The following is a 57,671-nucleotide window of genomic DNA, read 5'->3' on the forward strand; positions in this document are numbered from 1 at the left end:
GCCTTGGCTTCACTGCAGTGGGTAAAGACTTCCCAGTATTCTTGCACCCAAAAACCAAAGAAGAACACGCACTGGCTCGCACTGAGAGAAAATCAGGCTCTGGTTACACAGGCTTCGAATGTTACTTCGCGCCAGATGTTAGCCTGGAAGAAGATCTCATGCGTCGAGATCTAACGATCAACGCCATCGCTCAAGATGATGCAGGCAACCTTCACGATCCTTACCACGGCCAGCAAGATCTCTCCGATCGTATTCTTCGACACGTATCCAATGCCTTTGTCGAAGATCCACTTCGAGTGCTGCGAGTGGCGCGCTTCGCTGCCAAACTTCACCATCTCGGTTTTAGCGTCGCCCCTGAAACTATGTTGATGATGAGTGAGATCGTTGAATCTGGTGAACTCGCCCATCTTACTGCAGAACGAGTATGGCAAGAGTGGCACAAATCACTCAGCACACCACACCCAGAAGTCTTTCTTTCCGTATTGAGAGAGTGCGGAGCACTAGCGGTTGCTTTGCCAGAGATTGACGCTCTGTTTGGTGTCCCTCAACCGGAGAAATGGCACCCTGAGATCGACACGGGTATCCATACTATGATGGTGGCTCAGCAAGCAGCGCTATTAAGCCCATCGCTGCCCGTACGCTTTGCCGCTCAAGTGCATGACTTAGGTAAAGGCGTGACACCACAAGCTGAATGGCCAAGCCATAAAATGCACTGCCACACAGGTGTTAAGATCATCAAGAAACTGTGTGAGCGAGTGAGAGTGCCCAATGAATTCAGAGACCTCGCATTATTAGTGTGTGAGCAACACTCAAACATTCATCGTGCAGGCGAGCTCAAGCCGACAACTTTCCTTAAGATTCTCAACAAGTTCGATGTTTGGCGTAAACCAGACCGCCTTAACGACATCTTACTTTGCTGCCAAGCTGACCACGCAGGCCGTAAAGGCTTAGAAGATCAGCCTTATCCTCAAAGAGCTCGTTTTGAAACGGCCTATCAAGCGGCGCTTCAAGTTGAAGTAAAAGTGATCATTGCTGATGGCTTTAAAGGTAAAGATATTCGAGAAGAGCAAGAGAAGCGCAGAGCGGTGGCTATTGAAAGCGCGTTATCAGAACTCACTGATAGTTAATCTTCAATCTGTTAGTAAGCACGCATTAAAAAGCCCGCAGTTAAGCGGGCTTTTTCAATTCTACGACGAGACTGTTATCAGCGCCTGTTACTGCATCATTAAGAAAGCAAACAGACCACAACCTAGAATTAGGCGGTAGATAACAAACGGTGTCATGCCCATACGTGAAATCAGCTTCAAGAAGAAGTGAATACAGATGTAAGCACTAATGAAAGACACCGCAATACCTGTTAGCAGTGTGCCCACATGGATTGGATCGCCACTGGTCACAAGCTTGAGACCTAAGTAACCACCAGCTAAAGTGATGATTGGGATAGACATTAGGAAAGAGAATCGAGCTGCCGCTTCACGAGTAAAGCCAAGGTAAAGTGCTGCCGTAATCGTGGCGCCTGAGCGAGAAGTACCAGGAATGATTGCCATTGCCTGAGCAAGACCAATAAACAGCGCTTTTTTCCACCCCGCTTGGTACTCATCATCACGTAGGCTTGAGTTCTTATCTACCCACCACAACAACAGACCAAAGACGATTGTCGTTGTCGCAATCACCCATGCACTACGCAGGTAAAGTTCAACAATATCCTTCATCAACAGACCAAAGACACATGCCGGAATCGTCGCAAGGATGATCATCCATGCCAATTTCGCTTCTTTACTACGGTCGCCCTTAAACACTGAGCCGAAGAATGCGCTCAACAACGAAATCACTTCTTTACGGAAGTAGATCACGACCGCGGCCAGAGTACCGACATGGACCGCGACATCAAAAGCCAAACCCTGATCTTCCCAGCCTAAAACCGCTGATGGAAGAATCAAGTGTGCCGAACTGGAAATAGGTAAAAACTCAGTAAAGCCTTGCACCAACGCCAATATAAACGCTTCAAAATAACTCATTACTTACCTTTATAATTATAGTTTTATATCTACGACAGAGAGCGAGTCTAGTTGCTGCATCTTCTGCCATATTTCACTGACGGTTCTCCCGTCTTGCGGGATCACTCTCGCAGGACAAAGATCATAAAGTGGTTGTGTTACAAAAGGATATTTATAGATATCACTGCGCGGTAACTCTGGAGCAGACTCAGATATCTCATCGCCAAACAGCACAATATCAAGATCCAAATTTCGATCCTGAAGTTTGTGTGCATCTTGCGCACGCCCCCATTTGTACTCAATTTTACGAAGTTCTTGTGAAAATTCAGTCAATGAAAGTGGCGTGTCGAGCTCTATCACAAAGTTATAAAATGGATGGCTATTAAAACCGACAGGCTCACAGTGATAGATTTTAGAGCATTTAAGGTTAGTCCCTAACGATTGCAGCTCTGTCCATGCCACCCTTGCATGCTTGTCGCGGTCTATGTTCGTGCCAACACCAACATAGGCGATGGTCATGCTTGACCTCGTTCGATGATCACACCTACCGCTTTTGCTTGAGGAACTGCACCAGGCTTCGCTAGGTGGATTTTTACCCAAGGAACAGAGTACTGAGTCATAATGAGCTCTGCGACTTCTTCAGCAACGCGTTCTACGAGTAGAAAACGGCCATTCGCAATGTGCTCAAGTACTGCAGTGCTCACTTTCGAATAATCCAAAGCATCAACCACATCATCACTCTTACCTGCTGGACGGTTGTCATGAGCCATTTCAATATCAAGCACCAGTTTCTGTTTAATCTCTTGTTCCCAATCGTAAACACCGATCGTTGTAATTACTTCTAGCTGCTCAATGAAAACTTTATCCAGTGCCATGACTTGTCCTTTTAGAGGTCGGATACCCAAATTTGGGAAAAAAACGTATTATTTGCGTAATTCGAGATATGATATCAATTACTCTTGGATTGAGCATTATTTTCCCATCTTTAGGCGTATAACCGTTAAAGGACAGACATGACTCCATTGGCACTTATCATGATCATTGCTGCCTATTTGCTAGGTTCAATCTCTAGTGCGGTCTTGATATGCCGAGTCTTGAGGCTGCCAGATCCTAGAACGGTGGGCTCAAACAACCCAGGCGCAACCAATGTGTTACGTGTCGGTGGCAAAGGTGCCGCAGCAGCAGTATTACTCTGTGATATGTTAAAAGGCACCATTCCAGTCTGGCTTGGTTACTTTCTCGGTATCGACTCAATTATTTTAGGTATCGTTGCGATTGCAGCTTGTCTTGGTCATATGTATCCGATCTTCTTCCACTTTAAGGGTGGTAAAGGCGTCGCAACGGCACTGGGTGCCATCGCCCCAATTGGATTCGACCTAACCGGTATGATCATGGCAACTTGGCTCGTGGTCGCGCTTTTATTTCGTTACTCCTCTTTGGCAGCATTGGTGACAGTGCTACTTGCCCCTTTCTACGCTTGGTTAGTCAAACCGCAATACACCCTGCCCGTGGCTATGCTGTGTTGCTTGATCGTGCTGCGTCACCATCAAAACATCCGCCGCCTACTGGACGGTAGTGAACCAAAGCTCGGGCAAAAAAAATCGGCTTAACCTTATTTCAAGATTAAACCGACCACTTTCTAACGATAGGTAAACTACTGCAGGTGCTTGCCTAAAAACTCTTTCAGCATAGTGTTTACAAATTCTGGCTGCTCTAGCGAGCTAATATGTCCTGCGCCAGGAATTACCACTAATTCACTACCAGAAATGCAATCATGCATCAGGTAAGATTCAAGTACCGGGCGTGGTTTATCTTCTTGGCCGACAGCTACCAACACAGGTAGAGCAAAGTTCTCTATCGTTTCAATCATGTCACGACGTCCAAACACCATACGACCAATTCGAGCTACTTGCTCTGCTTGCTCGCCCTGTAGTGCCGACAACTGCTGAGTAAAACCTTCTACCAAAGCTGGCGTGTTAGTTTGTGCGTCATTAGCAAAGAACAACGGCACAACCGCTTCTACAATCGGTTGAGGAACCATCTTAGTTTGAGAGATGGTGTCTAGCATGCTGAAGTATTTCGCGTGTGCAACTTCTGGCTCTAGACCGACAAAAGTGTCCATCAGTACCAAAGATTTGATACGTGCTGGTGCCAGCTCTGCAAGCTCAGTACCCCACATACCACCAACCGATAAGCCCACCACAGAAAACTCTTCAATGTTTAAATGGTCAAGCAGTGCCAGAACATGTTGAGCGTAGTCTTTTAGGTTGCCCATTGTATTCGGTGCCGCTTGAGACTCACCATGAGACCAAAGCTCAGGCACAATACAACGGTACTGAGATTTTAACGCTTCAACCTGTGGCTTCCACATCGCACTATCCCAAAGGTAGCTGTGTCCTAGTACAACAACCGGACCTTCGCCTTCGTCTAGGTACGCCATCGATTGATTATCTACAGTGAACTTATTCATCTTCTTCCCTAATCTCTATCAGCAATTATTTATCGACATATAGTCGGTAAGCTAAGATATAAAAACGGCCGCACAAGGCGACCGTTTATCGAAACATTTTGATGTATTACGCAATTGGCTCTAATTGGTCGATCGGCCAACGCGGTGTGGCTTGAACTGAAAGATCAGCAGTCTCACCATTTTTCAGGCGCTGCATACCGGCATAAGCGATCATCGCACCGTTATCAGTACAGAACTCAGTACGCGGGTAGTAAACCTCGCCACCAATTTTCTTAGCAAGTGCTTCAAGCTCAACACGCAGTTGTTTGTTTGCACTTACACCACCAGCAATCACTATACGTTTCATGCCCGTCTGTTCCAAGGCACGCTTACACTTGATTACCAAGGTGCCACAAACCGCCTCTTGGAATGCATATGCGATATCGGCACGAGTTTGCTCACTATCGTCATTGTCACGAATCGTGTTCGCTGCAAAGGTTTTTAGGCCAGAGAAGCTCATATCCAAGCCCGGACGATCCGTCATTGGACGTGGGAACTTAAAACGGCCCGGCGTGCCTTTCTCTGCTAGTCGAGATAGTAATGGGCCACCAGGGTAATCTAAGCCCATTAACTTAGCCGTTTTATCGAAGGCTTCACCTGCCGCATCATCAATCGATTCACCAAGGATCTTGTATTCACCAATGCCTTTCACTTCGACCATCATGGTGTGACCACCCGAAACCAGCAGAGCAACAAATGGGAACGGAGGTGGGTTATCTTCTAACATAGGCGCAAGAAGGTGACCTTCCATATGGTGAACAGGCACAGCTGGTACACCCCAAGCGTAAGCAATACTGCGACCAATGGTTGCACCAACAAGCAGCGCACCAACAAGGCCAGGGCCAGCAGTGTAAGCGACACCGTCGATGTCTTTAGAGGTCAGGTTTGCCTCTTTTAGAGCCGCTTTAATTAGCGGAATAGTTTTCTTCACGTGATCACGTGATGCGAGCTCAGGTACCACACCACCGTAATCGGCGTGCAGTTTTACTTGGCTGTATAATTGATGAGAAAGCAGGCCCTGCTCATCATCATAAATTGCGATTCCTGTTTCATCACAAGAGGTTTCAATACCAATAATGCGCATAATTTTCTCGGCACGCTTTCGTCTAAAATGGGAAATTAGCGCAATATTACCCTGCCTAAGCTCTTCAAACAAATATTGTACAGACTATAATCGACAAAGTGCTTTACAAAGCCACTCTGATCGGATTAAAATTCCGCACCATTTTTGATCAAGCTGGTTAGAGACCACACTTAATCGAAAGTTGTCTACGGATAATTTTTCTGATTTGGTCATCAGTAGCCAGCGATAATGAATAACCCCTGAGGTGAAAGGCATATGCCAATAGTTAAAGTACGTGAAAACGAACCGTTCGACGTTGCACTACGTCGTTTCAAGCGCTCTTGTGAAAAAGCAGGTATCCTTTCTGAAGTTCGCCGTCGCGAGCACTACGAAAAGCCAACTACAGTTCGCAAACGCGCTAAAGCAGCAGCTCAAAAGCGTCACGCTAAGAAGCTAGCTCGCGAAAACGCACGTCGCGTTCGCCTGTACTAATAACTTAATCCATAAGGACTGAGTTATGGCTCTTATTGAACAACTCAAAGAAGAGCAAAAATTAGCGATGAAAGCCAAGGACAAACCGCGCCTTGGCACTATCCGTTTAGCTCTTGCTGCTGTAAAGCAACGTGAAGTCGACGAACAGATTACTCTGAGCGATGACGACATTCTTGCTGTGCTAGTAAAAATGGTTAAACAACGTCGCGATTCTGTTGCTCAATATGAATCAGCTGGTCGTCAAGATCTTGCTGACGTGGAACAAGCAGAAATTGCTGTACTTGAAGGCTTTATGCCTCAACCGCTTACTGAAGAAGAAGTAATCGCACTACTTGATAGCGCAATTGCAGAAGCTCAACCTGCGGGCATGCAAGACATGGGTAAAGTAATGGCTATCTTGAAACCACAAATTCAAGGGCGTGCAGATATGGGTAAAGTTAGTGGTTTAGTTCGCTCTAAACTCGCTTAATCCCAAATCAAATTGCAACAAGCCGTGCAATCCTTCGGAACGCACGGCTTGTTTGTATCTGTAACCTATTCAAACTATTATTATCCACACTCTCAGTTAGTGCATTTTTCTAAGGTTTTATGGCAGGACACATCCCGCGTAGTTTCATCGATGATCTCCTAGCGCGTCTCGACATTGTCGACATTGTAGACGCACGCGTGAAACTTAAGAAAAAAGGCAAAAACTACGGTGCTTGTTGCCCATTCCACAACGAAAAGACGCCCTCTTTTAGCGTAAGCCAAGAGAAACAGTTTTATCACTGTTTTGGTTGCGGCGTACACGGCAATGCCATCGACTTCATTATGGAGTTCGAGCGCCTCGAATTCGTTGAAGCTATTGAAGAGCTCGCCTCCTTCTTAGGGCTCGATGTTCCAAGAGAACAACGTAGCGGTGAGATTTCTACCGCACCAAGAGCCAACACTGAACAAAAACGTAACCTCTATGATTTGATGGGCGGCATTAGCCAGTTCTATCGCTCACAGCTAAAAATAGCAGCCAATAAGCCTGCGATTGAGTACCTAAAAAATCGTGGTTTATCGGGCGAGATTGTTCAGAAGTTTGGCATTGGTTATGTGGCCGATGAGTGGGACTTAGTTCGTAAGAACTTTGGCCAACAAAAAGAAGCTCAAGACATGCTGGTAACAGGCGGCATGTTGATAGAAAACGATAAGGGTAATCGATACGACCGATTCCGTGGTCGTGTTATGTTCCCGATTCGCGATCGTCGTGGTCGTGTGATTGGTTTTGGTGGACGTGTCTTAGAAGATGGCACACCAAAATACCTAAACTCACCAGAGACACCTATCTTCCATAAAGGCAAAGAGCTATATGGCCTTTATGAAGTATTACAGGCATACCGTGAACCGCCTCAAGTCCTTGTGGTTGAAGGCTACATGGATGTCGTGGCTCTTGCGCAGTATGGTGTAGATTACTCGGTGGCATCACTAGGCACCTCAACAACTGGCGACCACATTCAAATGCTGTTTAGACAAACCAGCACTGTGGTTTGTTGTTACGATGGTGACCGAGCGGGTAAAGAGGCAGCATGGCGCGCTCTAGAAAATGCACTTGAGTACCTGAAAACAGGTAATACACTCAAGTTTCTGTTCTTGCCCGATGGTGAAGACCCAGATAGCTATATAAGAGAACACGGTAAGGCCGCTTTTGAGCAACTAGTCCAAAATGCGACCCCGCTGTCGACCTATTTGTTCGACAACCTGATAGAAATACACAAACTGAACTTGGGAACAACCGAAGGAAAATCGGCACTGCGTGCGCACGCAAGCGCCTTGATTAATAAAATTCCTGACAGCTATTTCCAAGAACTGCTCGAAAAATTACTGGATGAGCGAACTGGATTTGATAACCAACTGAGACGTGCTCGTGTTCATACACAAAACCCGACACCTCAGCCGCACAAAGAGCTCAAGCGAACTCCAATGCGTGAAGTTATCGCTTTGCTTATCCAAAATCCGAGCTATGCTGATATGGTACCGGATTTATCAAGTGTCAAAGGCTTACCGTTGCCTGGACTAAGTTTATTCGTTGAAGTACTTGATAAATGCCACGCGCATCCCCATATCAACACCGGCCAGTTATTAGAGCACTGGCGAGATAATAAACATGAGGCTCTTCTGTCTCGTCTCGCGAGCTGGGAAATCCCCCTCGACGAAGACAATCAAGAAGACATATTTTTAGACTCATTGGACAAAATACTTGCCCAGTGCGTTGAAAAACAAATTGAAAACCTGCAGGCCAAAGCAAGAAGTGTCGGTTTATCAGCCGAAGAAAAAAGGGAGCTACTAGCTTTAATGCTAGATCTAAAAGCGTAACCCTGTTTGATTAGTCAGCATTTAATAAATTTGTTAACATAATTGGTTTGCATTTGAGAATGCAACGTCCTTCACCAGACCTGAAGTTGGATATCATCTATGGATCAAAATCCGCAGTCACAGCTCAAATTACTTGTTATTAAAGGCAAGGAACAAGGCTATCTGACCTACGCCGAAGTAAACGACCACCTACCTGCAGAAATCGTGGATTCTGAACAGGTAGAAGACATCATTCAAATGATTAACGACATGGGCATCAAAGTAGTTGAAACTGCACCTGATGCTGATGATCTAGCGCTTAATGATGACGATGCCAATATAGATGAAGACGCAGCCGAAGCTGCAGCTGCTGCGCTTTCAAGCGTAGAAAGCGAGATTGGCCGTACTACTGACCCAGTTCGCATGTACATGCGTGAAATGGGTACGGTTGAGCTACTGACTCGTGAAGGCGAAATCGACATTGCTAAGCGTATTGAAGATGGTATCAATACAGTTCAGCTATCTGTTGCTGAGTACCCAGGTACTATTCCATACATCTTGGAACAGTTTGACCGCGTACAAGCAGAAGAGATTCGCTTAACAGACCTAATTAATGGCTTTGTTGACCCAGATGACGATGGCACAGCTGCACCAACAGCGACTCACATCGGTTCAGAACTTGCTGAAACAGATCTGGATGACGAAGACGCAGAAGACGTTGATGACGATGAAGAAGAGGAAGAAGAAGATACAGGTATCGATCCTGAGCTTGCTCTTGAGAAATTCACAGCGCTTCGTACTAGCTACCAAAACCGTCAGCTAGCGATCAACGAGTACGGCCATGAAAGCCCGAAAGCAATGCTTGCAACGACAATGATGCAAGACGTATTCAAAGAGTTCCGTCTAACACCAAAACAGTTTGATTACCTAGTAAACGAACTGCGCAACTCTATGGATCGTGTACGTACTCAAGAACGCCTAATCATGCGTCAAACGGTTGAGTACGGCAAAATGCCGAAGAAATCTTTCATTGCTCTATTTACTGGCAACGAATCTAGCGAAGCATGGTTAGATGAAGTACTTGCTTCTGACAAACCATACGCAGAAAAGATCAAACGTCACGAGAACGATATCCGTCGCTCAATCCAAAAACTGGATATGATCGAGAAAGAGACCTCTCTGACTGTTCAAAGCATTAAAGACATCAGCCGTCGTATGTCTATCGGTGAAGCGAAAGCTCGTCGTGCGAAGAAAGAGATGGTTGAAGCGAACTTACGTCTAGTAATCTCGATTGCTAAGAAGTACACAAACCGTGGTCTACAATTCTTGGATCTAATCCAAGAAGGTAACATCGGTCTGATGAAAGCGGTTGATAAGTTTGAATACCGTCGTGGTTACAAGTTCTCAACTTACGCTACATGGTGGATCCGTCAAGCAATCACTCGTTCAATTGCCGACCAAGCTCGTACTATCCGTATTCCGGTTCACATGATCGAAACGATCAACAAACTAAACCGTATCTCTCGTCAAATGCTACAAGAGATGGGTCGTGAACCACTTCCGGAAGAGCTGGCTGAGCGCATGCAAATGCCTGAAGACAAGATCCGTAAAGTACTGAAAATCGCTAAAGAGCCTATCTCAATGGAGACACCAATCGGTGACGACGAAGATTCGCATCTAGGTGATTTCATCGAGGATACAACGCTAGAACTACCTCTAGACTCTGCAACGGCAACCAGCCTACGCGGTGCAACTAAAGACGTTCTTGCTGGCCTAACACCTCGTGAAGCGAAAGTACTGCGTATGCGTTTCGGTATCGACATGAACACGGACCACACTCTAGAAGAGGTTGGTAAGCAGTTCGACGTAACTCGTGAGCGTATCCGTCAGATCGAAGCAAAAGCACTACGTAAACTTCGTCACCCAAGCCGTTCAGAAACTCTGCGCAGCTTCCTAGACGAGTAATCACACACATTGATGTGATTAGCTTTTAAGCATAATTAACAAAAGGTGAGCTATGGCTCACCTTTTTTGTAGCTGTGTGATTTAAGTGGCTAAGATGTAAGCGGAATTGCCCCTTATAGTGTCTAGACACCACTGAATGCTTCCCCTATAATCTATGCCCTACGGCCCCTTAGCTCAGTGGTTAGAGCGCACGACTCATAATCGTTCGGTCCCCAGTTCAAATCTGGGAGGGGCCACCAAATTAGAAAAGCCAGAACAGTTTATGCTGTTCTGGCTTTTTGCTTTTCTAAGCTCGCTATTCTTTATGCCCTACTCGTATCAATACATCCCTGAATGAGTGAACTCCACAGTACACAATGCCATTTGCCTCTCTGTGACTAAGCTTACTTTTCTTTTATAAAAAAATCGGCAATATGAGTGTACATAAATCGCTCAATAGTTCAGGGAAGAAACATGAAAGACGAAACACTCTCGATTCACTTCGGATACGAAACCGATCCAACCACTAAATCCGTTGCTACTCCTATCTACCAAACCGTTGCCTATGAATTTGACGATGCTCAGCATGGTGCTGATCTGTTCAACCTAGCCGTACCTGGCAATATCTACACCCGCATTATGAACCCAACCAACGATGTGTTGGAGAAACGTATGGCGGCGTTAGAAGGTGGTATTGCAGGTTTGGTAGTGAGTGCAGGCAGCGCGGCAATCAACTACGCGATTCAGACATTGGCACAAATCGGTGACAACATTGTCTCAACACCTCAGCTTTACGGTGGCACTTACACCTTGTTTGCTCACATGCTGCCAAACCAAGGAATTGAAGTTCGTTTTGCTAAAGACGATAAACCGGAGAGCCTAGCAGAGCTTATCGATGAAAAAACCAAAGCGGTTTACTGTGAGAGTATCGGTAACCCTGCGGGTAATATCATCAACCTAGAGCGTGTCGCCGAACTTGCCCACGCGCAAGGTGTCCCTGTGATTGTCGATAATACCGTCGCGACTCCAGTGCTGTGTAAACCCATTGAGTTTGGTGCTGACATTGTAGTCCATTCACTAACAAAGTACGTGGGTGGTCACGGTACAACCTTGGGTGGTGTGATTGTCGATTCAGGTAAATTCCCATGGGCACAACACAAAGATCGCTTCCCAGTATTTAATCAACCTGAGCCCTCTTATCACGGTGTGGTTTATACCGAAGCCTTTGGTGAGGCTGCATTTATTGGTCGCGCTAGAACGGTTCCACTACGCAATACAGGCGCAGCTTTGTCACCAATGAATGCCTTTATGTTGATGCAAGGCTTGGAGACGCTGTCGCTACGTATGGAGCGACATACAGAGAACGCATTGAAAGTGGCGGAGTATCTCAGCCAACATGATAAAGTCAGCTGGGTAAGTTACGCTGGTCTACCAAGTTCAGAGTTCTACCCGCTTGCTGAAAAGTACATGCAAGGTAAGCCATCGGCGATTTTATCTTTTGGCTTAAAGGATGGTTACAAAGCGGGTGTTCGCTTTTATGACGCGCTACAAATCTTTAAGCGCTTGGTAAACATTGGCGATGCAAAATCTCTTGCTTGTCACCCAGCGTCGACAACGCACCGTCAGCTAAGCGAAGCTGAACAGAAACAAGCCGGTGTATCACCAGAGATGATTCGCCTATCAGTAGGTATTGAGCACATCGAAGATATCCTTGCTGACCTAGAGCAAGCTCTTAACGCTTGAGATTTATAGCAACACCAGAAGATAAGTGTACAAAGTAACAGGTATAAAAAAGCCCATCATGATGATGGGCTTTCGTATTGTCGAAGGACATTAAAGTTTGAAACTTTTCTCTCCTGTAAGGTTTAATACCAAGTAGCTCTAGATACAAAAAGTGACAATAAAGTTTGAAACTAAATTGATCAATAACCTTCTGTACAACAGAATTATGACAGTAAAGTTTGAAACTTTTTGAGCGTTACAAGAGACAGTCCTTTCTAATCATTTAGTGGTTGGTCAACCCGAGTCTCGCTTAACAAACTTTTGGATAAAGCGGAATGATGGGGGCTCGTTGCAGTTAGTGTAAGTGCTGCTTTTAATTAACTTAACAACCACCTACTAAAGTAGGTGGGTTAGTATTGCGGACTGAAAGTCCGGATACGGGTCAAAGACCCGTTGTTAGTCGTTTTCAGTTCGAAAGTTATCTTCGACCTTCGGCTCAAAATGATGCTCTAGATATTCTTCGATCATTGTTTCACTTGGATCCGTTCGGTGGCTAATACCAAAAGATGCACGTGATCTTTGCTGACCCCTTTGAGTATGTCGATTTCAAACATTTGACATACTTGCCTGATTAGCTCTCGTGCTTTCAATCCAACTTCAACTATGTGCAAAGCTGTAAAGTATCATAGCTAAAGCTGACCGACTAAAGTCGGTGGTTTTAACCTTCTAGGAGACTAATAAAAGAGCTCCTCTCTTACCTCAAGAGCCCAAAATGCTTAATCGACTTTTAGTACTTATTGTACAGCTTCATGTGACCTGTCTTGTCAAAAGACACCACATTAAAGCCGTTATACTCTTGCCCTGGTCGTGCCATTCCCGGCGAATGCTGCGGCATACCAGGAGCGGCAATTCCTGAAATATTTTCAGGTTTCTCCTCAAGCAAACGTTTGATATCAGACTCAGGAACATGCCCTTCAATCATATAGCCATCAATGACAGCTGTATGGCAGGACATCAGTTGATTAGGCATACCAAACTCTTGTTTGACATCACTCCAATCACGAGCATGGTTAACATTCACTTCATAGCCTTTCTTCTCCATAATTGCAGCCCATTCCTTGCAGCAACCACAAGTAGGCGATTTATAAAGCTCAATAACAGGCTTAGCAAAGACGTTAAAACTCAAAATCAAAGATGAAAGTGCAATAAGTCTCAATTTTTTACTCATAAAGTTACCTAACTAAAATCTATTTTACGTTAATACTGACGGCTTCATCGCCATAACTCAGCTCATATACTCCCTTTTCAGGAAGCCACTCAAAGTACTGAGTTTCATACGGCTCTACACGCAGTGTTAAATGTTTACCAGCCAAAGGGGAGAGATCAATTGACATCGACTCAAACGTTTTATTTAGTACCACCAACTGACTCTTCTCACCGCTATCTATAGAGACTGAAAGCAGCGCCCCTTTGGTGCCTTCATACATCCAATCCACTAATTGAAACGCTCCAAGATACTCCATGTAATCTGCTAGGTTTATCTTATCCTGTTCACTTAGTGCATCGCCTAAAAGCTTCATTGTTTGTTCATACTCTAGGCTATATTTCAGATCATTTAAGGAGCGACCTCTGATGTTCCCACCAACGTTACCTCCCCCTTGACCGTATAGCCCATGACACGCAATACATCCATATCCACCTACAGTACGAAAAGTGGACTCACCGGCAGAAATTGAGCCTTCCGAAGCATAGGTATGCAAGCTCACACTAAACATACCCGCTAGCATGAATGAGCGCTTTAACATCATTAAACTCCTTTATAGCGCCTATAAACTCACTTTTTTAATCATGCCTGCTTCTGCATGCCCTGGAATATTGCATGCAAATTCAACCTTGCTATCCCCGTGGAAGTGCCAAAACAACTGCTTAGCTTTACCCGGTTTTACTGTAACTGCATTCCCAGAATCATGCATATGATGAGGCATTTTCTTCATCATTTCTCGATGTTCAAGTTGCTCTTTCGCTGAACCAATAGTGAACTCGTGATCAATCTTGCCAGCATTCATAACCACAAATTGAACTACATCATTCGGTTCAATTTGTACTTCTTTTTTGAACTTGATTGTCATGTCATCTGCCAACACAACATGGACCACTTTATCTGGCTTTGCACCTGTTGCTGGCATACCAACATCCAACATTCCCTCCATATTCATCATAGAGTGATCCATTTTTGAATGGTCCATATCTCCATTATTCATATTACTGTGGTCCATGCTCTCACGGTTCATAGAACCGTGGTCCATCTTTGAATGATCCATCTCTGCCATAGCTGACGCTGCTGTCATTGAAAGTAATACGGCTAGTAGTGTCTTTTTCATGGTTATATTCCTTACTATTTCATTAATAAGTTTACGGGCTAAGTTCGTTCTTAGCCCGAATGTGTGTTTAGTCGTGTTTCAGTTCGCGTGTTTTCCAAAGCTTGAAAATCGCTGGAAGAACAAGAAGTGTGAGTAACAGAGCTGAGGCCATGCCACCAATCATCGGTGCTGCGATACGCTGCATTACCTCAGAGCCAGTGCCCTCACCGTACATGATTGGGATAAGACCGATGATCACCGTAAGTACCGTCATCATTACCGGACGAACACGTAATCCAGCTCCCTCTCGAATCGAGCTACTCAAATCATCTACATTCAGTGATTTGCTCTGTTCTTGTGCATCCAGTTTGGTGTAGTGCCATGCTTGGTTGAGATACACCAACATGATGACCCCGATCTCGACGGCAACCCCAGCCAAAGCAATAAAGCCAACGCCCACCGCGATAGAGAAATTGTAGCCAAGGTAATACATCAACCACAGCCCCCCAACCATGGCTAACGGTAGAGTTAGCATGATGATCATCACTTCACCAATACGGCGGAAACTCAAGTAAAGCAAAAGCATAATGATGGCAATCGTAATAGGCACCACGACAACTAAGCGCTCTTTCGCTCGCTCCATGTACTCATATTGGCCTGACCAAGCAAGTGAATAGCCAGCTGGCATATCAAGTTGTTTTGCAACCGCCTGCTTTGCCTCTTCAACGTAAGAGCCTAAGTCTCTGCCATCAATATCAACAAACACCCAACCATTTGGACGAGCATTCTCTGTTTTAATCATTGGTGGACCATCTTCATAGCGAATATCGGCAACATCAACTAAAGCAATTCTAGCGCCACTTGGGGTAACCAATGGTAATTGCTGTAGCTTAACGACTGAATCACGATAGCCTTGAGGGTAGCGAACATTAATTGGGTAACGCTCGAGGCCTTCAATCGTTTCACCAATGTTCATGCCACCTACTGCGGTAGAAACAACTTGTTGGATCTCCTTAATGCTAAGAGCGTAGCGAGCTGCAGCTTTGCGATTGATATCAATAGTCACATAGCGACCACCAGCAACACGCTCTGCATATACAGATGCAGTGCCTGTAATGTTGTTTAGGATAGGTTCAAGTTGAGCACCTATTTTCTCAATTTCAGCTAAATCACTTCCAGCTATTTTTATTCCAATTGGAGTTTTGATACCGGTTGCCAACATATCGATGCGCGTCTTTATAGGCATCACCCATGCGTTAGTTAAACCAGGAAATTGAATCAAGTCATCAAACTCTTTTCGTAGTGACTCAGTTGTCACGCCCTCACGCCACTGATCACGCGGTTTAAGCTGAATAACGGTTTCAATCATAGTTAAGGGAGCAGGGTCTGTCGCAGTGTCAGCACGACCGACTTTACCCCATGTTGTCTGTACTTCGGGTACCGTCTTAATTAGCTTGTTTGTCTGCTGAAGCAACTCTCGCGCTTTACCAATAGAAATACCTGGATAGGTGGTTGGCATATACATCAAGTCACCCTCATCAAGAGGAGGAATGAACTCACTACCGAGCTTCATTGTTGGATAATAAGCAGACCCCATAAGAGCAATAGCCAATACAATCATGCTTTTCGGGTGCTTGAGACTAATATTCAGTAAGGGCTTGTAAAGGGCAATTAGACCTTTATTAATAGGGTTCTTGTTCTCTGGTAATATTTTACCGCGAACAAGATATCCCATGAGCACCGGCACTAACGTAATAGCAAGGCCGGCTGCTGCCGCCATTGCATAAGTTTTAGTAAAGGCGAGTGGCGAGAACATCTTGCCTTCTTGACCTTCCAATGCGAATACAGGAACAAAACTTAGCGTGATGATCAGTAGCGAGAAGAACAGCGGTGCACCAACCTCTTGCGCCGCATCACCAATCACTTGCCATCGGTTTTTGTCAGTCAATGGAGTCCGTTCAATGTGCTTATGTACGTTTTCTATCATAACGATAGCACCGTCTACCATTGCACCTATCGCGATTGCAATCCCTCCTAGCGACATGATATTGGCGTTGATACCTTGCCAATGCATGACAATAAAGGCTCCTAAAATACCGACAGGGAGACTCAATGCGATAACGAGCGAAGACCGAATATGGAATAGGAACAACGCACATACAATAGCGACAACAATGAACTCTTCTGCAAGCTTTTTCCAAAGGTTCTCAACCGCTGCATTGATTAACGTAGAACGATCGTAAGTAGCCACTATCTCAACACCATCAGGCAAGCTACCCTGAAGCTCGTTTAGCTTATCCTTAACATTATTGATCACTTCGCTCGCGTTTTCTCCAAAACGCATGACAATTACGCCACCTACGGCTTCGCCCTCTCCATTTAATTCAGAGATTCCTCGTCTCATCTGTGGTCCGAGGTCAATATCAGCAACGTCACCTAATAATAGGGGGGTTCCTTTTTTGCTTACCTTGAGTGGAAGCGCTTTAATGTCATCAATACTAGACAAGTAACCAGTGGTTCGAACCATGTGCTCAGCTTCAGCAACTTCTACTACAGACGCGCCACTTTCTTGGTTACCATTTTGAATAGCCATATTGACTTGTTGTAAGGTAAGGTCATATGCGCGTAATTTAGCTGGATCAATTTGTACTTGGTACTGTTTAACCATACCGCCAACAGTTGCAACCTCAGACACCCCATCAACAGTTTGCAGCTCATATTTCAAGAACCAATCTTGTAAGCTACGCAGTTCAGCAAGGTCATGCTTTCCAGTTTTATCTTGCAATACATAATTATAAATCCAGCCCACACCTGTCGCATCTGGACCAAGGGTTGGCTTAGCGCTTGGGGGAAGGTTTGGCGCAACTTGACTTAAATATTCAAGCACTCGCGAACGTGCCCAATACATGTCTGTTTTGTCATTGAAGATGATATACACATAGGAATCACCAAAGAACGAATATCCACGAACAGTTTCAGCGCCAGGAACCGCAAGCATCGCCGTTGTCAGAGGATACGTAACTTGGTCTTCCACCACTTGGGGTGCCTGACCCGGGTAACTTGTTTTTATGATAACTTGTACGTCTGATAAATCAGGTAAGGCATCTACAGGAGTGTTTTTTACGCTATAAAGCCCACCAAATACGAGGGCAAAAGTGGCTACCAACACTAAGAAGCGATTGTTGATAGACCAGCGAATAATGGCACCTATCATTACTTATCCTCACTTTTAACTAACTCTTTGAGAAGATAATCGGATCCTTGTTTCTCAACTAGAAACCGAACTTTGTCACCCTCCTGAAAACCTGAGAGTTCAAAGTCACCACCGACTGAAAAGTTGAGCTCACCTGCATCCCAGGACCAATCAGCCACAGGGGCATGATTTAGTGTCACCATACCAAAGTCCGCCATTAACATAGAGACATCACCGTCTATCCATACTTCTGTATTTATGCTCAGCTCACTTACTTTGTAATCAACGATTTCATATTGACCCGATTCAGATTTTTGCATTTCAAAATCAATCGTTTGACCTTTTGAAAGTTGGTCCATTTCAACGTTCTCTGATACCATAAAATTCATGGTCATTCTTGGCCAGTCCCACTCAGGAACAGGTTTATGATTAATAGTTAGCATTCTATGCCCAGCCATTACGTCTGTAATTTCGCCGGTTGCCCACGCCGTTTCAGCAGTTGGCTCAACACCATTGATTCTGGATAGATCGGCAGACTGACTTGATTCAGAGTCCAACATGAAGTGCGCGGACGTAACAACACGATCTCCTCGTTGCATTCCCTTTATGACCTCAATCTTGTCAGCGGACTCACGACCAACTTCAATTCTGGCAGAGCGATATTTTCCATCTCCCTCAGCCAGAACCACGCGAGTCATACCGCCAGAGCGGATGACTGAGGAACGTGGAATGGTTAACACTTCATCACTTGATACCGGTTTTAGCGCGACGTTAGCGAACATATTCGGCTTAAGTTCACCTTGTGGGTTATCGAATCGAAGGCGGACACGCAATGTACGCGTGCTAGGGTCAAGAATGGGATAGACATAATCCACTTCACCATTCCATTCTCCACCTGGTAAGGCATCCAATGTCATCGATGCTTGACTGCCTTGTTTAATCCAATGGGATTGACGTTCAAAGACTTCTGCATCTACCCATACTTGATTCAAAGGACCTGCGCTGATCACCGCTTGAGCTGGAGAAAGGTAGCCACCTTCACGAATATTGAGGCTTGCAATAACGCCGTCTGCCGGTGCTTTAATTTCAATGGTTTGTGACGCTTTACCTCGACGGGCGATGGATTTAATTTGATTGCGGTCAACCCCCAAAGTGATCAAACGATCGGTAGCACCTTGTATCATTCCTTTACGTTGGGTCTTATAGGCACTGATCAGTTCTTCTTGTGCTTTTACAAGCTCTGGGGAATACAGAGTGAACAGCGTGTCACCTTGATTCACTTTTTCACCAACGGCATTGATATAAAGCTTTTCAACCCAACCCGATACTCGAACATTGGTCTGCCAAAGTTGACTCTCATCAAAGGCGACATAACCGACAGTTTCGATGCGTGGTGCTAGGACCTCTTGCTTTACGGTATCTGTTTTTACACCGAGGTTATTTTCAACCGCAGGATCGATTTTTACTGTTCCAGGCTTGTCGTTACTACCATTGAGGTCATCAGCATACACAGGAATAAGATCCATCCCCATAGGCGACTTTCCCGGTTTATCTCGCTGATAGTTTGGGTCCATCGGTGCGACCCAATACAGTGGTTCATCACTTGATTTAGACTCAGAAACTGTCATTCCAACCATGTTATAGTTCATGCCTGAAAGGTAAATATTCGCTCCATAACCCAATGCGCTGCCGATTAGTAACGCTAGGCTTGCAACTTTAAATGTACTCATCTTGATTCCTTTATTATTGTTCTTTGTACTGAGTGTTTGGCGCAGAAACTTGATATTCGAAACCACCAAGTAACATGGATAACTTGCTATTGACCTGGTTCATATCGGTTATTAGGCGAGCAAGCTCCATTTGAAGAGCCAATTCATCGGTTGATGCAGTAATGACATCACCAAACTGAGCAGTATTGTTCTGATAACCGCGCTCTATCGCTTCAATGCGGGCTTTGGACTGAGGTAATAAGCGCTCTTGGTAGCGCTGAATGCGTTCAATGAGATTCATTCTGTCCGTCATTAATGCGTTTACTTGGGCGTTCATTTGAGCGAGCAGCGTATCTTTTTGATATTGCGCTGCGCCCACTTGGTATTGAGCGGCCGCTACATTTTTATCTTGGCGGTTATCAGTGAACAAAGGGATATCCATAGTAAGATAGGCACTCAGCAAATCTGAAGCTGGTTCACCTTTCATGTTGTCAGATTGACGGTAGGCATACATCACTTCGACACCAAATTGTGGTGTATAAGATTGTTCAGCAACCTCAACTTGGGTGCGATTAGCAGAAATGTTGGCGTCAGCCATTTGCGCCATAGGATGTTGGTTAAGCAGTGAGTAGTACTGAGTGTTGCTGGTTTGCTGCTCTAAAAGCGTATTCAAACGCGGCCAGTCTAATTGATAGCCTGCCTGATTCGAATCAATGGAACGATGATTTAACCACTCTGAGCCTAGCCATTCTGATAACTGAGCTACGGCTCGATTTTGCATTTGTTGATTCGATTGCAGCTTTTCGTCGAGCTTATTGACTTGAAGTTGGGTGTTAAGCAGATCTTGCGCTTCGCTCTTACCAATTGAGTAATTGGTTTGAATATACTGCTCCATCTCTACCATGAGACGTTGATTAGATTCAATCAACGTTTCTGCGTATTGAAGGTAGCCCAGCTCCAACCATAGTTGAGTAATACTATTCGCCACTTCACGTTCACGAACTTGAACCTGATACGCCATACCATCGGCCTGTTGATTCGCTTTACGTTGGTTAAGATCTAACGTTGCACCTCGTTCAAACTGTTGCATTAATCCAACAGAAATGTTCGTCATAGGATCTTCGTCAAACTTAAATGAATCCACAGGTAAACCGCCAAAGCCCACCTTAAGTTTTGGATCCATGAGAGTCGAGCTTGCAACGCCCGTTTCACGCATCGCCTGTGACTGCGCAGCATATTGAGAGCGACTCGTATCATTTGCTAGAGCCGCTTCAATTAGGGCGTTCAACTGCTGCGTCGAAGCCGCGATAGTTTGTGGAGTCGCGTTCGACCCCGCATGTGACAGGGCAGGCATTGCATAAAGTGCAATTGCAACCCCAAGACTCAGGGATTTAAATGCCCTGAAGCCGTTTAATTCAATACTCATTGTTGTTTATCCACGATAAAACGATATGGACATACCTCAACCTCTGCCTTCCAGCAGAAAGAATTGAGAGCTAAATAGTTATGATTGTTGAATTAAACAGAGGGTGGACGCAGTAAGCTCTGAATACGAGTTACTGTAACGCCTATTTTGATTGGGTGACGCAGGGCTAAATCAGATTCAGATGTACTGATTAAGCGAGAAGATGAGAGTGGGAAAAATACGCTAGTACACACGCTTTTACAGCAGTCACCACCAGAGGTAGATGAGCTACCGCAATGAATAGAACTATCGCTCTTTGTCATCTCCATCGATGGGCAGCCTATCATCGCATGATGGCTTGCTGTAGTCTCAGACATTTCCATCGAGTCATGATTAGAAGGTTGAACTGAAGAGGTCGATATTGGACTCATATCCATCATTGGCATACTTGAGACGTAGCTCGACATCAACATCGCTAAGATGCTGATAATCAAAATACTTGTTTGTCTCAAAGAGTTTGTCATGTGGTACCTTTTCACTTTGCATTCATAATACAGTATCAGAACTGATGGGCAATAGTGATATTTAAAACTTGTTAGAACTAAAGGTTATTGAAAATAAAGACGAACTCACTTCGCTCATCCTTCGCATTAACTAAGATATCCCCATTGTGTGCTTTCATAATAGCCTTAGCTATAGGAAGCCCTAATCCAGCACCAACACTTCCGTTATGGACACGCGATTTATCGGAGCGATAGAACCGATCAAATATATAGGGCAAAGAGCTCAAAGGAATAGGCTCACCAACATTGCTGATTGTCACTTTGTTGCTCATTTCTGATTCGGAGATTACTACCGATATATCCGTATTATGAAAGCAGTGCCTCAACGCATTAGACAACACATTACCAAATGCTCGTTGAAGCATATCTTTGTCACCGAACAGAGTCGACGAACCATCTAGGGTAAATCGAACGTTTTTCTCTTCCGCCAACACCTCATAGTACTCAAGTAAGGGCGTGATAACCTCTTTCAACTCAAGCTCTGATTCGGTCTTATACAGAAGTTTGTTCTCTGATTTAGCTAGGTACAGCGTATCCGAAATGGTCTTATTGAATCGTTCTAGTTCTTCGATATTCGATACTAAAATATCTTGGTACTCTTCAATGGAGCGCTCTGTACCAAGTGCCACTTGAGTCTGAGTCATGATATTGTTCAACGGTGTTCTTAACTCATGAGCAATATCGGATGAAAACTCACTCAACCTGAGGTAGCCTTCTTGCAGCCTCTCTAACATTTCATTTTGAGAAATAACTAAGCTGCTTAACTCCTTTGGAAGTGAGTCACTTGGTATACGCATACTGAGGTTGCTCGTGTTCACTTGCGCGATATACTCTTTTAACTGTTTCAATGGCTGTAATCCATTTCTAACAATAATTAATGCGTAAGCACCTGACAAACTCAGTGTCAAAACTAATGTCCAAAATAGAATAGTATTTAGCTTGTCGAAAAACACCTTATGGTGAGTTACATCCATTGCCAGAACAATCTCACCACCTTTTATCTCAGGGTAATCAAACTTAAAAGCATGAAAACGGTTATTGCCTACACTCCATTCATATGAGGATCTGCCTATCAGCTCAGATGGAAAATCAATAGTCTCATTATTTGTTTTCACCACCTGTTTGTTGTTTAAGATCCAAGCTGAAATAGCCCAAGAATGGAACAAGTCTAAATCACGCTCAACAGTGCCTGTCAAAGGGCGGAGTTTTGTTTCTAGGTGCCTATAGTCCTGCTCATTAAAGTGGTTCTTGATAGCGTATTGGATCGTTAAAGCAAACACGACTAAAATCACAAAAGAGGCTGTGACAAACATAAACACCAGTTTGCGTGCGATTGATTGATTTAGTAATTTTTTCATTCTACGGCGTCATCAAGCTTATACCCCATACCTCGTACGGTCTGGATAAGTTTTTTCTGATAGGGCTTGTCGATTTTCGACCTCAATCTTTTCACTGCTGCATCAATAACATTCGTATCACTATCAAAGTTCATATCCCAAACAGCGGAGGCTATCTGAGTACGAGTGACAACTTGACCTTTCTTTGCAAATAGATACTCCAACAAAGAAAATTCTTTAGCTGTCAGAGGGATTGTGTCATTGTTGCGAGTCGCCTTTCGTTTAAGCAAGTCGAGGCTCAAATCAGCAATACATAGAACAGACTCAGTTTTAACTGTGGTAGTTTTATGACGCAATGCATTTTTGACTCTAGCAAGTAACTCGACAAAGGCAAACGGCTTGACAAGGTAATCATTCGCTCCCAACTCAAGCCCTTTCACTCTATCTTCCACCTGATCTTTAGCGGATAGAATAATGACAGGTGTAAAAATTTCACTGCTGCGAAGCGTCTGCAATAGCTGCCACCCATTCAGCTTTGGTAGCATAATGTCTAAGACTATCAGATCATAATCATTGGTAGTAGCTAAGTACAAAGCATCAACACCGTCGGCAGATAGATCTACAGTGTAGCCTGATTCAATTAAGCCCTTTTTAAGATAAGCTCCCGCTTTCTCTTCATCTTCTACAACGAGTAACTTCATATAAGAAAAATGCCTTGATTTCCTTGGATGTTATACATCGAGCTTGTGATTATATGATGGATTAGAAATTTGATTTTTCGTATTATTATCAAATAACAACACGTTTTCTATAATAGATGTCATTCCATTCCCTTCTTGTGACACACATAAAGTATCCAGTAAAGTACCGACCAAGTTCTGAGTATGGTTATGACCAATGAAAATATCGAGTTGGTAATGTGTGTTTAAAGCATGGGTATCAATTAGGTTCGCATGACTTCCACGCCCTTGTACTTGATAAATCGTGAAGCTTCGCACTCCTTCCTCTGCGAGGACCGATTCTATATCTTCAAGCTTTTGTTCCTGAAATATTACCGAAACTTTATCAATCATAGCTGCTCCTTAGCCCTTAGAACAAGTTAAGGTTCTAAGGGCTCTGCTGAGTTTAGTTGTTGCCATCTCGTTCTTTATAATGGACATAAAGATGTACTTTCGCTACATATTCTAGCTGACCTTGAGTATTCAATCTTTCTTGAACAGTTACATACCCTCCATCTTCTAGGTGAGTCTTATCTCGACCAATACCATAACTTCTTATAAGGACTAGAGCTGCATTTAAGTCTCGCCCGCTCATACCCTCAAACTCTAACAGTTTTTCTGCCCCTAACGTGTATGCTTCTTGTTTAGAGCCCACTGCATCAGTAGATACCGTTTTATGATCTACTCGACTAATGTAATTGCCACCGGTATACAACGGCTGAGCAATTGCAGCGGCGCTAGTCAGCAAAATAGAGCTAGTTAATAGCATTTTGTTTAATAAGTTCATTTACTTTTCCTTTTCTGTTTTGATGAACTCAGTTTAGCTAAATTATTGTGACGATTTCCGGCACTCAAATATGACATTTTTGTCATATTGAGATTTAGGTGGTAGGTAATCAAAAAACTTTTCACCACAACAAAATCAAGCAACCCTATAAGCAGCCTTGTTGTAATTGCGATGAATCCTGTGGCAATAAACGATAAAGAGCCGCCCAGTTAGCTGAGGCGGCTCTTTTTTACTAGAAAAAGTAAAGGGGATCTCTTTTTCTGATTACGAGTATTTCATTGGTTCAGCTACTCATCATTTTTTTGCACTCTTCTGGCATGTCTTCCATGTTCATGCTTTGCATCATTTGCATGTGTTCCATCATCCTATCGTGATCCTTCATCTTATCCGCGTGAGATTGCTTAACATGCACTTTCTCATTTTGCGCGACATTGTGATGTCGATGCTGATCATCGATGGAACTTGTTGCTAACACCGGCATCGCAACTAGACCACTAAATAACACTGATACATATAACTTTTTCATAACATCACCTAACCCTTACTTATGCTTTGAACTGTTGATTGTTTTCAATTTTTTCCACCGATTGCTCGTTGGCTTCGGAGTCTTTCTTTTCACTTGGCATCATCATCTTCATCATTAAACCATGCATAGCTAAACAGATGATTAATGGAACAATCGCACTACTAAGGTATGCCCAACTAAATATCTCTTGGCTAGAAGAGAGAATAAATAATGGAATACCCACCATTAATAACGCGCATAGAACCATCATCCATCCATGACCTTTATGATGACCATTCTTGTGACAATCTGATTTTTTGCTTTTCATTCTCTTGCTCTCCAAAATAACTTTAACTCGTTTAACTGAGACTCAGTTTATCGCAACGCTTAGATCAGGAGTGGGGAGGGGTTCATGACAATTTTGTCACCTTAGCCGTTTTTCTTACCCCAAAACCACCAGACTATAAACACGATTGCTGTAAGACCTAATATATTGACTAACATAGTATTACTCCTCATTGGTTGTAGAGGCTGAAGCTGGTGTATAAAAGCGCAAGCGATTAGCATTGGTTACAACAGTAACAGAGGACAGTGACATCGCAGCCCCAGCGATGATCGGACTTAATAGCCAACCCGTGAACGGAAACAGAAGCCCTGCTGCCACAGGAATACCCAAGCTGTTATAGATAAACGCCCCCCACAAGTTCTGCTTAATGTTTTTCATTGTGGCAGTACTGATCCCAATCACATCTGAGATACCGTGGAGTGAGCTGCGCATCAAGGTAATATCGGCACTTTCAATCGCGACATCCGTACCACTGCCAATAGCAAAACCAACGTCTGATTGAGCAAGTGCTGGCGCATCATTGATACCATCACCGACCATGCCGACAACATGCCCTTTCGCTTGCAACTGTTTAATCCAGTCAAGCTTATCCTCAGGCATCAATTCCGCATGATATTCATCAACATTCGCGAGTGATGCCACCGCCTTCGCTGTATTGTGGTTATCCCCCGTTAGCATCACGACATGAATGCCTTGCTGATGAAAACGATTTATCGCACTTCGAGCATCATCTCGAATCGGGTCACTGATACCGAACAGCGCTTGCACTTGAGCGCCTATCGCAAAATACACCACTGTGGTGGCTTCTTGCTCCCACTGCAATGCATGCTCTGTAACCAATTCAACATTGACGTTAAACTGTTTCATCAGCTTGCGATTGCCAAGCAACACGCGTTGACCCGCATACTGAGCCTGAACACCAAGTCCGGTTAATGACTCGAAATCTGACACTTCTGGTAAGCGCGCTTCATCACGCACCTCACTTTGAGTAAATGCGATTAACGCTTTAGCTAGCGGATGGTTAGATCCTTTCTCCAAAGCATTGACCAGAGGCAGAAACTCTGAATCATCTGACAACGAGACAAAATTTGTTACTTCAGGTTTACCTTGAGTAATCGTACCGGTTTTATCCAGTACGACGACATCCAACTCACTGGCTCTTTGTAACGCTTCTCCATTTCGGATTAGCCCGCCAAACTCGGCTGCCTTACCGACACCGATCATAGTAGAAATCGGCGTTGCTAGACCAAGTGCACAAGGGCATGCGATGATCAACACCGAGGTAGCTGCCACTATCATATAGACTAAGGAAGGTTGAGGGCCAAAGTTATACCAAACCAGCGCTGTCAGAATCGATAGAATCATCACGGTTGGTACAAACACTGAAGACACTTTATCGGCTAGATGGCTGATTGGTGGCTTTGAGTTTTGCGCGTTCGACACCATGCTGATGATCTGAGCAAGAACGGTATCACTGCCCACTTTCTGCGCCTCAAAAACGAAACTTCCGTGGTCATTAATCGTCCCGGCAGACACTGAGCTGCCCACTTGTTTAACAACAGGAATTGGCTCTCCAGTGAGCATAGACTCATCAATCGTTGTCTCGCCCTCTGTAATCACACCATCAACCGGGACTTTTTCACCGGCTCTAACCCGAATCAAGTCGCCTGTGATAACTTGTTCAATCGATAAAGACATCTCCTTGCCGTCACGAATCACCATGGCAGTTTTGACTCTCAAATCAAGCAAACGCTTGATAGCCTGCGAAGTTCTGCCTCGAGCCTTTAACTCAAGCGCCTGTCCTAAATTGATTAAACCAATGATCATGGCTGTAGCTTCAAAGTAGAGGTGCCTTGCACTTTCCGGAAGCCACTGCGGCCCGACAACGACCACCATTGAATAGAGCCAAGCGGTACCCGTTCCCAGCGCTATTAATGTGTCCATGTTCGCATTACGGTTCAGAAAGGCCTTCCAAGCTCCAGTAAAAAAGTGCTTGCCCGCACGGACTAAAATGAAAAATGTCACTAAACCTAAGGCCAACCATAGTAACTGCTCAGATTGCGTATTGACATTCATTGGTCCGCCGAACAGACCGTACACCATCAACGGTACTCCGAGACCAAGACCAATAACGCTTTGTTTTACTTTAAAGCGATACTCCTCAGATTCACGCTCTTCTTTGAGGTCATTTGCTAACGCCTGATCGACAATTTCTTCTGCGTCATATCCTGCGCCTTGTATCGCCTCAATTAGTACGCTGGCAGGCTGACTTGAAACCACGGTCGCCGTTCGATTCGCAAAGTTCACGTCAACAGAGTCGACACCTGACACCGATATAAGAGCACCTTCAATCGTGTTAACACAACTTGCGCAAGTGACACCGATTAATGACAGCTCGATACTGACATCCAACGCCTGTGTTGTTTTCACTTTGTTCGATTTAATTACATCCGTAGTTTGTGGTTGCGTGTCATCAGTCATATCGCTATAACCCAGTTCGACTAATACGCTTTCAATGTCATTGCCGTTCAAACTGCTATTCACAACCAATGTTTGATTTTCTAAATCAACAACCACTTGAGCAGCACCATCCAATGCACCTATCGCTTGAGTGATTTTACCCACACAGTGTTGGCAAGTAACATTAGATACTGATGTACGGTACTCTTGTTGCGTAGGTATTGAAGCCGCATAACCTAACTTTGCAAGGACTTCTATCGCGCTTTCTGGCAGCAACGTGGTTATGAGCTCTGCTCTGTTTTTCGTATCATTAATAGTGAAAGATACATCAGGGTCTCTTTCACGTAACCCATCTACAATTTTAGCGACACATCGGCCACAGTTAATGCCGGAAAGTGCTAGAGAATACTGTGTTGTGTTCATGTTAGTTTTCCTCGGGTAATACTTGATGGTGCTTCTCAGACCAGTCCTCGATTAAGCAACATAATGCGTTGCCGTTGGGCTCCATATCCGGTTTTTCATTCCACTCTGCGTAAGTTGCTTCCATCATGGCTAAATGGCGTTGTTGCTCTTCGATCTTTTGCTTGGTTTCTACGATTTTATCAGTCAGCATTTGCCTCACAGCTGGGCAAGGAGTCAGCTCTTGCTCGGAGTAATCAATGATTTCTTGAATCTGGCTAAGGCTAAAACCAATAGATCGCGCATGAGAAATGAACTTCAGGCGATTAACGGCACTTTGCTGGTACATCTTGTAGCCATTGTTGGGATCTCGCTCTGCATAAAGAAGGCCTTTTCTAGTGTAAAACCTGACTGTTTCAGCAGTCACACCTGCTGCTCTCGCAATTTCAGTTGTCAACATAATCCATGCCTCTGAAGGTTTAACGCACATGAAACTTTATTCGTTTTATGTTGCTAGCCAAAAATAAATGCGACTAAAAATATAATCACAAACAACCCAATAAACAGTTTAAGTAACAACTTAGGGTCACTGCTCCCACCGTTTGGGGCTTTGTTACAACAACTCATAACTATCTCCAATTCGTTACCAATGTGTATTAGTTGTAGCTTAAAACCTATGTGTTAGACATAGGTCAAGCATATTGAGAAAAAATTTAAGAGGAATATTATTGGTGAGGGATAAATTGGAAGCTAATTAAAAACAATGTAATGGACATTAACTCTAAATCATTTGGAGGCACTTCGAATTCAGATAGTGCCACGAATCGCTTGCCACATAGCTAAAAACACTAGAGTTTCTCAGCAACCCTCCCGGCCCAGTCTAAGATAGATTCAGTTGGAATACCTGTAGGGTGCCCCTCTACTGATTTAGGGTGAGAAATGCCAATGTGCTTTTTGAAGCCAAACATGGCATCCATTTCTTGTGTTGGCCATCCAAGAGATTTTGTCACCACGCCTTTTTTGATTCTAGAAAACTGATTTTTCCAGTTACGAGTATCGTTCTGCCTAACGCATTTGGTTGAGAGCCATTTATTCAGGCCCGTTACATCAACTTCGAGCAAGTAATTCACATGACTATTTCGCTCCACGACAACGCAACGAATCGTTCTCTTTGCATCAGAGTCAATCAAGTGGCATTTACTACGTCCAACCTGATCTAGCTCATGAGTGTACGAGTCAATGATTGTGCAGGCGTATTTTTCCTCTAGCATTTGCACCATCATGTTAAAGGCCGTAAAACGAGAGGCATACTCCTCTGATCTATCAGTGCAATCTTGCATACCTCCACCCATGTCTGCCGAAGGTATCTCACCATTACTGCCAGGTTCATTGGTACTGACCATATCACCAGCTTTCTTAGCTGCATCTTTGCTTCTATCTGGCCGATGACTTCTTTTAGGCGTTGTTGCTTTCGACGTTGAAAAACGATTTTTAAACCTTACTGAGCAAGTATTTTCACCTAGTAAGAATGCATGGTTAGCATCGGAAGCCTCACGCTCATCATCGATAATATGCTCTTCTGGCCGCTCGTATGGTTCAGGGCATTTTCCACCAGTGGTTGACTCTTGGCCTTCATCTGGATGCGTAAAAGAAGGATTATGGAAATAGACCCTAGACGGCATTTGAGCATTAATTCCAATATCCGTGATCTTTTCAACCAGAAAGTAGCGGCCACTTGCATCAAGCCGGCCTTCATACGAGAAAGACCACCCAGACATTTGAGGGGGGTCGAAGTGAAATAGCCAGCGCTTATACCCCATAGATACATCTCGGTCCTTCTCGACGTTAAAGTATCTAAAAATCGATTCAAATGAACGCTTTGCATTGCTATCAATAAGTAACCAGCTCAACATTGCTCTTGTTGCAGAATCATTGAATGCGGAAGGAGGGAAGTTTGATGTTTGCAACACTTCGATATTGGTATAATCCTCCTTGGTGTTGACTTCGACTTTGAAGTCGGTGAGCAAACGAGAAGACATTAATGACGCTCGCGATAAGTAAGAGCTGGCATAAAATAGGACCCTTGCCAACTCTAGCTGAGGAATAATCAGTTTAGGGGCAGCGCCTCGGTCTAATACAAATGCATGTTGCGCTGACTCTTTCTTTCTCAAAGACTCTGCTGACTCTGAGTCGGGGAACTCACTCAAGTTACTGTGTCGAAGGAGCTCATTACTTCTAAATTTATGACGCCCTCGTTTAGCGTAACTTTCTGATAACCCTCTTTGATTAATTATTTTTCCTCGATACAAAGCAGGAACGTTAGAAAATGCAGTCGCATGAAAATTATTTTTCTGCTGTGGGGGATAGCACCAAACCTCAATTAAAGGCCGGTAAGACTTATCACTTTCCCGCACCAATATCTTACCAGTATGAACTACACGCACATCATCATCACACTTGTAAAACCTCGCTCCCATCAGTCCATCCTTATTTTAGATTTGATCCCGTGGCTACCCAGCCAAGTAAGTCGTCGACGATTGGCACTATTCTTTCTTTAGGAAGGCTTGCTGAACGCATCAATTGCCAGCAACTCATTCCTAAACCTGTTTTTGATTTTGCGATTACAGCTATGACTAGCCGACGAGCTTGAAACTCAAAGACGCTTTCTTGATACCGATTCAAAGCAAAAGATAGCAAGGGTAATAAGTTCAGTTTTTTGCTCACCGAACCGTAATCATCTAGCTGCTTAAGTAAGAAATTTTTGCTTCTTCGAGGACCATCAACAACAGTATCTAATCGTTCTACAATCCTAATAAACTGCTTAGTTAGTGATCGGTCTCTTGCTCTCCAATCTACTTTTTTCTGCCTTACATGCGATTGGGATTGATGGACTCGATTGAAAGCTAATAGCCAATCTCTATCATTTCGGTATAGCCAAGCATACAGTGCACCACCACCAGGAAGTTTGCGTGCTCTCTTAACCGGGGCGTTACCTATTAAATGACGCCACAGCTCACGTTTTTCTTCACTTGGATTTGGCACAAGCTGAGCATTGTCCTTCGGGATCGATACCGTCACTTTATCTTTTGATTTTACTTCTTTTATGATCTCACTAGCCGACATTTCAGGAATAAAAGCACACCAAACCGTTAAGTGCTGTAGATAGCTAAAAGCTTTACGATGACGGCGAAATAACGTGCGAAGCCAGTTAGTATCTCTATCAGAGTTGATGGTTAGCTCAGGGGTAACGATCTTGCTTACAACTAAGTCCGCAATCTTATCGTGAGCAATCTGTTTAGGGCCTTTTCCACACCCAAAGTCGTGTGCTAGATGATTGTAGAAAAGGCTCCATTGATGCTGAGTCGGGGAGCCTTGGGCTGGTAAACACATTACCTCTTTAGCTTTGCTCGCTAAGTAAGCAAACCGCTGCGCTGTTATATTCTGGTGGTTACATAAAAAGGGCTGACATTGTATTCGGCCACATGCATGGTACGTGTGCCGACTATCATGGTAAGAGGTTGTCGATTTATTCAGAAGGCCGTGCTCAGGGCAATAAGGTAAGGATGGTAAAAACCACAACCTAGACCAATAACTTTCTCCATATTTTTGCTTTTGCTCCGCGACACAAGCTGGGCAAACACGAAAGTTATCCGATGTTTTTACAATAGAAGCTGGGGCTCCCAGCATTAGATGAACAGAGCCCTTAGCGCAATGTTCCATTCGCTCCATCGCTCTAATCCTAATGCTTTCATCAACAAAAGGAGCGTAAATCGGGAACATTGTATGCTCATAAATAAGCTCTTGAATATCAAATCGTCCCGTGTTGATTAGCAGCTCTGATATCGATGACAAATGACTAGGCAGGTCAATTGTCGCAATCACTCTTCTGTCACCAAACACTTCATCTAGTAGCTGTTTAGAACTTGTTATCGCACTGCGAATTCCAGCTCTAGCCACCAAGCTATAGATTAATTCATCTGGGTATGGGACAGGGAAGCAGCGCAATATTAAACCGCCTTTTCTAGCAATGACTGAATGTCTAAAATCAAACCAGACTTTGACATTGCTGTGTACACTTCTTTATCAGAACCAGATTGAGAGTGAACAAATCTCAAGTCCTCACTATCAAGCGTATGCCACTGAGTCTGTTTGATTGATGATGCCCTCTTGCCCTTACTTGGCTTAGCCTCTTTTTTAGATTGTAACTGTTCAGGATTAGTGAGATGTTCATGTACCAGTGGCAGTAAGCTTATCCATGTCAAATCAGGATATTGATCAAATAGCTGTCGTATTACAGGAGCTAAAAGCGTTGAGTCAAACTCATCTTTTAGGGCCATATACACTCGCCGCTCTTCATCGGTTCTAAGCTGTTGATATGCAAACTCCTCTGGTGTCTGCTGAGCAGTTGTGGCTACCTGTTTTTGCAGCTCAAGCAACCTTTTATCAGTGTTGCTTAGTTTAAGATCTGAAAATTTAATCATTTCTTCAACGTCACCAGAACGCAGGGCTGCTAGCATTGGATGGACAGGTTTTAATTCATCCTCGTAAACCTGTTGCATTAATTTAGGCGTAATCCTTTCTACTTTTGTCGCGATTGCTCTCAACTGACACAAGACATATAGCTTAACCACAATATCTAGAACACCTTGGCTCAGGTCATACCATAGAGAACGAATGTCATCCGACAGCACCTCATCACGTTTTTGTAGCCATTGAAGAGTCCATAACTTATCCGTGAGCGCTTTCCACTCTCTTCCTTCTTCCATTGGATCCCAAAAAATCGCACCAAGACCAGAGCCTCGCCTTGCAGATCTCATATCAGCTTCAAATATCTCGCGAGCTCGTGGTGTTCCGACCAAAATAACAGGAAGACCAATGGTATTTACTAATGTCACAAAAAAATTGAGCATTTTCTCAGATCCACCAGAGCGAGAACGGCTAAGATGCTGTATTTCATCAATAATAAGAACACCTACTGCGTGAGTATTTGCAACTTGGGCCATTGCAGCCAAAAGTGTTTCAATACTGGGCCTTTTGCTCATCGAGTATTGTCTTTCGTAGTTGGATGTTCCTAATGCTCTATCCATCGCACGAAAAAAGTTCAAGCACAGCTCTTTAAGTGATCCATCATGGGAGCAGTCAATTTTTAGATAAACGACTTGCTCAAGATTTCTGTCAGGGTGGTAAATAACTTGAGGATATAACGACAAAAGCTGCTTGATCGCTGTTGTTTTGCCATTGCCGCTACATCCAATCAATGTCATGCTTTGGGCTGTAGAACAAACTTCCGTGAACTTTATCGCCTTCAAATCACCAGATAAAACACGCTCGTAACCATTTTGTATATGTCTTGCCCAATCACCTGTTTCGGGATTTCTTCCAACATAGCCACGCCGTATCATCAATGAAAGTCGTTCATGTAACTGTATGTGCTGACTGAGGGGCTGGAAAAAATCATCAATAACACGACAGATACTATGCGCTCTTTCAATGCCATTTCGATGAATATCTTCTGCGGTGCACCTTAACGAGCCCTTTAGAGCAATCGAATCGACCAGGAAACTATTTATCGGTGGTAGTGCTTCTATCAGCGGGTTATCTCGATAAGCTGAGAGTGTTGCACTTTGATAGACGGCAACTACACGATGATCTTGGCATTTTTTCATCAGTTATCATCCTCATCATCAAATAGCTCCGGTATGAAGTCAGGCAGTTGATAACTTTCCTCCTCTCCCTTTATAGGTATCACCAGCGCGACTTCTTCTTGTTTTGCCCTAGCGGGCTGTATTGCTAATTCCTTTCTCTCTTTCTCTCGCGCATTCCGTTTATTGTCTTTAATTTCATTTATCTTTTGCGCGTTGCTCAATGTACTGGTTTTACGATTCTTTTTAGCCTTCTTCAGTTTCTTTTCAAGAAGATCATCAAAATCCCGTTCTACTGGTGCAAATTGATAGTTAGCCTCAGCCAAACTCTGTTTTTGAGCCGCTTGACGTTCCCATACTTGATACCAAGTTAGATCACGGAACTCTCTACTTCGACTAGAAAGATCACAAACCCAAAATGTATTTTTTCCTTCTTCAGGAAAAAGATATATGTGATTAGCAGAACCAAGCTCATAAGCTGCAAATAGTTTTTTAGGTCTAGATACTTCCGAAGAGCGGTGCATCCATCCTATCTGAATAATTTCTTTTCCTGTGTAGGTTAATCCCCATAACTTTATGCCTAACTCGGATACAGTGACTTTTTGACGCGGTAACAGCAGTACCTTTGCAAGATCCGTATCAATGGCTCGTATACGTCCAGTACGATGTTGAAGCCCCCACTTCCAAAGTTCAATTGGGATCGAGGGAAGGTTTTCTGGCATATCAGGAGCACGATCGTACTTTTCTAAAGGTTTATTTAAGTTGTGAGCAAGTATTGAATAGAGCAATATCTCAACAAAGTCAGATCTCGCCACAGCAGCTTCAACTCTATAATCTTTTTCACCGTGCTTCTTAACCTTGTTACCAGTTACGACACCTGGCATATAGGGCTTGAACTTAGCCTGTAATGTGCCAAATGATCTCTCGACAATGCCTTTAGCATCGCCTCTTCGAGGTGGAGCACTTTCAAGTCGAACACCAATAGCATCAACCAAATAATTTGCTTGGTGGCTCATCAATTCACCGCGATCAGCTAGCAATACATCAGGAATACCTATGCATGGCCACTGTTCTTCTGAAATATCGATACCATATTTTGCGCAGGTTTCTACTTTGCTGCTAAAGCTGCATATCAGGGCTTTCATTGCAACGGGGAAAGATGGATTATCGAAACCAATATAAAAACCAGCAACCATTCGACTAAAAACATCAATGACCATATAAATCGTCGGCCGACCGATAACCTTGTCTGCATCGTCATCATCTACTAAGTAAATATCTGCAATGGTGGCATCAATCTCATATCGACTACCTGGGCCTAAAGCTTGCTCGGTTGCAGTTCCATGTAGTGGCCTAACATCTTTATTGTAATTGCCTTGAGGTGTTTGAACGGTAAGCTTTGTGACCTTGCTATACTCGGTTTTGTAGAAATATCTAAATTGGCGGAGTGTTGGAATTTCATGCTCTTCAGCATCTGGGTTCTTTAATTTATATGCTTTTGAAAACTTCCTATGTGCATAAGCAACGGAGTTCCCTTTATCATTCATCAAATATTTATCACAAATAATTCGGAACTGTTTTCTGATTTCTTCAGTGACTTGTTTGCCATCACCGACGCCGTAAACCCTAGACTTACCAGCTTTATTTGTTGTGAAGTTTCTTCTCTTTCCGGCAGCGCCTGAGTTTTTGTAATCTGGTATTAGAGCATTTTTTATTTGTCCACGCTGCCAATATCTCCGAACTAAACGATAGATGGTCGATTTTGTTTTATTTGAACTGGCAACCGCATGACTAAACCTTTTTGCTCGAACTCTTTTGTCAAACGCTCCTTCGCCATCTACGATAGGCTTAATCAAATCAAAGTCGTTGTGCCTTTCCTGATATACATTTGACTCTTTGCTCCAAGATTCTCCTTGAAGATATGAATAAGGGTCAGGAATTTTTTCTATACGCCCTTCATCGACCCAGTTGCGGCATTCATCAAAATAGACTCTTTCAGGTAAACCTTTATCCTCATCAATAGCGATCCAATAGAAGTAACTTGTCTCAGTAAAAAGCACGCGGTACGCCTTACCGTTAAACGCTAGAGTTTCGTTAACTGGCCACATTACGATGCCCCCCGAACAAAGATCCGCTTCTAAACGCAATTTCTTTAGCTTTCAAACTATAAAATGGTAAACGAATATCGAACGTAATAAGCCTTGCTGCACACATTAAACGAATATCATAAAGTGACTGACCAAGATCTTGCTGGTATGCCATGTCATACTCTTTACACAGTTCAACGACTTTTCTTTCTGGGTGTTGAACAAAATAAGCACCGATATGCCCAAAAGTAAGCGATAGCTCATCCGTTATTACTTCATCAAAGTATCCCTTAACCCCGTATAGCCACTCAATATTCGATACGACTGTTTTGTCTATCTCTTTATCTGTCACTAGGAACCAGGGGATTTTTTTGAGCTGCCAATAACGGCGTTCTATTTCAAGCTTTTCAATGGTTCTTGGGTCTTTTAAATCTTTGGAGTACTTTGCTTGAATAGCAAACTTAGGCTGGGTTTTAGAAGCTGTGTTAATCAAAAAATCTGAGGACATGACAAGGTTTATCCCTCCTTGCGAAGGGTGCCAAAGCTGACCTTCCTTGGAAATATTAAGAGTGTCATCCCTGTTGAGTGGAAACTGCTCACGAATGTCTGTTACGGCAGGGTTATGGTCTAGAAGTAGAAAGACTGCGAACTCAAGATCCGATAGTACATGATGAATTCGGCCAGTTAGGTGAGAGTAGACTCTCTGAGATCGGCCTTCTGAAGGAACCTCAGTAACATACAGCCACGGCTTATAGTTGGAAAGCCTTCCTGCACCTCGGCCTTCATTTATCCGCTTGATGATTTGTTTTTCAGTTAAAACGTACTTTGATTTTGCCATAACAAAAACCCGGTTAACTTTTAATCAGTTTAACCGGGTTTAAAAAGTTTTCAACTTTAGTGTTACAGTTTCAAACTTTAATGTCACAGTTTCAAACTTTAATGTCTACCGACACGTATATTTAAGGGTTTAAGTTAACTTACTCTACCGTTACCGCTTTCGCTAGGTTACGAGGTTGGTCAACGTCAGTACCTTTGATTAGTGCTACGTGGTAAGACAGTAGCTGCATTGGAACTGTGTAGTAGATAGGTGCAGTGACTTCACTCACGTGAGGCATCTTGATGATCTTCATGTTTTCATCGCTTGCAAAGCCTGCATCTTGGTCTGCGAATACATAAAGTAGACCACCACGTGCACGTACTTCCTCAACGTTTGATTTCAGTTTCTCTAGTAGGTCGTTGCTTGGTGCAATAACCACTACAGGCATATCGGCATCAATCAGAGCTAGAGGGCCGTGCTTTAGCTCACCTGCCGCGTATGCTTCAGCGTGAATGTAAGAGATCTCTTTCAGTTTTAGGGACGCTTCCATTGCGATTGGGTAGTATTCGCCACGACCTAAGAAAAGCGTGTGATGCTTGTCTGCGAAGTCTGTCGCTAGTGCTTCGATCTCTTTATCAAACGCCAGTGCTTTCTCAATGTCAGTTGGCAGTTGGTGTAGCGCTTGCACGATTTCTGCTTCTTTTTCTTCATTGATACGGCCTTGTAGACGACCAATTGAAGTCACCATCATCAGCATTGCTGCTAGTTGAGTTGTGAAAGCCTTAGTTGAAGCTACACCGATCTCGGTGCCTGCGCGAGTCATGAATGCGAAGTCAGATTCACGAACCAGCGAAGAACCCGCAACGTTACAGATTGTCATCGCTGACATGTAGCCTTTCTCTTTCGCAAGGCGAAGTGCTGCTAGTGTATCTGCCGTCTCACCAGATTGAGACAGAGTAACAAGCAGGCTGTTTGGACGAACAACGAAGTCACGGTAACGGAACTCAGATGCGATCTCTACGTCACAGCTTACGCCAGCTAGAGACTCAAACCAGTAACGAGCAGCCATACCAGAGTTATAAGACGTACCACATGCGATGATCTGCACGTGTTCAACCTTACTTAGGATCTCTTCGGCTTTAACACCAATCGCGTTAGTGATAACAGAAGTATCTGAGATGCGGCCTTCCATTGTGTTGATCAGCGCCGTTGGCTGTTCGAAGATCTCTTTCTGCATGAAATGACGGTACTTACCTTTGTCACCTGCATCATGCTCTGCATTTGATTCAACGATTTCACGCTCAACACGCTCACCTGCAACGTCAAATACGGTCACATCACGACGAGTTACTTCAGCAACATCACCTTCTTCTAGGTACATGAAGCGGCGAGTTACGCTCAGTAGTGCAAGTTGGTCTGATGCTAGGAAGTTTTCACCCACACCAAAACCGATAACGATAGGGCTACCAGAGCGAGCCACAACAATACGGCTAGGATCTTTACGATCAACCACAACGGTACCGTAGGCGCCGTCCAACTGTTTTGCTGTTTTCTGCAGTGCTTCAACCAAAGAAGCTGAAGTGCGAAGTTCCCACTCCACTAGATGAGCGATAACTTCAGTATCCGTTTGAGAAGAAAATACGTAGCCACGCTCTTGCAGCATTGCACGCAGTGCTTCATGGTTTTCGATAATGCCATTATGCACTACCGCAATGTCACCAGACATGTGTGGGTGCGCGTTTGCTTCAGACGGCTCGCCGTGTGTTGCCCAACGAGTGTGAGCGATACCTGTACCACCAATCACTTGTTGCTCTTCTACCGCGTCTGCTAGCTCTTGTACTTTACCTAGGCGACGTACGCGAGTTAGATTTGATTCGGTATCAACCACAGCGACACCCGCTGAGTCGTAGCCACGGTATTCTAGGCGGCGAAGGCCTTCTACTAAAATCTCGGCTACATCACGCTGTGCTACTGCACCAACAATTCCACACATAGTTTGACTCCATCAATTTCGTTTATTCCTATTGGCAGCAAGCAAAGGCCATGTCTTTATTAAGATCAATTATAGGAAGTTAAATGCATAATAGTTAAAATAAGTTGTTAAGCTGGATCCGTTAAGATCACTCGAACATCATGTGATTCAATACTTGCCTGAGATTCTTTGCTCAAGTCTGTATCTGTAATTAAGATGTCGATGTGATCCCACGCCAACTCTAGATTAGGGATCTTTCGTCCCACTTTTTCTGACTCAACCATCACGATCACTTCTCGTGACACTTCAGCCATCACTTTACTTAAGCCAACCAGTTCGTTGAACGTGGTTGTGCCTCTGTCGAGGTCGATACCATCAGCCCCGATAAATAGTTGGTCAAAATCGTACGCACGCAACACTGACTCTGCGACTTGGCCTTGAAAAGAATCCGAATGGGTATCCCAAGTGCCGCCGGTCATGAGTAGCGTTGGTTCACTTTCCAGCTCATTGAGCGCGTTAGCCACGTGCAACGAGTTGGTCATGACAACCAAACCACGCTTACTGTTTAGTTGCTGAATTAGGGCACCTGTTGTGCTGCCGCTGTCGATCACGATTCGATTATGGTCGCGAATTAAATCTGCAGCTGCTTTCGCTAACGAAACCTTTCGAGTCGAAACTTTTTGACCCAATTCCTCGTTCACAACCTCTTTCGGTAGCGAAATCGCACCACCATAACGGCGTAAAAGCTGACCGTTTTTCTCTAAAGACGCTAAGTCCTTTCTAATAGTGACCTCTGAGGTTTCGAACTTAGCGGACAATTCATCAACACTAACCTCCCCTTTTTCGTTCACTAGGTTAGAAATTGCATGTCTTCTGAGCTGAGTGTTTCGTTTCGACATTTAAAAAAGACCAGTAAGTTTCGATATGAAAGATATTATAGTTACAACGAAACTATTTAGTCCATTTATTTCGATCCAAAAAATTAATAAATAGCGATAAAACCTTGTCCTAAGACAATTGTTAAGCAGTGATATTGAATTGATTAGGTGGTAGAATCCGCACCCGAAAAGAAAAAAAATTACAAAACTGACCGTTATTTTTTTGCAACTTTCACCTGATATATTGGTGTAAGTCACAGAAACCCGATGTTGAATCAAAATCTTTTGGTCATAAAATGACTAAAATTGATGAAAGACTTACAACTCTGAAGGACATATTGGAAGTCCCGCGATTTTACTCAACAGGCACAAAATGTTGATGTAGCGGACCAATCTTCAGAACTTAAATAAATTTCAAATTGTAACAATACTTACCGGAGAGTACCTTCCATGAAAAAGACCAAAATCGTATGTACGATTGGCCCTAAAACTGAATCTGTAGAGAAGCTAACTGAACTAGTAGATGCTGGCATGAACGTTATGCGTCTTAACTTCTCTCACGGTGATTTCGCAGAGCACGGCACTCGTATTGCGAACTTCCGCGAAGTAATGGACAAAGTAGGTAAGCAACTTGCTATCCTTCTTGATACTAAAGGCCCAGAGATCCGTACTATCAAGCTAGAAGGCGGTAACGACGTAGATCTAGTAGCTGGTCAAGAATTCACTTTCACAACTGATACTTCAGTTGTAGGTAACAAAGAGACTGTAGCGGTAACTTACGCTGGTTTCGCAGCTGACCTAAACGCTGGTAACACAATCCTAGTAGATGACGGCCTAATCGAAATGGAAGTTATCTCTACTACTGAAACTGAAGTTAAGTGTAAAGTTCTTAACAACGGCGCACTAGGCGAAAACAAAGGTGTTAACCTTCCTGGCGTTTCTGTTCAACTTCCAGCTCTTTCTGAGAAAGACAAAGCTGACCTTAAGTTTGGTTGTGAGCAAGGCGTTGATTTCGTAGCAGCATCTTTCATCCGTAAAGCATCTGACGTTAAAGAGATCCGTGAGATCCTAGACGCAAACGGCGGCAACGATATCCACATCATCTCTAAGATTGAGAACCAAGAAGGTGTAGATAACTTCGACGAAATCCTTGAGCTTTCTGACGGTATCATGGTTGCTCGTGGTGACCTAGGTGTTGAAATCCCAGCTGAAGAAGTAATCTTCGCTCAGAAAATGATGATCGAGAAGTGTAACCGTGCACGTAAGATGGTTATCACAGCAACTCAAATGCTTGATTCTATGATCAACAACCCACGTCCAACTCGTGCAGAAGCGGGTGACGTTGCGAACGCAATCATGGATGGTACTGACGCAGTAATGCTTTCTGGCGAAACGGCTAAAGGTAAGTACCCAGTTGAAGCTGTTACTATCATGGCTCAAATCGCGAACCGTACTGATTCAGCTCTTAAAGCTGAGCTAGGTTCTCGTCTAGACAGCCCACGTCTACGCATCACTGAAGCAGTATGTAAAGGCGCAGTAGACACAGCAGAAAAGCTAGCTGCTCCTCTAATCATCGTTGCTACTGAAGGCGGCAAGTCTGCACGTTCAGTACGTAAGTACTTCCCAACTGCAAACATCATTGCACTGACAACTAACCAAAAGACAGCTGCTCAGCTTGTTCTTACTAAAGGTGTTCGTCCAGTTCTTGTTGAGTCTATCGACAGCACTGATGCTTTCTACAAAATGGGTAAAGAATACGCACTTGAAGCTGAGTTCGGCAGCAAAGGCGACATCGTTGTAATGGTTTCTGGTGCTCTAGTAGCTTCAGGCACTACAAACACGGCATCTGTTCACGTTCTATAAGAATGAACCGATTCGCATAAAATATAAAAGAGGGCTTCGGCCCTCTTTTTTTATGAAACAAAATCTTGCCTAACTTTTCAGTACGCTGTATTATCAATCACAATAGAACTACGTACTGTTAACTTCCAATGGACTCTTTCTAAGAGACGGATTAGCAGACTAGAAATCAAATATACATGAGGTTTGTAATGTCTAGTCCTACTCTCACTGACAAAGTATCAAAGATGATTCGCCAAGATATTCTTAATGGTGAGTTAGCCCCAGGCCAAAAGCTCGTTGTTGCTGATCTAAAGAACAGATACAACGTTGGCGCATCTCCGATTCGTGAAGCCCTAGTACAGTTATCTTGGAGCAAATACGTGAAGCTCGAGCCGCAAAAAGGCTGCTGGGTATCGCCAGTGTCAAAGAAAGAGCTGAATGATCTTTATGAAAGCTTACGTGTCGTGTCTTCAGTTCTACTGAAAAAAGCCATTTCTGCGGGGGATGAAACTTGGGAACTGGATGTACTGACTTCTTACCATAAGCTTTCGCGAGTACAGCACGTATCTGAAGAGTTTGATTGTGTGGAATGGGAAGAACGTCACCAACAATTCCACGTTGCGCTACTTGAAGGTGCGGACTCAGAGAACATGTTTAGCTTCTTTGAAGATTTGATCAATCAAGTAAAGCGGTACCGCTTCCTAGCGATGTCGGCGGAAAGTGCCTCGGATGATCTGTTCAATATTGATGAGCACGAAATGATTATGAAACTCGTGCTGTCAAAAAACGTAGAACAAGCGACAGAGCTGCTTGATCAACACCTACTAGGTTCAATGAAGCGAATTGAAGAGGTTATCGAAGCGGCTTAATGCAGCGATAAATCTTGAACAAATAAAAACGGAGCCTAGCAGCTCCGTTTTTTGTTTTTCAGCATCAAGCTGGTTACCACCCAAAAAACTCTTTGTGATGAGTATTGAGCAGTAAAACCATAGGTAAGAAATACAAAGCACTCAGCTTAAAACCAAGAATGACCAATGTACCTATGGTTAATCTCACTAAAAAATCGACAAACATACCACGCCTCTTTCAACCAGACTGTATGATCCCCAAACTCTTGCTCCAGCTAACCTAATTCTACTGCTGCTTTTCAACTCATTGAAAAAGCTAGCTAACCAGCTGAATTAAGTTAACGGTGTCATCCCTTTAATATCTGGTAAACACTCTATTTATCACACCGCTTAACACGATGTAATCTGAAGCAAGGTAGTTTACTCATTGTTCATTTTAGCTCAAATTTTCGCCAACATTAGACTTTAGTCTAACCGTATAGAATTTGTGACATAGGTCGCTCAAAAATGAGATTCCTCATATATACACAGAAGAAACGACTTCATCACTTACTGAGTTGCAAGCTATATAAAGAGTACTCGATGGGATAGCGGGAGGATATTCAGGAGTAAATAGAGCCTGTAGCTAAGCGACATCTGCATAGCTAGGACAAATCGAGACGGTATTTCGTCCAGAGGATTTCGATTCGTAAAGGCCGACGTCCGCACATTTGTATGAACGGGTACTGTTACTCGTCAAATCAGTGAAACCGACGCTGACGGTTACCTTGGTGCCCGCAGATAACTCAATCTCGATTCGCAGCCGGTCCAATACACGCTTCGCTTCTGATAAAGAGGTGTGCGGCATCAACAGTGCAAACTCTTCCCCACCAACACGCGCCACAAAATCGGTACTACGGAGGCTGTCTTGTAGAAGCTTAGCTACTCTTGCAATCACACGATCGCCTTCATCATGACCAAGCTCGTCATTAATTCGCTTAAAGTTATCGATATCGACTAAAGCTAAACAAGTAGTCGCCTCATTTGGGTAACGATCAACCAAACGAGAATAATAAGCTAACTGCTCTTCAAACTTTCGACGGTTCCAAAGGTTACTCAAAGCGTCTCGCTCACTTAGAAAACGCAGACGAACTTCGAGCTCTTTCCTTACTGATATATCCACCAGCGAAGTAATGTAGTAGCTCACTTTCCCAGAACTGTTCTTGACCGCATGGACACGCATAATAGCGGTAAAAGGGATGCGCAGTTTGTTTTTACACAGCACTTCCCCTTCCCACACTTCTTCGTTGTCTAAGTGTCGCCAGATGGATTCGCTGGTGAGCTGCTGATCTGTATTTTCCAACAGAAGTTGCAGCGCATTATGACCGATAACTTGTGCTTCGCTGTAACCGGTCATATTTTCAAACTCGTTGTTGATCATCATAGTACGATGCAGCTTATCAGTGATCATCACGGCAGACATACCATTCAACGCTGCGCGAGCTAACTTACTCTCTAAGCTACGACGTCGATAATGCGTCACCAGATAAGCAAATGGGAACGCGAACAGTAACACAGTGAAAAGCACTATTATCTCTTCATGGGCAAGATCATTTAGATCACGTTCAGCTCTAGCGAGCAGTTGTTTTTGATTCAATTGAATCACAAGGTGCATCTTTTGATTATTAGCTAGCTGAACCGTGTTAAACGCGAACAGGTTACCATCTTCAAACACAGTGCCCATTTGTTGTCGAGAGAGGGCTTCCCATGTTTGAGGTGCGATGTTTTTTAGGTTGAAGCCTTTCCTTTCAGGAACAGAATCGCCAAACAATTTACTGTTGTTTGGACTCGCAATGTAATAACCCTCACCATTGACGACTTCCGCTCTAAAATCATAATCAGGTGCGAAATTAAGACGTGAAGACAACCCCCAGACATCCAGATTGATCACCAAATAACCGACTCGCTTCTCCGGAGTTTCAACAGGCGTGAAGACTCTAAACACCGGTTTATAAGGATATGCCAATTCACCATGTTCGGTTTCAAGCTCAATTCCCCAACCACCAATATCTTCATGCTCTAAGCTCTTAGCAAAATGATAGTAGCTAGAGTCAGACCTATCTTGTAATTGCTGAGGTATTGTCACAGCGCCCGTGGCAGAGGAATAATTCACTCGGACCAGCTCTTTACCCTCAATATCGATAAGATGAATCTGTGTATACCATTTTTGGTTCACTAACACAGACTGCCATACCTCTTCGAGGAGGCTTTTGGTTTGTTCAGAGGGGGAGGAAGCGAAATTAACAAGGCTTTGGCTATGACTCAGTAGTTTCATCACCGAAACCAACTGAGATTTTAAGAGCTTGTAATCTCGTTCTGCGTAAACCAGCTGATGAAGGGCTTGTTTCGCAGAGTAATCAAAACTTTGTTGTTTTACTTCTTGGTAACGTTGTAAATAGTAAAGACCCACTGCAGCAGACAGTGTTATCGAAATAATCAGCAATGTAATTATCGATTTACTATTTCTCATTGATAACTCAAGTAAAAGAAGGCGTGAAGCGCAGGATTATAGCACTCTATAAAATTAACAAAATAAAAGCCGCTTAAAAAAGCGGCTATAAAACTATTTTTTAAGTGCTTGTTGTTTAAGCTTTCAGCGCGCGTTCGCCACGGGCGATGCCCACAACGCCACTGCGTGCCACTTCAAGTACTTCAGTCACTTCAGACAACGCTTGAATGAAAGCATCCAGCTTTTCACTCGTACCCGCCATTTGTACTGTATATTGAGAAGCCGTCACATCAACGATCTGACCACGGAAGATATCCGCTGTACGTTTCACTTCTGCACGAGCAAAACCGCTCGCACGAACTTTAACCATCAAGAGCTCACGCTCGATGTGTTCAAGCTCAGACACCTCTTGCACTTTTAGTACATCGATCAGCTTGTGCAGTTGCTTTTGAATCTGTTCAAGCTGCATTTCGCTCGAGTTGGTCGTCACGTTCAAACGAGAAAGCGTTGGATCATCGGTTGGCGATACGTTCAACGACTCAATGTTGTAGCCACGTTGAGAAAACAAACCAACCACACGAGAAAGCGCACCCGGTTGGTTTTCCATTAGTAGTGAAATAATGTGTCTCATATTATGTTCTCTCCGTTTTGCTTAGCCACATGTTATCCATACCCTCGCCCTTAATCTGCATTGGGTATACGTGCTCGGTGTCATCCACACTGATATCGACAAATACCAAACGGTCTTTCATCGCCAGTGCTTTTTCCAAACCTGATTCCAGTTCATCTGGAGATGAAATGCGCATACCTACGTGGCCATAAGCCTCTGCGATAGCAGCAAAATCAGGAACAGAGTCCATATATGAGTTAGAGTGGCGACCTTGATAAACAATGTCTTGCCACTGTTTAACCATTCCTAAGAAACGGTTGTTTAGGTTAATAATCTTAACTGGGATATTGTATTGCAGCGCCGTAGACAACTCTTGGATATTCATTTGAATACTGCCGTCACCGGTTACCACTACAACTTCTTCATCTGGTTTAGCAAACTTAACGCCCATGCCAGCAGGTAGACCAAAGCCCATAGTGCCTAGACCACCAGAGTTAATCCAACGGCGCGGTTTATTAAATGGGTAATATAACGCTGCGAACATTTGGTGTTGGCCAACGTCAGAAGCAACGTAAGCATCACCATTGGTTACTTTGTGCAGAGCTTCAATAACTTGCTGCGGCTTAATGCACTCAGAAGACTTTTCATACGCTAAGCAGTTGCGATCTTGCCACTGCTTGATTTCACTCCACCAGCTTTCCAGAGCTTCAGCATCATTGGTGCCGCCTTGCTCAACCAGTAGATTAACCATGCTCTCTAGTACTTTTTCCGCAGAACCTACGATTGGTAGATCCACTTTCACGTTCTTAGAGATCGACGATGGGTCGATATCAATATGCATGATCTTCGCGTTCGGGCAGTACTTATCAAGGTTGTTGGTTGTACGATCATCAAAACGTACACCGACACCAAAAATAAGATCGGCGTTGTGCATCGCCATATTGGCTTCGTATAAACCATGCATGCCAAGCATGCCTAGAGAGTTCTTGTGCGTGCCCGGGAAGGCACCAAGCCCCATTAAAGTGCTTACTACAGGTAAATTCAATGCTTCAGCCAATTTGATCAGCTGTTGATCGGCCTCAGAGATAACCGCACCGCCACCGACATAAAGTACTGGCTTTTTCGCTTCAAGAAGTGCCTTTAGTGCCTTCTTAATCTGACCTTTATGACCCGTAACCGTTGGGTTGTACGAACGCATCTTGATCGTTTCTGGGTATTGATAAGGAAGCTTAATTTGCGGATTTAATACATCTTTTGGCAAGTCGATAACCACAGGACCAGGACGTCCTGTCGTTGAAATATAGAATGCTTTTTTTAGCACTTCAGGGATATCTTCAGCTTTCTTAACTAAGAAGCTGTGTTTAACGATCGGGCGAGATACACCCACGATATCACACTCTTGGAAGGCATCATTACCAATGAGATTGTTTGGTACGTTACCTGAGATAACGATCATTGGAATCGAATCCATGTACGCCGTTGCGATACCCGTTACGGTATTGGTTGCGCCAGGACCCGAACATACCAGTACTACGCCCGGTTTACCGGTAGAACGAGTGTAGCCATCTGCCATATGGGTAGCGGCTTGCTCGTGTCGTACTAATACGTGTTTAATTTCGTCTGTTTTCGCATGCAGCGCATCATAGATATCAAGTACAGAACCACCTGGGTAACCAAAGATTTGTTCTACACCCTCTTCAATAAGAGACTGCACCACCATCTCAGCGCCGGATAACATTGCTGTTTCAGGTTTTGTTGTCATATTGCTCTCCTCACCAGTTTCCAAGCACATTTGGTGAACATGTTGGGCTGGTTTTTCATAGTCTAGGGCTTATTCGTAGCCTAATTCGAAATACTTCCACTTTTTCGGCTATGGCTGTCTGTCGTGATAACAACAAACAGTAATACGAAACAACTTTAACGCTTTATTATCATCCGGTCTAACACCTGTTAGTCGACAATTATGCCAAAAAACCAACTATCAGCTTAAAGCATCAAAAAAAACCTAAGCAGAGTTGAATAACCAGTTACAAACACTACAAACAAAGACAAAAAAAGCACTTAATATTTATATAAATGACTAATTATCGATAAATGAAGCGCTTTCCTGTGTGCGTCTTCGCACATTATTCCAAGCCTTGAGGCATAAAAAATCCCCCTAAAAATGCAATCACATTCGTAGGGGGATTTTTAAACAACTGAAAATTTATCTCAGTAGAAAACTACTTATCTTTCGACTTTTCAGTGTACATTTCTTCGATTTCGTCTTGATACTTATCGTTGATAACTTTACGACGCAATTTCTGAGTTGGCGTCAGTTCGCCATCATCCATCGAAAATGCTTTTGGTAATAGCTTGAACTTCTTCACTTGTTCAAACTTAGCCAATTCTTGCTGCAAGTCATTCACACGCTTCTCAAGCATCTCAACGATCTGATGGTGCTTAATCAATTCAACGCGGTCGTGGTACTTGATATTCAATTCTTTAGCGTACTCTTCAAGAGAGTCGTAACACGGAACAATCAGTGCAGAAACGAATTTACGCGTATCAGCAATAACGGCAATCTGTTCGATGAAGTGGTCTTTACCGATCGCGCCCTCTACTACTTGCGGTGCAATGTACTTGCCACCTGAGGTTTTCATCAGCTCTTTGATACGGTCGGTAATAAACAGGTTACCATTTTCATCAAAATGACCCGCATCTCCGGTTTTCAAGAAACCATGCTCGTCGAACGTTTTCGCTGTCTCTTCTGGCATTTTGTAGTAACCACGCATTACCATTGGGCCGCGAACAAGAATCTCATTCTGCGCACCAATTTTTACTTCCGCGCCCGGCATAGCCATACCAATCGAGTCAGGATTAAAACAGCGGTCATCCCAGCACGAAACGGTTGCGGTGGTTTCTGTCATACCGTAGCCAAGTTTCACGTTAATGCCGATAGCATGGAAGAAACGACCAATGGTTTCATCCAGCTTCGCGCCACCACATGGCATAAAGTTGATGTTACCGCCTAACAGTGCTCGCAGCTTAGATAACACAAGCTTATCGGCTAACGCATGGCTCTTCTTCAGCATCAGTGATGGTGTGCGACCTTCTTGGTGACAAACCGACAGCTTCGCCCCCATGTTTACCGCCCAAGTAAATAGAACCTTACGGATAAACGGCGCTTTCGAAACCTTCTCGTGAATCGCTGAGAAGATTTTCTCGTAGAAACGTGGAACCGCACACATCACGGTCGGCTTCACGTCGCTCAGCGCGTCACGCACCTGCATAGTATCTTGCAGGTAACAGTTGGTTGCGCCTTTGTAGAGCACGTAGAAAGTCCACGCACGCTCAAATACGTGAGATAGAGGTAAGAAACACAATGAGACATCGTTTTTGCTTAAGCTCAAGCGCTCATCGTGGCCTTCTAATTGATAGCCAATATTGGTGTAATCAAGCATTACGCCTTTCGGTTGGCCAGTAGTACCAGAGGTATAGATAAGAGTCAGTAAGTCGTCCATGCTTGCATCTGCAAGACGAGTATCAAGTTCAGCTTGCTGAGCCTCAACACCGCGCGCCATGAAATCAGCCCAAGATACCGCAAAGCTATGGCCTTGAAGATCGATATCATCAGACATCGCGACAACCACTTCTAGCTGTTCGCACTCTTCAAATAGGCTCACGGCCGCGTCAAATTGGACTTGCTCACCAACAAATAAGATCTTCACATCCGCATTTTGGATGATGTAAGACGACTGCGCTGCTGTGTTGGTTGGATAAATCGGCACAGTCACAAGACGAGCTTGTAAAGATGCAAAATCTGCCACGGTCCATTGAGGCATATTGTTTGAATAGATACCGATCTTATCTTGAACTCTCAGTCCCTGAGCCAATAGTGCTAATGAAAGCGTATCGATTTGTTGTCCAAACTGCTGCCAGCTAATACCTTGCCATACATTATCTACTTTGTGCTTCAAAGCTGTACGGTTGCCGCCTTGGGCAATTTGGTCACGAAGTCTTTTTACGATATGAAAATCTAAATTGGCCATCTCTTTACCTTTGGCTTACACCTGTAAGCTTTTTTGAGCGCACAAGTGTACCTCTGATCATGGAAAAGGCAACTGATGAAGCTCAAAGTTATAAGTAATAGTACGTATCACGCTAAGTTTTCTATCAACAAAAATAGCAGGTACAAAAAAGCCCCAAGCCAGACTCCCAGCTTAGGGCTTATAAATCATAGAGTTTAGTGCTTAGTTAAGCGCCACTACTTCGCCACAGATCATCATCAGCTGATCTCGTAACCAAATGTGTCCCTTATCTTTTTCACTTGATTCGTGCCAGCTTAGGTAGCCAGAGATTGCCGCATTATCGAATGGAAAATCTAGAATCTGTAGGTTCTCTTTGTTTGCTGCGTGCTCTACCATCCAGCGAGGTGCAATCGTCACTAACTCTGATTGACCAACAACGTAAAGTACGTTGCTTAGGCTCGTACCTTCGTAGAAAGGCATGCAATCTAGGTCACGGTATGCTTGCTCAGAGAAGCTGCGTTGGCCGTGAATGCGAGACAGTTTAGCGTGCTTCTCGTTCAATAGCTCTTCAGCTGTCACTTCACCGTTAATGCGTGGGTGAGAAGACGAAGCAACCACAACCAATTCGTCTTGGAAGATCTCAGTACTTGAGAAACCTTGCTCATCAAAGCGAGCGTAATCGATCACGAAGTCGATTTCTTGGTAGCGCATACGCTCAGAAAGTTGACGATCAAATTCAGCATCCATGTGCAGTTTAACGCTAGGTGCTTGCTCGTTGATAGTCGACATAATCTTAGGTGCAAAACGCATGTCACAAGGGCTGCAAATCGCAAGCTTGAACAAGCGAGAAGACGACTCTGGAGAGAACACAGAGCTTGGTAATTCGTTGCGTACTAGTTGAAGCGCTTGGCGGATAGGACCGAACAACTGACGTGCACGTTGAGTCGGTTGAATACCACGACCCTGGCGCATAAATAGTTCGTCGTTAAACATCACTTTCAAGCGAGCCACAGCGTTACTTACTGCCGGCTGAGACATACCTAAATTGTGAGCTGCACGTGTAATGTTTTGCTCTTGCATTACTGCATCAAATACAGTCAAAAGGTTTAAGTCTACTCCACGAAGTGTGCTTTCCATTCTGTAGCTAGCAATAGCACTCATTGCGTCTTTTTTATCTAACATTCAAGTTGCCTCTTGTCGGTACGACAGCGTTAAATTTGTAATGGTATGGGAATAGATAACCACTAGTTCTTATATTTATCAGACCGATGTGTTTCGGATTACCACTACTATTAACCAATACATCCCTAGCTACCAACAAGATTGATAAAGAATAATTTTATTTTACCTTAATGATTAATTAACACTTAAAAATCATAAGTTTACAGAGTTATAAAAAAACATAAAATGCGCTAATTATGAGTTTCATTTCGACTTATTTAGCTGTTCTATCGTTTGGTTACATTTGTTACAAATTATTGAATCGATGAATTGATTGACCATTCGATTCAAAAACACCACTTATGGATTAGGTGAGTGATGCATAGCTTGGAAAATCCACCTTGTCCCAAAGTTGTTTTCTTAGGTCATCTTGGTTGGACCAATTTCCGGCTAAAACCCACTCAACAAGTGCACTAGCGACGTCTGGATAAGAGACAACCTCAGCCTGTTTTTCGTTGAGCCAACCACGCAAGATTGCTGGGTCAAGAAAGCTCATCGTTTGGGCTAATCCAAGCGCCTCAAGTGTTGCCACATTACTCTGCTGCTCAAACTGCCCATCAAGAGGTTTAAGCAGTAGTTTCTTACCCAAAGTTAGAGCTTCCGATGGCAGTTCAAACCCACCATTCGCTACCACACCAGAGCACTGATTTAGGTCGAATTGAAAACCAGCATGGCTGAGTGGTTTGAAGGTAATATTTTCGACTTGGCTACGCTCAATCACATTCGGGTGATAACAGACAAAATTGTGTGAAACAAACTTCATTAATAGCTCTGAAATCGCTTCAAGGTCTTCAAACGGCAAATAGACTAATGTGAAGTCCTGCGGCGCTTTAGTCTGCTCGTGGTGAGCTAAGGTGTGAACGATAGGAGGCAATATTGGTTGCTCGAAATGATACCAATGCAAACCAATCGAGTGTTCTGTCGGCGCAAAATGTTGAATAACAGAGTGCTCAATCCAGCTCCCCCCTTCTTTAGGAACATCATAGCGAAACGCATTCTGGTGACTGATTCCGATACAAGGGACTCCCTGCCTTTTGGCTGCCCAAGCTGTTACAGGTTCAAAGTCATTGAGCACCAAGTCATAGGGTGTAAGGTCCATCTGTTTAACCTCATTAAGAAAGCGCCAGATATTATTCTTAATGAATGTCTTTCCATATTTGACCTGCCCTTGTTCACTATAAAAGGTTAAGCCGTTACGAACTTGGTAGTTGCCAAACTCTTCCATCGAAAAGTACTTGCTTGCTTCTCGGCCTGAAAATAGAAAATCAACATCGATGTTTTGTTGACGAAACGCGACAGCCATTGCCCTTGCACGTGCAATATGACCATTTCCAGTGCCTTGTACGCCGTATAAAATTTTCATGAAACTTCCTTTCGATTCGCTGGTTTAGCGCTTGGTGATGTGGTCATTCGATAATTAAAGAATGAAGCTAATAGCAAGGCTGGTACAAGCTATGCCCAAAGCAGCACCGATGAGTACGTCCGTTAAAAAGTGCACGCCGAGTAATATTCGAGATCCAGCAATCGCTGCAGCCCAAATCAAACTAAAGAGATATAAGCTCGGATAGAAATGTCCGATTAATGTCGCCATAACAAAAGCAGCAGCGGCATGCCCAGATGGCAGGCTGTACTTATCTGATGGGACAATATGAGAGTGAAGCAAAGAGGAAAATTCAGCTGGTCTACGGCGCTTTAGAGTATTTTTAGCAAGCCAATAGATTGGCAGCTCAATCGCGAAGGCAGTTAAGCCCACCAACAGAAAATCGCTGCCCGTTTTGCTATCGGCGAGCAATGCAATCAAAGCAATCAATATATAGAGGTGACCATCCCCCGTATGAGAGACCGCCTTACTCAACGTCGCATGTTGGCCACTAAAACGGTTCTTTAAACAGAAAACAGAAAATGCCACATCCCAGCGGACAATAGGTTCGATAGTACGCATACGTTCTCCTTAACAATCCTTATTCAGTTAAGGGTCAAGTTATGCCCAACAAATGACAGTTAAGTGACGTTTTGAATGAACTAAAATGAAATTTTCCACGGTTGAGAAGCCGATGATTTAACCCTATCAGAGGCTCATTCACCTCATAAAAAAATAAAGCGACCCTAGGCCGCTTTATTATTCATTTCTAATTTCTGACTTAAAACTCTATAGCGAAAGGGGCTCGTGCTTTTTCACTAAACCGAAGTCAGCCAAGATTGCGTAAGCCGCAGGGATCATAAACAGCACCAGCAGGGTTGAAGCAAAGATGCCAAATACGATCGAGATAACCAAAGGCTGAATAACCTGAGCCTGTAAACTGGTTTCGGTGAGCAGAGGCAATAAACCAGCTGCCGTCGTCATCGAGGTTAAGAACACGGCACGGAAACGCTCACGACTCGCTTTCACCACCGAGTCATGCACGCTATCTCCTTCATCAACGTGATGACGAATGTATTGAACGAGTAAGATAGAGTCGTTAACTACAATCCCTGCAAGCGACACAAAGCCCATCATACTTGGCATACTTAAGGAATGACCAAGCACCCAGTGACCAACTACAACTCCGATAAAGGCTAATGGAATCGCGAGCATCACAACTACAGGCTCTAAATAGCTTCTGAATTGATAACTCAGAATCGCAAACACACCAAACAGACCGAGCAAGAATCCTTTACCCATCGAAGCGCCCGTCTTAGCCGCATCTTTGGCCTCCCCTTCGAAATCAAAGCGTAAACCCGGGTACTTCTGAATAAGTTTGGCGGCTTCATCTTTTTGGAACTGAGCCAAAATCGCGGATGAACTCGCTTTCTTATTATCAATATCACCAAAGATACTGATGGTTCTCAGCCCATCAATACGTTGAATTCGTACGTAGTTACGTTGGAAATCTAATGTCGCCAACGTTGCTAGCGGGATCTGACTGCCATCTGAGGTAATGATTGGGAAGTTAGCCAGCTGCTGTATGTCGCCCGCTTGTTCCTTATCAAGACGCACTTCAATCGAAATATTCTCAACGCCGATTTGAATCTCGTCCGCCGTTTGCCCAAAGAAAGCCGCTCGCAACTGAGACGCAATCATCTGCCCATTCACATTGTAGGTTTCGGCTCCAGGGCGCAGCTTGACTAAGATCTCTTCTTTACCCATGCGCATGTCATCAAGCACGCCATGCACCCCATCAAACTGATTAAGGTACTCCTGAATATCCAAAGAAGCAGATTTCAACGCGCTCAGGTCATCATGTTTGGCTCGGATTTCAATAGCACGACCACCCGGGCCCATAGTTGGCTGCTTGAACACCAATGAAATAGGATCCGCTAAATCGCCAATATCTTCACGCCACGCATCAATGAAGTCATCGATAACCGTGTTACGGCTCTCTGCTCCGCGTAAATCTAAGCGCACTGTGGCTAAGTGCGGGCCAGATTCATTGGCATCGGCGTTAGCATTGAATTGGCTAGTTATGTGCTCGACCAGTGTATTGCCTTCTTCAACCTCTTCGCTCCATTGCTTGTTCAAACGCTCAGCAGACGCGACAATTTTGTCGACCACTTTCTCGGTTTGAGACAGTGATGCGCCCGGCGGAAGAATAATACGCGCCTCGGCGATATCACCATCTAGCTCAGGGAAAGGTTGAAACTTAACAACGCCACCAGCAATCAAGGCGACCGAAAGTAACAACAACGTAATCACTCCGCCCATAAAGGCGTAGCGGAAGGTCACGACTTTCTCAACCATGTTCATCAAAGTGGTATTACGGAAGTTCTCAAACTTCTCAAGCAACACCACTTTAAAGCGCAGCGCTGGCTTATCATTTTTTTCTTTATGTAATGAATGAGATAAGTGATTAGGTAGAATCAGGAAGGCTTCAATCAAGCTCAACGACAGCACCAAAATCAATACTTGAGGAACGGCCTTAAGCACCGCACCCATCTCGCCATCAAGAAACAGTAAGCTACCGAAAATACACACAGTGGTTAAGAAAGAAGACAGTACTCCAGGAAGCACTTTCTTAACGCCGTTGTACACCGCATCATCTACGCTCTGCCCCCGATCTAAATGGGACGCTATCGACTCGGCGATCACGATGGCGTCATCCATCATAATACCGATTGCCATCAACAATCCGACCAGAGACATAATGTTAATCGACAAACCAAGATTGGCCATTAAGAACAAACCACCAAGGAAGGCTACCGGCAACCCCGCCGCGACCCAAAACGAATAACGTAAGCTGAAGAACAGCCACATGGTGGCGAATACCAGTACAATACCTTGCCAGCCATTGCTCACCATCATGGTTAGACGATCCCAAAGTACAGAAGAGAGATCGTTGGTCATTTGTAGTGTCACCCCATCAGGAGCAATCGCGCTTTGATCTTCAACGAATCGTGTTACGTTCTCTTTGATTCGCAGCGCATCGTCTTCTTTGTTCTTACTGATCTTAAGCAGCGCCGAAGGCTTGCCATCAAATAACACCTTCTGTTCATCAAGCTCAAAGCGGTCGGTTATTTTGGCTATGTCTCTCAAACGGATCACCGAGCCATTAGGCGCAGATCCAACCACGATGCTTTCCAGTTCAACAGGCGTAATTCGTCTCTCGTCGAAACGAATCAGGAAGTTTTTATCTGGTGTTTCAACGTTACCGCTCGGCAGTTTTACATTCTGTCGACCAATTTGATCCGCGATATCACCGACACTCAAACCCAACTGACGAATAGCTTGGGTATCCAGTTCCACTCGATATTGATGATCAGAGAAGCCGCTGACCTCGACCAAAGAGACATCGTAATCAAGCTTCATGGTACGCTTAAGATCTTCCGCGTAGGCCTTAAGTTCCGGCCACGACGTTTCGGCTGTGATAGCGATATCAACAACCGGCTCATTCCAATCTAGCTCTTGAACAACAGGCGACTCAATCTCAGTTGGAAAATCATTGATCGAGTTGATCTGGGTTTGCACATCCACCAGCATTCGGCCGATGTCCGCTTTCTCATTTAACTTGAGAATTAAACGGGCGCTGCCTTCGATCGCTTCACACTGAGTCTCTTCAATGTTGGCTAAGCCGTCTACTGCATCCTCCATTCGCACACACAAGCTCTCTTCCACTTCTTGTGGAGAGGCGCCGGGATAGACAATCGCAGCCATAATGTAAGGCGGATCGTAAGCGGGGAAGGTTTCACGTTTGATGGTTGATAGTGAGCTGATACCCAAGATCAACAACCCAAGCATCAACAAGTTTGCTGCTGTTGGGTGCCGAGAGAAAAACTTGATCATGACGCACTCTCCTGAGTATCTGATTCAAGCTCAGCCTCTTCAGAGTTGGACTCTCTCAGTAACATGCCCTCGATTGCTGGCAGGACATCATTGAGAACCAGTTTATCTCCAGTTTGTAGTTCGCCACTCACAACCACTTGATTGTCTCTGCGATAAAGCACTTCAACATTGACCACTTGCAAACGCTGGTTGTCATCCATCAGATAAACCTTATCACCATGCAGTGCTCGCTCTGGAACCACCCAACTTAGATTGGCGACACCTTCAATCTCGGCTTTGACAAACATACCGTTAACTAAAGGCGTTGCGCTGTCTGGTTGCAATTGCGAGTAATCTTGAGCGATCTCGAGAATAATCCCCGCTGTCGCTTGGTTTTCATCAACCGTTTCGCTGATTCTTGCCACCTTCGCTGGCCAACTGAGGTTCAGGTTGCCGCTGTTAAGTTGAATGCTTGCTTTGATTGGCGCTTCATAAGGATTAGGGATTCCTGCAGCATCGCGAGGAAATTGGTTAAAGCTGGAGGCTAAAGTTTGCATATCGTGAATAGAAAGTTGCGCCTCCACTTCCATGACATTAATCCCGTGAGCAATAAACATCTCTTGTTGAAGATTAACTACTTGATTTTGTTCGATATCAACCTGAGCTATTCGCATCGCTCGTGGCAAAGTGATAGTGGTCTTATCGAGAGAGCGTTGCGCCTCTTTCACTTTAGATATGTTGACCTTAATCACCGCTTCCGCGACGCGTTTTTCATCTGGCATTAAGGCGATTTGGTTCTGTATATCTAACACCAGCTTCTGTTGGGAGAGTGCGCTCTGCTGTTGAAGATCGACATCGGACTGAGAGGTCAGCCCTTTCTTACGCAGATCTTGTTTACGTTGTAGCTCTTTATTACTGATCACTAAACGATTTTTTTCGATCTTCAGTGTCTGTTTCAGGTTCTGTTCTTCTTGGTTCAGTTTCTCTAGTGAGGTCTGGCTCGATTTAAGATCTGCTTCGGCTTGTACCAACTTCAACTCGTAATCCAAAGGATCGATCTTAAGCACCTCAGTTCCTGCTGGGATCACTTGCCCTTTCTCAAGATCAGGGTGTCGATAAACGATCTGTCCTGTTACTTCGGCAATCGCTTTCCATTCAACCTTAGGTACCACTTTGCCAAAACCAACCGCCAATGGCGCGATCATCTGCTTCTCTAAACTGACAGTTTCAACCAAACGCGCCCTGTCGCCGGCAGGCTTAGTTGGTAAATCTGGCTTCAAGTTAATCGCCACCACTAGACCAATCACACCAACGGCTAGGGCTGGGAAGAAAAGGAGCTTTTTATTTATTCTCATTATTTTGGTTCCTGCAAAGATGAAGGGCTTGGTGCATTGATAAAGCCTTCCGTCATCAGTTGAATGTTGTGTTCGATTAATCGGTTGAGAAAGGCTTCATTAAGCTCGATGCCATGAATAGCCAGCAAAGGCGGAGGTGCTATAAATGGAAACACCATCAAACTTATATACGATACGCGGCAGAGCTTAGGATCCATATCCTTACGCAAAACGCCTTGTGCCATCAGCTTTTCAAAAATGACATCTTGGGCGGGTTTGGTTACATCGAGAAAGACCTTCTCTAGCAGCTCTCTCTGCACCTCTGAAGGCGGCATATTCATCACTTGGGCAATTAATCGAGGGAACTTAGGAACCTTGACCATCTCTTTGTAGTAAGTCCGCATTAAATCGAGAAAGTTCTCGTGGCTGCTCTCTGCTACCAGCTTATGCATCTGCAGCTGCATTGGTCGCAACGTTTCACGCAGCATTGCTTCAAACAACCCTGCTTTGTTACCAAAGTAATAACGAATCATCGCGATATTCACACCAGCTCGTTCAGCAATTAAACGAGTGGATACCTTGTCATACGGTTGAACAACGAACAGATCACGAGCATGCTCAATAAGCAACTGCCTGACATCGAGATTCTGCTGCGGTCGTCCAGCTTTGCGCCCTGCCATCACTGAAACCTACTAACCTAATTAATCACACGATTAATTATAGGGATAAATCGATACACTGGCAGAAGATTAATTACTCACTATTTAATCAATTGATTAATTAATTTAAACGCGCTTGTGATTTTTTTGGTGAATCGTTCCATTAAAAAGATTTACTACAAAGTTTTAACCTACACA

The 57,671-nt window shown here is 44.0% G+C and carries 46 protein-coding genes, 1 tRNA gene and 1 pseudogene (1 of these 48 cut by a window edge); 10 read left to right on the forward strand and 38 right to left on the reverse strand.

The features are described from left to right. Positions 1-1,127, forward strand: partial view of a multifunctional CCA addition/repair protein gene (locus tag OH460_RS09960; RefSeq protein ID WP_269996968.1) — the 3' portion only. The gene continues 190 nt to the left of window position 1, outside the view; the window shows 1,127 of its 1,317 coding nt (coding positions 191-1,317); its start codon lies beyond the left edge, outside the window; its stop codon occupies positions 1,125-1,127. Positions 1,128-1,214: 87 nt separating this feature from the next. On the opposite strand, the gene OH460_RS09965 is transcribed toward OH460_RS09960, so the two are convergent. From OH460_RS09965 to folB, 3 genes are read right to left on the reverse strand one after another with little or no spacing between them, the layout of a single operon-like run. Beyond that, positions 1,215-2,018, reverse strand: coding sequence for an undecaprenyl-diphosphate phosphatase (locus OH460_RS09965; RefSeq protein ID WP_269996969.1), 804 nt, complete (start codon positions 2,016-2,018; stop codon positions 1,215-1,217). Between the two features lie 15 nt (positions 2,019-2,033). Next, on the reverse strand, positions 2,034-2,516 hold the full coding sequence (gene folK, locus OH460_RS09970; protein ID WP_004740782.1) for a 2-amino-4-hydroxy-6-hydroxymethyldihydropteridine diphosphokinase: 483 nt from the start codon (positions 2,514-2,516) through the stop codon (positions 2,034-2,036). After that, positions 2,513-2,872 (reverse strand): dihydroneopterin aldolase, encoded by a 360-nt coding sequence (gene folB, locus OH460_RS09975; RefSeq protein WP_269996970.1) that lies wholly within the window; start codon positions 2,870-2,872, stop codon positions 2,513-2,515. Before folB ends, folK begins: the two co-directional genes overlap by 4 nt. A 138-nt stretch (positions 2,873-3,010) precedes the next feature. On the opposite strand from folB, the gene plsY reads away from it, so the two are divergent. Next, positions 3,011-3,607, forward strand: a complete 597-nt coding sequence (plsY, locus tag OH460_RS09980; RefSeq protein WP_061033566.1) for a glycerol-3-phosphate 1-O-acyltransferase PlsY — start codon at positions 3,011-3,013, stop codon at positions 3,605-3,607. 44 nt (positions 3,608-3,651) lie between these two features. Here the strand turns inward: plsY and OH460_RS09985 are convergent, their stop codons facing one another. Both OH460_RS09985 and tsaD read right to left on the reverse strand, forming a co-directional pair. After that, positions 3,652-4,467: an alpha/beta fold hydrolase gene (locus OH460_RS09985; protein ID WP_269996971.1), complete on the reverse strand. Its 816-nt coding sequence runs from the start codon at positions 4,465-4,467 to the stop codon at positions 3,652-3,654. Between the two features lie 106 nt (positions 4,468-4,573). Further along, positions 4,574-5,590, reverse strand: a complete 1,017-nt coding sequence (gene tsaD, locus OH460_RS09990) for a tRNA (adenosine(37)-N6)-threonylcarbamoyltransferase complex transferase subunit TsaD (protein ID WP_004740786.1) — start codon at positions 5,588-5,590, stop codon at positions 4,574-4,576. 255 nt (positions 5,591-5,845) lie between these two features. Between tsaD and rpsU the strand changes: the two genes are divergently transcribed. The 6 genes from rpsU to OH460_RS10020 all read left to right on the forward strand — a co-directional run bounded on the left by rpsU (position 5,846) and on the right by OH460_RS10020 (position 12,067). Then, entirely contained in the window at positions 5,846-6,061 is a 216-nt protein-coding gene (rpsU, locus tag OH460_RS09995) for a 30S ribosomal protein S21 (protein ID WP_004396009.1), read from the forward strand. Positions 6,062-6,086: 25 nt separating this feature from the next. Further along, positions 6,087-6,530 carry a GatB/YqeY domain-containing protein gene (locus tag OH460_RS10000; protein ID WP_008222517.1) on the forward strand — a complete coding sequence of 148 codons (444 nt, stop codon included), beginning with the start codon at positions 6,087-6,089 and terminating at the stop codon, positions 6,528-6,530. Positions 6,531-6,649: 119 nt separating this feature from the next. Then, positions 6,650-8,401: a DNA primase gene (dnaG, locus tag OH460_RS10005; RefSeq protein ID WP_061033564.1), complete on the forward strand. Its 1,752-nt coding sequence runs from the start codon at positions 6,650-6,652 to the stop codon at positions 8,399-8,401. 99 nt (positions 8,402-8,500) lie between these two features. Continuing rightward, the gene (gene rpoD, locus OH460_RS10010) at positions 8,501-10,345 is read left to right on the forward strand and encodes an RNA polymerase sigma factor RpoD (RefSeq protein WP_008222514.1); all 1,845 of its coding nucleotides are present in this window, start codon (positions 8,501-8,503) and stop codon (positions 10,343-10,345) included. Between the two features lie 163 nt (positions 10,346-10,508). After that, positions 10,509-10,584, forward strand: a tRNA-Ile gene (locus OH460_RS10015). A gap of 214 nt (positions 10,585-10,798) precedes the next feature. Next, positions 10,799-12,067, forward strand: coding sequence for an O-acetylhomoserine aminocarboxypropyltransferase/cysteine synthase family protein (locus OH460_RS10020; protein WP_269996972.1), 1,269 nt, complete (start codon positions 10,799-10,801; stop codon positions 12,065-12,067). 435 nt (positions 12,068-12,502) lie between these two features. On the opposite strand, the pseudogene OH460_RS10025 reads toward OH460_RS10020, so the two are convergent. The 23 genes and pseudogenes from OH460_RS10025 to OH460_RS10135 all read right to left on the reverse strand — a co-directional run. Continuing rightward, a pseudogene (locus tag OH460_RS10025) lies at positions 12,503-12,705 on the reverse strand (transposase); the annotation flags it as partial. A 128-nt stretch (positions 12,706-12,833) separates the two neighbouring features. Beyond that, positions 12,834-13,274, reverse strand: coding sequence for a DUF411 domain-containing protein (locus OH460_RS10030; RefSeq protein WP_237304580.1), 441 nt, complete (start codon positions 13,272-13,274; stop codon positions 12,834-12,836). A gap of 19 nt (positions 13,275-13,293) precedes the next feature. Continuing rightward, positions 13,294-13,854: a hypothetical protein gene (locus OH460_RS10035; protein WP_248368445.1), complete on the reverse strand. Its 561-nt coding sequence runs from the start codon at positions 13,852-13,854 to the stop codon at positions 13,294-13,296. A gap of 18 nt (positions 13,855-13,872) precedes the next feature. Then, positions 13,873-14,427 carry a copper-resistant cuproprotein CopI gene (copI, locus tag OH460_RS10040; protein ID WP_182287720.1) on the reverse strand — a complete coding sequence of 185 codons (555 nt, stop codon included), beginning with the start codon at positions 14,425-14,427 and terminating at the stop codon, positions 13,873-13,875. A 67-nt stretch (positions 14,428-14,494) separates the two neighbouring features. Beyond that, positions 14,495-17,620 (reverse strand): efflux RND transporter permease subunit, encoded by a 3,126-nt coding sequence (locus OH460_RS10045; RefSeq protein ID WP_248368446.1) that lies wholly within the window; start codon positions 17,618-17,620, stop codon positions 14,495-14,497. Beyond that, positions 17,620-19,329: an efflux RND transporter periplasmic adaptor subunit gene (locus OH460_RS10050; protein WP_248368448.1), complete on the reverse strand. Its 1,710-nt coding sequence runs from the start codon at positions 19,327-19,329 to the stop codon at positions 17,620-17,622. The genes OH460_RS10045 and OH460_RS10050 overlap by 1 nt, the downstream gene beginning before the upstream one ends. A gap of 13 nt (positions 19,330-19,342) precedes the next feature. Next, complete coding sequence (locus tag OH460_RS10055; RefSeq protein WP_443088681.1) at positions 19,343-20,734, reverse strand: TolC family protein; 1,392 nt, start codon at positions 20,732-20,734, stop codon at positions 19,343-19,345. 92 nt (positions 20,735-20,826) lie between these two features. Continuing rightward, positions 20,827-21,237 (reverse strand): hypothetical protein, encoded by a 411-nt coding sequence (locus tag OH460_RS10060; RefSeq protein WP_250617721.1) that lies wholly within the window; start codon positions 21,235-21,237, stop codon positions 20,827-20,829. A gap of 77 nt (positions 21,238-21,314) precedes the next feature. After that, positions 21,315-22,634 (reverse strand): heavy metal sensor histidine kinase, encoded by a 1,320-nt coding sequence (locus tag OH460_RS10065; RefSeq protein WP_269996973.1) that lies wholly within the window; start codon positions 22,632-22,634, stop codon positions 21,315-21,317. Continuing rightward, positions 22,631-23,314, reverse strand: coding sequence for a heavy metal response regulator transcription factor (locus tag OH460_RS10070; protein ID WP_269996974.1), 684 nt, complete (start codon positions 23,312-23,314; stop codon positions 22,631-22,633). The genes OH460_RS10065 and OH460_RS10070 overlap by 4 nt, the downstream gene beginning before the upstream one ends. Positions 23,315-23,344: 30 nt before the next feature. Then, positions 23,345-23,686 carry a P-II family nitrogen regulator gene (locus OH460_RS10075; RefSeq protein ID WP_237304586.1) on the reverse strand — a complete coding sequence of 114 codons (342 nt, stop codon included), beginning with the start codon at positions 23,684-23,686 and terminating at the stop codon, positions 23,345-23,347. A 52-nt stretch (positions 23,687-23,738) separates the two neighbouring features. Further along, positions 23,739-24,119, reverse strand: a complete 381-nt coding sequence (locus tag OH460_RS10080; RefSeq protein WP_237304587.1) for a DUF3316 domain-containing protein — start codon at positions 24,117-24,119, stop codon at positions 23,739-23,741. A gap of 283 nt (positions 24,120-24,402) precedes the next feature. Beyond that, positions 24,403-24,645, reverse strand: a complete 243-nt coding sequence (locus OH460_RS10085; RefSeq protein ID WP_237304588.1) for a hypothetical protein — start codon at positions 24,643-24,645, stop codon at positions 24,403-24,405. Positions 24,646-24,664: 19 nt separating this feature from the next. Next, on the reverse strand, positions 24,665-24,952 hold the full coding sequence (locus OH460_RS10090) for a hypothetical protein (protein WP_074373098.1): 288 nt from the start codon (positions 24,950-24,952) through the stop codon (positions 24,665-24,667). Between the two features lie 180 nt (positions 24,953-25,132). Then, entirely contained in the window at positions 25,133-27,853 is a 2,721-nt protein-coding gene (locus OH460_RS10095; protein ID WP_077461582.1) for a heavy metal translocating P-type ATPase, read from the reverse strand. A gap of 1 nt (position 27,854) precedes the next feature. Next, positions 27,855-28,289, reverse strand: a complete 435-nt coding sequence (locus OH460_RS10100; RefSeq protein ID WP_237304589.1) for a MerR family transcriptional regulator — start codon at positions 28,287-28,289, stop codon at positions 27,855-27,857. Between the two features lie 388 nt (positions 28,290-28,677). Beyond that, positions 28,678-30,306, reverse strand: a complete 1,629-nt coding sequence (locus OH460_RS10105) for a Tn7-like element transposition protein TnsE (RefSeq protein WP_237304590.1) — start codon at positions 30,304-30,306, stop codon at positions 28,678-28,680. Between the two features lie 10 nt (positions 30,307-30,316). Beyond that, the gene (locus OH460_RS10110) at positions 30,317-31,834 is read right to left on the reverse strand and encodes a TnsD family Tn7-like transposition protein (RefSeq protein WP_239032805.1); all 1,518 of its coding nucleotides are present in this window, start codon (positions 31,832-31,834) and stop codon (positions 30,317-30,319) included. A gap of 2 nt (positions 31,835-31,836) precedes the next feature. Beyond that, a complete protein-coding gene (locus tag OH460_RS10115) occupies positions 31,837-33,495 on the reverse strand; it encodes an AAA family ATPase (RefSeq protein WP_248368452.1) in 1,659 nt (552 codons plus the stop codon). Beyond that, on the reverse strand, positions 33,495-35,579 hold the full coding sequence (locus tag OH460_RS10120) for a transposase (RefSeq protein WP_237304592.1): 2,085 nt from the start codon (positions 35,577-35,579) through the stop codon (positions 33,495-33,497). Before OH460_RS10120 ends, OH460_RS10115 begins: the two co-directional genes overlap by 1 nt. Next, a complete protein-coding gene (locus OH460_RS10125; protein WP_237304593.1) occupies positions 35,566-36,396 on the reverse strand; it encodes a TnsA endonuclease N-terminal domain-containing protein in 831 nt (276 codons plus the stop codon). Before OH460_RS10125 ends, OH460_RS10120 begins: the two co-directional genes overlap by 14 nt. A gap of 139 nt (positions 36,397-36,535) precedes the next feature. Continuing rightward, positions 36,536-38,368: a glutamine--fructose-6-phosphate transaminase (isomerizing) gene (glmS, locus tag OH460_RS10130; RefSeq protein ID WP_269996975.1), complete on the reverse strand. Its 1,833-nt coding sequence runs from the start codon at positions 38,366-38,368 to the stop codon at positions 36,536-36,538. Between the two features lie 107 nt (positions 38,369-38,475). Next, positions 38,476-39,246, reverse strand: coding sequence for a DeoR/GlpR family DNA-binding transcription regulator (locus OH460_RS10135; protein WP_171730874.1), 771 nt, complete (start codon positions 39,244-39,246; stop codon positions 38,476-38,478). 429 nt (positions 39,247-39,675) lie between these two features. On the opposite strand from OH460_RS10135, the gene pykF reads away from it, so the two are divergent. Then, on the forward strand, positions 39,676-41,088 hold the full coding sequence (pykF, locus tag OH460_RS10140) for a pyruvate kinase PykF (RefSeq protein ID WP_008219975.1): 1,413 nt from the start codon (positions 39,676-39,678) through the stop codon (positions 41,086-41,088). A gap of 176 nt (positions 41,089-41,264) precedes the next feature. After that, positions 41,265-41,936 carry a GntR family transcriptional regulator gene (locus tag OH460_RS10145; protein WP_081090364.1) on the forward strand — a complete coding sequence of 224 codons (672 nt, stop codon included), beginning with the start codon at positions 41,265-41,267 and terminating at the stop codon, positions 41,934-41,936. A 604-nt stretch (positions 41,937-42,540) separates the two neighbouring features. On the opposite strand, the gene OH460_RS10150 is transcribed toward OH460_RS10145, so the two are convergent. The 10 genes from OH460_RS10150 to OH460_RS10195 form a co-directional block, all read right to left on the reverse strand. Next, a complete protein-coding gene (locus OH460_RS10150; protein ID WP_269996976.1) occupies positions 42,541-44,424 on the reverse strand; it encodes a sensor domain-containing diguanylate cyclase in 1,884 nt (627 codons plus the stop codon). A 115-nt stretch (positions 44,425-44,539) separates the two neighbouring features. Beyond that, the gene (ilvN, locus tag OH460_RS10155) at positions 44,540-45,034 is read right to left on the reverse strand and encodes an acetolactate synthase small subunit (RefSeq protein ID WP_008219984.1); all 495 of its coding nucleotides are present in this window, start codon (positions 45,032-45,034) and stop codon (positions 44,540-44,542) included. Position 45,035: 1 nt separating this feature from the next. Further along, entirely contained in the window at positions 45,036-46,775 is a 1,740-nt protein-coding gene (locus tag OH460_RS10160) for an acetolactate synthase 3 large subunit (protein WP_198778085.1), read from the reverse strand. A gap of 460 nt (positions 46,776-47,235) precedes the next feature. After that, positions 47,236-49,044, reverse strand: coding sequence for an AMP-dependent synthetase/ligase (locus OH460_RS10165; protein WP_269996977.1), 1,809 nt, complete (start codon positions 49,042-49,044; stop codon positions 47,236-47,238). 201 nt (positions 49,045-49,245) lie between these two features. Then, on the reverse strand, positions 49,246-50,205 hold the full coding sequence (leuO, locus tag OH460_RS10170) for a transcriptional regulator LeuO (protein ID WP_061033548.1): 960 nt from the start codon (positions 50,203-50,205) through the stop codon (positions 49,246-49,248). 346 nt (positions 50,206-50,551) lie between these two features. Further along, positions 50,552-51,607 (reverse strand): MJ1255/VC2487 family glycosyltransferase, encoded by a 1,056-nt coding sequence (locus OH460_RS10175; RefSeq protein ID WP_269996978.1) that lies wholly within the window; start codon positions 51,605-51,607, stop codon positions 50,552-50,554. Between the two features lie 54 nt (positions 51,608-51,661). Further along, positions 51,662-52,186 carry a phosphatase PAP2 family protein gene (locus OH460_RS10180; protein ID WP_269996979.1) on the reverse strand — a complete coding sequence of 175 codons (525 nt, stop codon included), beginning with the start codon at positions 52,184-52,186 and terminating at the stop codon, positions 51,662-51,664. A gap of 207 nt (positions 52,187-52,393) precedes the next feature. Then, positions 52,394-55,501, reverse strand: a complete 3,108-nt coding sequence (locus OH460_RS10185; RefSeq protein WP_269996980.1) for an efflux RND transporter permease subunit — start codon at positions 55,499-55,501, stop codon at positions 52,394-52,396. Continuing rightward, positions 55,498-56,835, reverse strand: a complete 1,338-nt coding sequence (locus OH460_RS10190; protein WP_269996981.1) for an efflux RND transporter periplasmic adaptor subunit — start codon at positions 56,833-56,835, stop codon at positions 55,498-55,500. Before OH460_RS10190 ends, OH460_RS10185 begins: the two co-directional genes overlap by 4 nt. Further along, positions 56,835-57,494: a TetR/AcrR family transcriptional regulator gene (locus OH460_RS10195; protein ID WP_137407196.1), complete on the reverse strand. Its 660-nt coding sequence runs from the start codon at positions 57,492-57,494 to the stop codon at positions 56,835-56,837. The genes OH460_RS10190 and OH460_RS10195 overlap by 1 nt, the downstream gene beginning before the upstream one ends. Between the last annotated feature and the right edge of the window lie 177 nt (positions 57,495-57,671).

It is taken from the genome of Vibrio sp. Makdt, assembly GCF_027587015.1.
Taxonomy (GTDB): domain Bacteria; phylum Pseudomonadota; class Gammaproteobacteria; order Enterobacterales; family Vibrionaceae; genus Vibrio; species Vibrio chagasii_B.

Coding starts and splice junctions, on each gene's coding strand:
- OH460_RS10160 (WP_198778085.1), bottom strand. CDS start 46,775: ATGACAACAAAACCTGAAACAGCAATGTTATCCGGCGCTGAGATGGTG.
- OH460_RS10145 (WP_081090364.1), top strand. CDS start 41,265: ATGAGGTTTGTAATGTCTAGTCCTACTCTCACTGACAAAGTATCAAAG.
- OH460_RS10180 (WP_269996979.1), bottom strand. CDS start 52,186: ATGCGTACTATCGAACCTATTGTCCGCTGGGATGTGGCATTTTCTGTT.
- OH460_RS10045 (WP_248368446.1), bottom strand. CDS start 17,620: ATGATAGGTGCCATTATTCGCTGGTCTATCAACAATCGCTTCTTAGTG.
- OH460_RS10115 (WP_248368452.1), bottom strand. CDS start 33,495: ATGAAAAAATGCCAAGATCATCGTGTAGTTGCCGTCTATCAAAGTGCA.
- OH460_RS10000 (WP_008222517.1), top strand. CDS start 6,087: ATGGCTCTTATTGAACAACTCAAAGAAGAGCAAAAATTAGCGATGAAA.
- OH460_RS10175 (WP_269996978.1), bottom strand. CDS start 51,607: ATGAAAATTTTATACGGCGTACAAGGCACTGGAAATGGTCATATTGCA.
- folB (WP_269996970.1), bottom strand. CDS start 2,872: ATGGCACTGGATAAAGTTTTCATTGAGCAGCTAGAAGTAATTACAACG.
- OH460_RS10070 (WP_269996974.1), bottom strand. CDS start 23,314: ATGAAGTTACTCGTTGTAGAAGATGAAGAGAAAGCGGGAGCTTATCTT.
- OH460_RS09965 (WP_269996969.1), bottom strand. CDS start 2,018: ATGAGTTATTTTGAAGCGTTTATATTGGCGTTGGTGCAAGGCTTTACT.
- OH460_RS10150 (WP_269996976.1), bottom strand. CDS start 44,424: ATGAGAAATAGTAAATCGATAATTACATTGCTGATTATTTCGATAACA.
- OH460_RS10085 (WP_237304588.1), bottom strand. CDS start 24,645: ATGAAAAAGTTATATGTATCAGTGTTATTTAGTGGTCTAGTTGCGATG.
- OH460_RS09985 (WP_269996971.1), bottom strand. CDS start 4,467: ATGAATAAGTTCACTGTAGATAATCAATCGATGGCGTACCTAGACGAA.
- OH460_RS10095 (WP_077461582.1), bottom strand. CDS start 27,853: ATGAACACAACACAGTATTCTCTAGCACTTTCCGGCATTAACTGTGGC.
- dnaG (WP_061033564.1), top strand. CDS start 6,650: ATGGCAGGACACATCCCGCGTAGTTTCATCGATGATCTCCTAGCGCGT.
- OH460_RS10020 (WP_269996972.1), top strand. CDS start 10,799: ATGAAAGACGAAACACTCTCGATTCACTTCGGATACGAAACCGATCCA.
- leuO (WP_061033548.1), bottom strand. CDS start 50,205: ATGTTAGATAAAAAAGACGCAATGAGTGCTATTGCTAGCTACAGAATG.
- OH460_RS10065 (WP_269996973.1), bottom strand. CDS start 22,634: ATGAAAAAATTACTAAATCAATCAATCGCACGCAAACTGGTGTTTATG.
- OH460_RS10060 (WP_250617721.1), bottom strand. CDS start 21,237: ATGACAAACTCTTTGAGACAAACAAGTATTTTGATTATCAGCATCTTA.
- OH460_RS10090 (WP_074373098.1), bottom strand. CDS start 24,952: ATGAAAAGCAAAAAATCAGATTGTCACAAGAATGGTCATCATAAAGGT.
- OH460_RS10050 (WP_248368448.1), bottom strand. CDS start 19,329: ATGAGTACATTTAAAGTTGCAAGCCTAGCGTTACTAATCGGCAGCGCA.
- rpoD (WP_008222514.1), top strand. CDS start 8,501: ATGGATCAAAATCCGCAGTCACAGCTCAAATTACTTGTTATTAAAGGC.
- plsY (WP_061033566.1), top strand. CDS start 3,011: ATGACTCCATTGGCACTTATCATGATCATTGCTGCCTATTTGCTAGGT.
- OH460_RS10125 (WP_237304593.1), bottom strand. CDS start 36,396: ATGGCAAAATCAAAGTACGTTTTAACTGAAAAACAAATCATCAAGCGG.
- OH460_RS10100 (WP_237304589.1), bottom strand. CDS start 28,289: ATGTTGACAACTGAAATTGCGAGAGCAGCAGGTGTGACTGCTGAAACA.
- folK (WP_004740782.1), bottom strand. CDS start 2,516: ATGACCATCGCCTATGTTGGTGTTGGCACGAACATAGACCGCGACAAG.
- OH460_RS10165 (WP_269996977.1), bottom strand. CDS start 49,044: ATGGCCAATTTAGATTTTCATATCGTAAAAAGACTTCGTGACCAAATT.
- OH460_RS10190 (WP_269996981.1), bottom strand. CDS start 56,835: ATGAGAATAAATAAAAAGCTCCTTTTCTTCCCAGCCCTAGCCGTTGGT.
- OH460_RS10185 (WP_269996980.1), bottom strand. CDS start 55,501: ATGATCAAGTTTTTCTCTCGGCACCCAACAGCAGCAAACTTGTTGATG.
- pykF (WP_008219975.1), top strand. CDS start 39,676: ATGAAAAAGACCAAAATCGTATGTACGATTGGCCCTAAAACTGAATCT.
- rpsU (WP_004396009.1), top strand. CDS start 5,846: ATGCCAATAGTTAAAGTACGTGAAAACGAACCGTTCGACGTTGCACTA.
- OH460_RS10055 (WP_443088681.1), bottom strand. CDS start 20,734: ATGAGTATTGAATTAAACGGCTTCAGGGCATTTAAATCCCTGAGTCTT.
- copI (WP_182287720.1), bottom strand. CDS start 14,427: ATGAAAAAGACACTACTAGCCGTATTACTTTCAATGACAGCAGCGTCA.
- OH460_RS10120 (WP_237304592.1), bottom strand. CDS start 35,579: ATGTGGCCAGTTAACGAAACTCTAGCGTTTAACGGTAAGGCGTACCGC.
- OH460_RS10075 (WP_237304586.1), bottom strand. CDS start 23,686: ATGATTGATAAAGTTTCGGTAATATTTCAGGAACAAAAGCTTGAAGAT.
- OH460_RS10135 (WP_171730874.1), bottom strand. CDS start 39,246: ATGTCGAAACGAAACACTCAGCTCAGAAGACATGCAATTTCTAACCTA.
- OH460_RS10195 (WP_137407196.1), bottom strand. CDS start 57,494: ATGGCAGGGCGCAAAGCTGGACGACCGCAGCAGAATCTCGATGTCAGG.
- ilvN (WP_008219984.1), bottom strand. CDS start 45,034: ATGAGACACATTATTTCACTACTAATGGAAAACCAACCGGGTGCGCTT.
- OH460_RS10035 (WP_248368445.1), bottom strand. CDS start 13,854: ATGATGTTAAAGCGCTCATTCATGCTAGCGGGTATGTTTAGTGTGAGC.
- OH460_RS10080 (WP_237304587.1), bottom strand. CDS start 24,119: ATGAACTTATTAAACAAAATGCTATTAACTAGCTCTATTTTGCTGACT.
- OH460_RS10030 (WP_237304580.1), bottom strand. CDS start 13,274: ATGAGTAAAAAATTGAGACTTATTGCACTTTCATCTTTGATTTTGAGT.
- OH460_RS10105 (WP_237304590.1), bottom strand. CDS start 30,306: ATGGGAGCGAGGTTTTACAAGTGTGATGATGATGTGCGTGTAGTTCAT.
- tsaD (WP_004740786.1), bottom strand. CDS start 5,590: ATGCGCATTATTGGTATTGAAACCTCTTGTGATGAAACAGGAATCGCA.
- glmS (WP_269996975.1), bottom strand. CDS start 38,368: ATGTGTGGAATTGTTGGTGCAGTAGCACAGCGTGATGTAGCCGAGATT.